Below are 55,062 nucleotides of genomic sequence, written 5' to 3'. Positions count from 1 at the left end.
CGCCTACGCCAAGGCGCGCGGCGGCGGCGAGGCGATCTTCGGCAACCTCGCCGGCAACCTGTGCGAGGGGACGGGGTCGAACATCTTCATCGTCTCCGGCGGGCGGCTGCTCACGCCGACCCTCGAGTCCGGATGCCTGGCGGGGGTGACACGGGCCCTCGTGCTGGAGTGGTTCGGGGCGGAGGAGACCGACATCCCGCTGAACGCGCTGTACTCAGCGGAGGAGGCGTTCCTCACCTCCACGACGCGCGACGTGCAGCCGATCGGGCGCGTCGACGACACCTCGCTGCCGGCGGCGCCGGGGCCGGTGACGCTGAAGGCGATGGAGGTCTTCGCCGAGCACGCCGCGGCCAACCTGAACCCGTGACGCCCCGCCGTCGCTGAGCGACTCTCGTGACGCCGGCCGCCGCCGGGGGCCGCGTGTGACCCGGCCGTCGCCGGTCGAGGTCGCTCGGAGGCCTGGGGCCGCCCGGGCCGGGCAGGTCGTTTGGGCCGGGCGGGTCGTTTGGGTCGTTTGGGTCGTTTGGGTCGTTTGGGTCGGCCGGGTCGTTTGGGTCGGCCGGGTCGTTTGGGTCGGCCGGGTCGTTTGGGTCGTTTGGGTCGGCCGGGTCGTCTGGGTCGGGCAGCTCGCTTGGGCCGGGCGGATCGCTTGGGATCGCTTGGGTGCGCTGGCCTCCGCCTGTGGCGCATGATCGCTAGCATGCTGCCGTGCCCTTAGAAGCGCTGCGCCCCGGCGACCCCACGGCTCTCGGCCCCTACCGGCTCGAAGGCCGCCTCGGCCGGGGCGGCCAGGGCGTGGTCTACCTTGGGCGCGACCCCGGCGGCGAACCCGTCGCGATCAAAGTGCTGACCGGCGAGCTCGACCGCGCCTTCGCCCGCGAACTGGCCGCCGCCCGCCAGGTCGACGAGTTCTGCACCGCCCGCGTCATCTCCTCCGACCTCGACCACGACCCGCCCTACGTCGCCGCCGAATACATCGACGGCCCTGCCCTGTCGGCGATGGGCGTCGTACGCGGCGCCGCGCTCACCCGCCTGGCCATCGGCACCGCCACCGCCCTGGCCGCCATCCACCGGGCGGGCGTGGTGCACCGCGACTTCAAGCCGGGCAACGTACTGATGGGCCCCGACGGGCCACGCGTGATCGACTTCGGGATCGCGCGGCTGGTCGGGGCGACCGTCACCAAGGACGGCGCGGCAGGCACCCCGCCGTACATGGCTCCCGAGCAGTTCACCGGGGAGGGCGTCGGGCCGCCGGTCGACCTGTTCGCCTGGGGCTCGACCATGGTGCACGCGGCCACGGGACGGCCGCCGTTCGGCAACGACACCTTCGCGGCAACAGCGCACCGCATCCTGCACGGGGAGCCGGAGCTGGGGGAACTGGCGGAACCGCTGCGGTCGATCGTGACGCGGTGCCTGAGCAAGGACCCGGCGCTACGGCCCACTGCCCGCCAGGTGCTGCTGGAACTGCTGGGGGAGGAGGCCGCACAGCCGGTGGAGCCCGCTTCGTCCGGTGAGGCCGACCCTGCAGCCTCCTCGGCCCCGCCCCCACCCGCACCCGGCCTCGGCCCCGCGCCCGCGCCCGCGCCCGCGCCTGGACCCGTACCCGCACCGTCGCCCGCGTCCGTACCCGCACCCGGCCACGGCCCCGCACCCGGCCCCGGCCCCGCACCCGGCCACGGCCCTGCACCCGCGGTCGGCCCCGCACCCGCGCCCGCGGTCGGCCCCGGATCCGGCAGCTCGCGAACGCAGGAGCCCGGCCGCATCTCCCGCCGCCGCATGCTGACCGGCGCGGTGGCGGCCGGCGCCGGTGTCGCCGTCACCGGCGGGCTGCTGTGGCGCTTCTGGCCCACCGACACCGCGTCGGCGTCCTCAGGAGCGCGGCCGAGCACCGGTCAGAGCGCCACCACGACACCCATGGGCCCGAGCGCCACCCCCTCGGCGACCCCGACCCCGACCCCGACCGCCACCCCGACCCCGACGCCCGACGGTGCCGTGCAACCCCCTCCCGCCGACCCCATGGCGCTGGCCCTGGCGGTCGAGGAGGCCCTCGCCGAGACCTCTCTCGCGAACCTGGCCTTCGACGGCTTCCTCTCCCAGAGCTCCTTCAAGCTGGACGCCACGGGACAGGTGAGCCTGCCGCCCGGCGCGCTCAGCGACAACGCCCGCAGCGACTTCGCGATCAGCGTCAAACCGGAGGACCCCGCCGACGCCCCGTTCTCCTTCGCCGTCCGCGAGGGCGAGCTCTTCATGGGAGGCAAGCGCGTCTACGACCCGCCGGGCCACGACTACATCCAGGCGGTCCGCACCACCGCGGGCCTGGAGGTGCTGCTCGACTTCGTGCAGCTGGCCCCGCGTGTGCGCAGGTCCGGGACGAGCTACAGCGCCGTCATCCCCTTCTCCCAGTCACCGGAGCAGTTCAAGGGCTGGATCATGGCCTGGACGGAGCAGGGCGACGACAACGCCTTCGCCCGCGACACCGTCGAGTGGAAGCTGAGCCTCGACCGATCCAACCGCCCGGCCCGTTTCGTCGTGTCGTGGCGGTCGCTGATCATCGGCCAGACCGTCTCGCACACCTTCACCAGCGTCTACTCCCGCTGGCGCGCAGGGGCGATTCAGTAGATCTTCTGCGTCTGCACGTTGAAGTCGTCCATCTTGACCTGCTTGGCCGGATCGGTGAGCGGGTCGGAGATCTCGATCACGTCCAGGCCGCGGATGATGTCGCTGGAGTAGATGTAGCCGTTGTAGTAGTACGCCGACCAGGATCCGGCGATGACCGAGCCGGAGTTGTCGGGGCCGCGTTCGAAGAAGCCGATCTCCTTGGGGTTGTCGGAGTCGGTGAAGTCCCACACCGACACGCCGCCCTGGTACCAGCCCTGGACCATGATGTCCTTGCCCGCGACCGGGATCAGCGAGCCGTTGTGGGCGACGCAGTTCTCCGTGGTCTGCTGCTCGCGCGGCATCTTGAAGTAGCCCCGCCGTACGAGCTTGCCGTCCTTCAGGTCGTAGATGGCGTTGGCGCCCTTGGTCTCGGGGGTCTTGGAGTCGCAGGTGGCCATGCCGCCGCCGCCCAGCTCGTCGCCGAAGATGACCTTGGTGGCGTCGTTGTTGAAGGTCGCCGAGTGCCAGATGTCGAAGTTCTCGGTATCCCTGACCTGCTGGAGCACGACCGGCTTGACCGGGTCGGTGATGTCGAGCAGCACGCCGTCGCCGAAGCAGGCCGCGGCGGCCAGGTTCTTCTCGGGGAAGGCGGTCACGTCGTGGCAGCCGTGCAGGAAGGAGCCCTGCTGGCCGTCGGGGAAGATGTCGGGGCTGGACACCACCTTGGCGCTCTTCGGGTCCTGCAGCGGGATCTCCACGACCTGGATCAGCTCGTGCGGCGACGGGCAGGTCTCGGAGTCGGGCGAGGGGCCGGGGGAGGAGACGTAGACGTAGAGCGTCTGGCCGTCCTTGCCGGGGATCATGGTGTGGGTGTGCGAGCCGCAGTTCGTGGCGACCGAGGAGACGTATTTCGGGCTCTTCTTGTCGCTGATGTCGAACAGGCGCAGCCCTTCCCACTTCGTCCCGTGCTTGGAGGTGCACGTCTCGTCGGAGCGCGTCTCGTCGACCGACAGGATCAGCAGGTTGCCGTGCACCGACACGTCGTTCTGCTGGCCGGGGCAGGAGACCGAGCTGACCAGCTTCGGCTGGGTGGGGTCGGCGATGTCGACGACGCTGAAGCCGTCGAAGTTGCCGACGTACGCGTAGGTGCCCTGGAAAGCCAGGTCGGAGTTCCACGCCATGGGGCCGTTCAGCGGAGCCTGGCGCGGCAGGTTGGCCACCAGCTTGACGTTGTCGCTGGTCATCACGTCATCGTCGGCGGAGGCGCCGGCCGACGGCGTGGCGGCGGGCTGCGTCGTGCCCGGGACGACCGGCGGGGCCGTCTCGACCCGCTGGGCCTCTCGCTCCGGGGTCGCGCAGGCCGTGGCCAGCAACAACGCCGCGCAGACGGCCGCGGCCAACTTGGTGGAGATCACCTGGTCTTCCTTCCCGGACGAGTGCATCACTATGGAAGCTATGGCAGGAAGGTTCCGAGCGCGTCGTGCGATTGTCACAGTTATGGTGACAGTTGCCCTCATGGGCGCTCTCGCCGGCTGCTCCGGGGAGGAGCCCACCGGCGTGGTGGGAACGGGTGCGCCGGTGATCGTGCCGGGCAGTCCCGGCGCCGCCGGCCGTACGGCATCGCCAGGTGAGACGCTCGCGGCCACCACCGAACCGGTCGCCGCCGACGTGCTCTTCGCCGAGTCGATGATCCCGCACCACCGGCAGGCACTCGAGATGGCCGGGCTGGCGCCGGGCCGCGTGGCCGACCCGAAGGTGCGCGCTGTCGCCGAACGCATCGCGCTCACCCAGGAGCCCGAGATCAGGCAGATGACCACCTGGCTGTCCGCCCTGGGCCGTACGGCAAGCCACGATCACACGACGGGCATGGACGGCATGGCGACCCGGGAACAGCTGAACGCCCTGCGCGCCTCGAAGGGAACTCCGTTCGATCGGCTCTTCCTCGAGCTCATGATCAGGCACCACGAGGGCGCGCTGAAGATGGCCGAGCGGGAGCTGGCGGCAGGGCGTGATCAGCAGATGCGGATGATGGCGCGCGAGGTCTACTCCGGGCAGAGCATCGAGATCGCCCGCATGAAGGACCTGCTCTGAATCCGGGGGTCGGTCTTTCCGGTCAGGACGGCCAGAGCATGTTCGTGAGCTCGGCGTCCAGGTCCATGAAGTCGGTCTCCCGGCCGGCCGGCACCAGCTCGTAGGTGCGATGCAGGAACTCCGTCAGCGGCGCCAGCGGCACCTCGAAGAGTGCCTGGCCGAAGGGCGAGGTGAGGGAGATGTGCAGGGTCCGCTCGCCGTCGGCGCGTGCCGGCCACACCTGCACGTCGCCGTCGCCGACGCGGCGCACGATGCCCACGGTCAGCAACTCGCGGGCGAAGATCCACTCGACCGGCTCGTCGTTCCCCACGTGAAAGGCCATGCGGATGGCATACGGGTCGTCGGCCGTGTAACTCAGTCCGGCGAGCAGGGGGACGGTCGTACGGTCGGGGACCACAAGCCGAAGGCCAAGCTCGGCGGAGACGGTGGTGCTGTTCATCGTCAGCCAAACCTTTTCGTCGTACGGTCCCCTCTCGGGGCTTTCACTGCTCTGACGGACTTCGTCCCGAGCTATGACGCGGAACGAAGAAACCTGTAGGAAAGATTCCGCTTCCAGGGCCTTCTGTAACGCACATCACAGCAGGACATTTAGGCATCTACCTGGCGAAACGGCCCCAACCGGGTCGTGTTTGCTAGGGTTTTGCGTCTTGTAGAGCTGCCCCGGGTGAGCGCTTACCGCGCCTATCGGACGAAAGATCACGTTCCGCGCCTACCGGGACACGACGATGCTATGCGACGAGTCGCCATGCTGGTGGCCAAGCGCAACATTGCGCCCGAATCCTCCACCTCCCGCGTCGCTTCGACGGATGGTCCTGGAGTGCGGTATGGTTTTACCCGTCGGCGCCGCAAGGAGCCGCCAATCCCGGGCGATTAGCTCAGCGGGAGAGCGCTTCGTTCACACCGAAGAGGTCACTGGTTCGATCCCAGTATCGCCCACCCACCCGAAGCTCGTCAGGTGTTTGGTTCCTGGCGGGCTTTCGTGCTGCTCAGAGCCGGAACGGCTAACGCGATCACTCATCCAGATCTTCCGCGGTCAGTAGATCGTCTTCCCCTTGTGGGTCTTCCGGGGAGATCGAAGTCAGCGAGTCGTCAGCAAGCACCTCGCGCACCCTGCCGAAACGCTCCCTCGTGGAGCGCGTGTAGAGGGTGAGCGTGGTCGAGATCTGCTCGTGGCCGAGGAGGCGCGCCAAGTCGTTGATCGGACTCCCTCCGACATGAGCCACGTCGCGTAGGAGTGCCGGAGATCATGTAAGCGGAGCCCGCTTGCCGCGTTGTGCGCTACCCAGCGAACCGGCTTGTTCCGAGTTCCAAATCGGTGCGTGTGCTCCAGCCCCCTCAGCGTCCACGGAGGCGGGCGAGGATAGCCCAGTCACTCTCCTTGACCGCGCCGAGGAGGCCAGCCTCGACGGGCGCGGGCCGCCAGACCCGAGGGCGGAAGAGTATAAGGCGAACGGGCCCGCCCACCGAGTTGACGAACACCTGGCCAAGGACGCCCCACTTCACGCCGACCGGCGGACCAAGGGCCAAGGTCTTCCAGTGGGAGCTCCAGCCTTGCCTTCTGGCCCTTGGCCCGCTGCATTGCATGTGGACGAAGCAGACGGGCCAATCGGGGCCGGTGGCTGGGGGCGGTGATCAGTCAGCGGTCGAACCAATTGGCTGATACTTGACGGGCGAGCAGATAGACCACGATCAGAGGCAAGGCCAAGCCGGTCAAGGCGCTGAGTCCGCCGCCTGTGCCCTCAGTTGCCATCACATAGACGGAGCTGAGAATGCTGAACCCCTCAACTGCGAAGATTGTGAGCCGCACCCAACTTCTGCGGGAGCGGATCATGAAACTGAGCACCCCGAGCAGGATCACACCCACCGCGCCGGGGATCAAAAGGAGCAGGGCAAGCCTGGCTTCCTCGGTCATGGGGATGTCGCTGGCAAAGACGGGGATAAGGAACGCGAAGCCCATCAACCCCAACCCCGCCTGGATCCACATGATCAGCCGAGCGGTTGAAACATACTGCGGCAGCTGCTCAGTGCGCCGGATGTCTGACATGGGGCCTCAAGGGGGAGAAGATCGCTAATTTGGGGTGAGCATAGAGGAGGAAGTGGACAACTGACTACGTTGCGGGTCGGTGACGCCAGAGTTGCTGAGCAACAGTCACTGGTTCGATCTCCGCATCACCCACCCAGCTCAAAGGCGAAGTGACCTAGCCCCTGAGCATCGGATGGGTCATCCTCCTGAGTGACCGGCCGGATCTGCAACCGAAAGGCCTTCGGGGTCACTCGCGACCCTCCGGCGTGTCCGAAGAGCCGGAGATCTGCTCGATAGCGCCTCGTCGGGCGACAGCAGCAGACGCAGTTGTGGGGCAATTCCCGAGGAGTCCAGTCTTTGCTTGCAACCCGATGAGGTGCTTCCTGACGAGGATGCAATTAGTCTCGATCGTCGACTCCGAGCGGCCGGGCGCCCTAACGCCAGTCACTTTCGCACCGCGTCGGCGACGGTGTCCCGGCCGGAGCGACAGGCAGACTGCCATCGAGATCCCGGACGCATCTCCTTCAGCTCGGCTTCGGTCTTGGTACGGCCAGCGGACTTGCGGGTGACGCGCCGACCAGATGGGATGTAGTCGATGGTCACCTCGGCGATCCAGCGCTGGCGGCCCCTGCTTCAGAATAGGCAGCCGCATCGCCACGTGAGCGTTTCGTGGCTATCACATGATCCGCGCCCCCAGTGGCCGGGTTCGTTGCGGACGTACTGGATGTCGGGGCATGCGCACGGGTTGACCGGGCGGCCGTCGATCACCAGGAAGGGGATGCGCGCCCGGCTTCGCGAGCTGCGCTCTGCACGGACGCCTGCCACTGCCAGGGAACCGTGGCACCCGTGACGCGGCATAGGAGTGCAGGCCGATCGAGTCGGGCCAGGCGCCGGGGGTGTGATCACCCGGGCGGCAGGGACTCGCAGGCAAGCCCGTTACCGTCCCGGTCCAGGTCGTGCACATCCGCGCCGTGAATCTTCCACTGCTTGTCATACTCTCGCTGCGCCTGCGGCTGCGTCTTGAAGTCGGGGGTGCAGTCGAGGTCTCGCATGTGGTCTGCGTAGGCGATGGATGGTGCTGCGATGAGGCCAGCCGCCGCGATCCCTGCGACGGCGATTCGGCGAAGTGTGTCCATAGGCCACGTTAGGCATCTATCGCCCTGCCCATCACCTACGTCGACAGCAAAGAGTCAGCGTCGAAAGATTGGCTTGACTTCCCGGTCCCAGCGTCCTCTCCCCGGCGGAGAGGACCCCTCGCTCTCCCGGCGCGGAGGGCTTCTTCGGGGAACGAACTCGTTGGTTAGGCCTCACCGCAGGCTTGCTGTTCTCTGATTCGAGTTCGACGCCTGTCTCAGAGGCCACCATCAGCAGCATCACCCTCCCTCATCCTCGTGATCGTGCCCCCTCGCCTGAAGGGGGCGGACGAGGCCGAGGGCCGCGCTGATGACGAAGATGCCGACGAGCACCCCGATCAGATCGGAGACGCGGTCGGACAGGGTCGTGCGCTGGGACAGCTCCCAGATCTGCAGGCCGATCCAGGCGGCTCCCAACAGCGCCCAGGCGGCCCAGGGGACGCGCGTGATCCATTTCGGCATGGCTGGAGGACCTCCGTCTGCTGGCGTCAGGGCCCTCATGGTGCGCCCTCCACCTTGACGGGTGCTTGCAGGACGAGGGCGCGTCAAGCCTTTCGCGGCTGGTTGAAGCGCAGCATGTTGCCCGCCGGGTCGCGGAAGGAGCAGTCGCGCACGCCGTACGGCTGGTCCATGGGCTCCTGCAGCACCTCGGCGCCCGAGGCGCGGATGCGCTCGAAGAGCGCGTCGACGTCGTCGGTGGTGAAGATGACCCCGCGCAGCAGCCCCTTGGCCAGCAGCACGTTCACGGCCTCGCGGTCGGCGTCGGAGGCGTTGGGGTCGGCCAGCGGCGGTTCGAGGACGATGGCCACGTCGGGCTGGTCGGGGGCGCCGACCGACACCCAGCGCATGCCCTCGAACCCCACGTCGCTGCGTACCTCGAGCCCGAGGACGTCGCGGTAGAACGCGATCGCCTTGTCGTGGTCGTCGACCGCGATGAAGCACTGCGAAAGGTTGATGCCCATACGTGTCACCCTACGGCCAGGGTCCCCGGAAGGTCCGTCACCTGCGCGTGGGTCGGGTGTGGATCTTGGCGACGCAGGCGGGGATGGCCGCGCCGTCCTCGTGGTCGCGGGCGCGGTAGGCGCTGGGGCTCTCGCCGACGAGTTCGGTGAAGCGGGTGCTGAAGGTGCCCAGGGAGGTGCAGCCGACCTCGAAGCAGACCTCCGTCACCGACAGGTCGCCGCGGCGCAGCAGCGCCTTGGCGCGTTCGATGCGCCGCGTCATGAGGTAGCTGTAGGGGGTCTCGCCGAAGGCGGCGCGGAAGCTGCGTGAGAAGTGGCCGGGCGACATGAGGGCGACACGCGCCAGCGCCGGAACGTCGAGTGGTTTGGAGTACTCGCGATCCATCAGGTCACGCGCCCGGCGCAGCCGGACGAGGTCCTCCAGGTTCACTTCACCAGCATCTCACAGCGCCACGGACGGAAAACGTGCGCGGGCACTCGGAAAGCACGATAGAGTTCTATCAACGACGCGGGGTGGAGCAGCTCGGTAGCTCGGTGGGCTCATAACCCACAGGTCGCAGGTTCAAATCCTGTCCCCGCTACGAAAGGCGAGGCCTCGGTCCGGAAACGGACCGGGGCCTTCGTCGTTCCTCCCGGAGGTGGAGCGCTGATGATCGAGCTGCTCGGTGACCGCCCCGCGGTGCGATCTCTTCGCGCGGAACTCCTGGCCCGCTGGTCGGAGCCGCACCGGCGCTATCACACGAGAGATCATCTCGATCAGGTCCTGGCCGCTCTCGACGAGCTGACCGCCGCCGACGGCGTGGCCGTACGGCTGGCGGCCTGGTTCCACGACGCGGTCTACGACGGCCGGCCGGGCTCCGACGAGGAGCGCAGCGCCCAGCTCGCCCAGCAGCGGCTGCCGTCGTGCGGCGTGCCGGCCGCGACGGTCGCGGAGGTGGCCAGGCTGGTGCGGCTGACCGTCAACCACGACCCGGCCGAGGACGATCTCAACGGGCAGGTGCTGTGCGACGCCGACCTGTCCATCCTGGCCAGTGACGCGCGGCGTTACGCCGTCTACGCGGGCGAGATCCGCCAGGAGTACCGCCACGTCCCCGACGAGCTGTTCAGGGCCGGTCGCGCCCAGGTGCTCGGCAGGCTGCTGTCGGCGCCGAGGCTGTTCCGCACCGAGCGGGCGCACGCCCGGTGGGAGGGGCCGGCCAGGGCGAACATGGAGCGCGAGCTAGCGGCGCTTGCGGTGCCGCAGTCCTGAGGCGATCAGCCGCTTGAGTAGTTCCTGGGAGCTGACCGGTTCGGCCCCGAGTTCGACGGCGCGGGCGTGCACGGTCGACGGCACGTCGTAGTGATCGTGGTCGAAGGCGCGCACGGGCACGCCCAGCAGGGCCGCGAAGTCGTGCAGCTCGTCGAGGGAGGAATCGCTGACGAGATGCGACCACATGAGCCCGCGCGGCCCGGGCCAGATCGGGGGATCGATCAGAACACTCACGACATTCAGGCTACTGAGGGATACCGGCTCCTGATCACACAGGACGCGGAACCCGGCCCAGCACCGTGACCTCCGCCAGGTCGGAGGCGTCCTCGACGGCGATGACGGCGCCGAAGCCGCCCTTGTGGGCCGCCTCGATTCCCGCCAGCGCGCGCTCGACGATCGCGGTGCGCTCGGGCGGCAGGTCGAGCCGCCGCGCCACCTCCAGGTAGAGCGCCGGATCCGGCTTGCCCGGCAGGTTCATCAGCGCCGCGTCGTGCCCGTCGACGATCAGGTCGAACAGGTGCGCCAGGGCCGCTCCCTGCACCAGCGCGCGGCCGTGCCGCGAGGCGGTGGCGGCAGCCGTACGGCATCCGCGGCGGCGCAGTTCGTGCAGCAGCGCGACGGCCGGCGGGAAGGCGGCCACCCCGTACTTGCCGACCTGCTCCAGGAAGAAGGCGTCCTTGGCGCCGGCCAGCCCGTGGACGGTCACCTGGCCGGGCTCGTCGTCGGCCGAGCCGTCGGGCACCTCCAGGCCGCGCGAGGAGAGGAACGTGCGCAGGCCGTCGAGCCTGGCGCGGCCGTCGACGTGGCGCAGGTAGTCGGAGCGGATGTCGAACGGCTCCTCGCCCCGCCCGCGCAGGAAGCCGTCGAGGACGTGTTTCCAGGCCGCCGCGTGCACGCGGGCGGTGTCCGTGGCGACGCCGTCGATGTCGAACACGACGGCGCCGATCGCGGTCAGATCGATGCTGCTCACACTCGTGAACTTACGCCGGTCGGCCTCACCAGGCCACGGGCAGGGCCTCCAGTCCGTAGACGATGGCCAGCTTGCGGAAGGCGACCTCGTCGGGGGCGACGTTCAGCCGCAGCCCGGGGAAGCGCCGCAGCAGCGCGGGGAAGGCGATGCGCATCTCCATCTGGGCCAGCGGCGCGCCGATGCAGCGGTGGATGCCGTGGCCGAAGGCCAGGTGTGAGGAGGCGGTGGGCCGCTCGGGACGCACCTGGTCGATGTCGGCGCCCAGGCCGGGGTCGCGGTTGGCGCCCGACAGGGAGCACAGCACCAGCTGGCCCTTGGTCACCTTCTGCCCGAGGAACTCCATGTCCTCGCGGGCGAAGCGCGGGAAGGCCACCTGCACCACGCTCATGTAGCGCAGCAGTTCCTCCACGACGTCGACGATGTACGACTCCTCCGCGCGCACCTTGTCGGCCACCGCGGGGTTCTCCAGCAGCCACAGCGTGCCCAGCGCGAGCATGCTGGTGCTGGTGTCGTGGCCGCCGGTCAGCAGCCCGTCGGCCATGCTGGCCAGGGTGCGGTCGTCGAGCTCGTCGCCGTGCTCGCGCAGCAGTGTGCCGAGCAGGCCGTCGCCAGGCTTCTCGCGCTCGCGGGCGACCAGGTCGGTCAGGTAGGCCATGGCGTCGTTGACCGCCTGGATCGAGGCCTCGGGCCCGGCCGAGAAGTCGAAGCGGTTGGTCGACAGCCGCAGGAAGTCCTTGCGTTCCTCGTACGGCACGCCGAGCAGCTCGCACACCACCAGGGACGGGATCGGCAGGCAGAAGTCCTCCACCAGGTCCGTCGGGGAGCCCTTGGCCTCCATCTGGTCCAGGTACTCGGTGACGATGCCCTCGATGCGGGGCTCCAGGCGGCGCAGGCGACGCATGGTGAACTCAGGCGTCAGGTACTTGCGCAGCCTGGTGTGCTCGGGTGGGTCGCGGAAGCCGAGGCCTCCCGGGTCGTCCTGGTTGGAGCCCAGGCCGATGATGTTGCCGAAGTCGTTGCTGAAGCGCTCGTGGTCGCCCAGGACCGCGCGGACGTCTTCGTACCTGGTGACCAGCCAGACGGTCTGATCCCCGGGGATGTTCATGGGGAACATCGGCTGCTCGCCGCGGATGCGGGCGAGCTCGGCGACGGGGTCGAACTTCTCGCGCATGAACTGCACGAGGGGGAATTCCGACAACTCATACTCTGACATGCGATTCCTACCTGGCAGGGGCACCTGTAGCCGGGACAAATCCTGCTACAGATGGTCCCATCCGGCGACCCTGGTCTTACCCTGAGGCCATCGCCGACCGGGCGTCGGCGTGGATCGGCGGCTCGGGCAGCGGCACGTGCTCTGACATGCCGGGAAGCGTGGGCTTGGGCCGGCGGGGTTCGCGTACCCCGCCGGGTGGGCCCTCGTCGAGCGGGCCCCGGCCGGGCCCCTCGTCGCCGATGACATCGAGCGGGTCCACGTCGCCGGGCCAGTGGGGCTCCCCGGGGCCGAACCCGACCCGCCAGCCGATGCCGCCGCCGCTCAGGACCCGCCGCTTACGTGATCGTCTGCTCACAGACCCTCCAACCGTTGCCTCGATTGTGCGTCTGTGAAAACCGGAACGCGCACCGGCGAGGCGAAGCCATCAAAATCGGGGCAAAGCGCTCCTACCTCCCATGAGGCTGGGGGAGCTGTAGCTATTTGTGGGGAGTGCGGTGCCGTTTGGCATACAAGAGGCCAACATTCTGCAATGATCCGGTCCGTATACAGTCGGATATCCAACCTGACGGACAGTCACTGATGCCCCTAATTGATGACATCGCTGCATTCGTCTCCGAAAAGCCGGTCACAGCCGGACTGATCGGCTTCTTTGGGCTGATAGCGCTCATCGTGGCCTATTTCCTGCTACGCCAAGCCTGGCGATCCGGCGCGCTGCTCCTGCAGCGTTACGTGCTGCCCCGTCCCATCGAGGACGTGCTGACGATCGTGGCCGCCTGCATCGCCACCGGCGTCTCCGCACAGGGCATGTGGCGTTTCTCCGGAGACGTGCTCGGCCTCGACGGGCCGCTGCGGCTGCTGCTGTTCGCCTTCATCGAGGTCGCCATCGTCACCAGCGCCGTGCGGGCGCGCAGGAACATGCGCGAGAACTACTCGGCCGGCATCGACGGCATCGCGGTGTGGGCGCTGACCTGCCTGACGGCCGTGCTGTCGTCGCTCGACGCGCACAGCCTGGCCGAGGCCATCTTCCGTCTGGCGGCCCCGCTGGTCGCCGCGTGGTTGTGGGAGCGCGGCATGGCCATCGAACGGCACCGCATCCGCGGCACCGGCCGCATCAACTGGCGCCTGACCCCCGAGCGCATGCTCGTCCGCCTCGGCCTGGCCGAGGTCAGCGACCGCACCGCCAGCGAGGTCGACGCGCACCGCCGCCTGACCAGGGTCGCCCTGGCCGCCAAGAAGGCCAGGAACCTGCGCGAGCAAGGCGCGCCCGACCGCAAGATCCGCGCCGCGCTCGCCCGGCTCGACAAGGCCATGGACCAGGCCGTCGAGCACACCGGGCTGGCCGTCGACACCGGCCGCCAGGAGGCGCTGCTGGCGCAGATCGCCGCGCTGTACAACACCGAGGCGCTCATCGACGCCGACCCGCGCGTGCCGTGGGGCCCGCACGCCGACCACCAGCCGGTGCCCGCCCGTCCCGAGCTGCCGCCCGCGCTGGTCGAGCTGGTCGCCGAGGAGGACGAGAACCTGGTCCTGCTCGACTCCAACCCGCAGATCGTCGACATCGCCGAGCGGGCGCGCCTCATGCGCGAGGCCCGCGCCTACTGGAACCGGCAGATCGCCAAGGGCATCGTGCCGCGCACCGTCGACATCGCCGCCGAGATCGGCATCTCCCCGGCGACCGCCCGCGACTGGCGGTCGGTGTGGAAGCTGGAGCCGCAGGCCCACGCCCTCATCGAGCAGCTCTACCGCGAGCACGGCATCATCGACACCGGCACCTTCCCGGCGATCGAGCTCCAGGACGAGGTCCCGGCGGGCGGCAGGTGACTGGCCTAGACTCGGTGGCTTGAACCACAGGACACTCGAGCGCGTCAGGAAGCTGCTGGCCAAGGCGGAGGGCACCGACAACGAGCACGAGCGGGCCACCTTCATGGCGGTCGCCTCGGCGCTGATGGCCAAGTACGGCATCGAGCAGGTCACCCTCGAAGGGCCCCGGCGCGCCGCGCCGGAGAACCGCGTCGTCACGCTGGCCGACCCGTGGGCCCGCGAGAAGGCCAGGCTGGTCTCGCTCGTCGCGCAGGCGCTGCGCTGCCGCCCGCTGCTCATCGGCCGGGGCGACGGCGGCCAGCGGGTGCACGTCTTCGGCTTCGCCGCCGACCTCGAACGCGCCGACCTGCTGGCCACCTCGCTGCTGCTGCAGATGGCCCGCGGGCTGGCCGGCATCGAGCTGCCCGCGGGCTTCCCCGCCGCGCGGGCCTACCGGCGCTCGTGGATGCTCGGATTCACCGACGAGGTCTACCGGCTGCTGTCGGCCGCCGAGTCGGAGGCGCTGCGGCAAAGCGGCACGGCGGGGACCGAACTGGTCCTGGCCGACCGCCGCGCCGAGGTCGAGAGGGCGGTGGCCGAGCAGTACCCCCGCATCCGGCGCACGGTGCCGCGCACCAGCGGCACCGGCTACCGCGACGGCGTCGAGGCGGGCCGCCGGGCCGACCTGGAGCGCGAGCGGCTGAGATCATCCGAAGGATGTACGCCGATCTCGTCGGCGAGCGGGAGCTCGCCGACCTAGGTCGCCTCTAGCCTGACTATGTGGATAAATCGCCCAAGACGCTCATCATCGGATTGATCACCTTCGTCATCGGCCTGGCCCTGTGGTTGTGGGGCCTCGACGAGGAGATCTGGCTCGTCAACCCGCACAAGGCCGGCCTGGTCGTCATGGCCCTGGGAGGGATCGAGGCGCTCTACGGCGTCTACAAGCTCACCCGCCGAGTGCCGAGCTGACCACCGCCCGCGCCTCCTCCTGGACGCGGGCCAGGTGGTCGGGCCCCTTGAACGACTCGGCGTAGATCTTGTAGACGTCCTCGGTGCCCGAGGGGCGGGCCGCGAACCAGGCGCTCTCGGTGCTCACCTTGAGCCCGCCGATCGGGGCGTCGTTGCCGGGGGCACGGGTCAGCACCTCCGTGATCGGCTCGCCCGCCAGCTCGGAGGCGGTGACGTCGGAGGGGGAGAGCTTGGCCAGCACCGCCTTCTGCTCGCGGGAGGCGGGAGCGTCGACGCGGGCGTAGGCGGGCTCGCCGAACTTCCCGGTCAGATCCCGGTAGAGCTGCGAGGGCGAGCGGCCGGTGACGGCGAGGATCTCCGAGGCCAGCAGAGCCAGGATGATGCCGTCCTTGTCGGTCGTCCAGACCGAGCCGTCGCGACGCAGGAACGAGGCGCCCGCGCTCTCCTCTCCGCCGAAGGCCAGGGAGCCGTCGAGCAGGCCGGGCACGAACCACTTGAACCCGACGGGCACCTCGTGCAGCCGCCGGCCCAGCATCTCGGCGACCCGGTCGATCATGCCGCTGCTCACCAGCGTCTTGCCCACCGCGGCGTCCGCGGGCCAGTCGGAGCGCCTGCCGTACAGGTAGGAGATCGCGACGGCCAGGTAGTGGTTGGGGTTGAGCAGGCCGCCGTCAGGGGTGACGATGCCGTGCCTGTCGGAGTCGGCGTCGTTGCCCGTGGAGATGTCGAAGCGGTCGCGCGCGCCGATGAGCGAGGCCATGGCGTACGGCGAGGAGCAGTCCATGCGGATCTTGCCGTCCCAGTCGAGCGTCATGAAGCGCCAGGTGGGATCGGTCTCCGGGTTCACCACGGTCAGGTCGAGCCGGTGCCGCTCGGCGATCGCGCCCCAGTAGGCCACGCTCGCGCCGCCCAGGGGGTCGGCGCCGATGCGCACCCCGGCGTTCCTGATCGCGTCGATGTCGATCACCGACGGCAGCGCGTCGACGTAGTCGCCGAGGAAGTCGTAGGACTCGGCCAGGTCCTTGGTGTACGGCTTGCGCCGTACGCCGGACAGCCCGGCCGCGATGAGCTCGTTGGCGCGGTCCTGGATCCACCCGGTGGCGTCGGTGTCGGCCGGTCCGCCGTTGGGCGGGTTGTACTTGAACCCGCCGTCGCGCGGCGGATTGTGCGAGGGCGTGACCACGACGCCGTCGGAACCCGGGTGCGTCAGGATCGCCAGCGACACCGCGGGCGTCGGGGTGTACTCGTCAGAGGCCAGGACGATGACGTCGTTGGCGGCGAACACCTCCAGCGCCGAGACCTTCGCCGGCTCGGACAGGGCATGGGTGTCGGCGCCGAGGAACAGCGGCCCGGTGACGCCCTGCTGCTTGCGGTATTCGCAGATCGCCTGGCTGGTGGCCAGGATGTGCGCCTCGTTGAAGGCGGCGTCGAGCGAGGAGCCGCGATGCCCCGACGTGCCGAAGGCGACCCGTTGCCCGGGATCGTCGAGATCGGGCCGCACGCTGTAGTAGGCGGTCACCAGCTTGGCGACGTCGACTAGGTCGCTCGGCAGCGCCTGCTGCCCTGCGCGCTCATGGGTCATGGGACTACCCTACAAACGAGCAAACAGAATGGAGTTCGGTATCATGCGCATCGGGCTGTACCTGAGCGAATCCAAGGACCTCGGCAAACTGCGTGATCGTATCGCGCAGGCCGCCGACGACGGGTTCCCCTCCGCGTGGATCTCCAACATCTTCGGCCTCGACGCGCTGACCGCGCTGGCCGTCGCCGGCAGCCAGGTCCCCGGCATCGAGCTGGGCACCGCGGTCGTGCCGACCTACCCGCGCCACCCCGGCGTCATGGCCCAGCAGGCCATGACCGCCAACGCGGCCCTGGAGGGCCGCCTGGCGCTGGGCATCGGCCTGTCGCACCAGATCGTCATCGAGAACATGTACGGCTACAGCTTCGACAAGCCGGCCAGGCACATGAGGGAGTACCTCAACGTGCTGCTGCCGCTGGTGCGAGGGGAGGCCGCCGACTTCACCGGCGAGACCCTGCGGGGGCACATGCAGCTGAGCACGCCGGGAGCGGGCATGCCGGTGCTCATCGCCGCGCTCGCCCCTCGCATGCTGAAGCTGGCCGACGAGCTGGCCGACGGCACGGTGCTCTGGATGACCGGGCCGAAGACCGTCGCCGAGCACGTGGCCCCGGCCCTGCGCCCCGGCAAGCGCATCGTGTGCGCGCTGCCCGTGTGCGTCACCGACGACGTGGAGGGCGCGCGGGCCAAGGCGGCCGAGGCGTTCGCCATCTACGGGCAGCTGCCCTCCTACCGGGCCATGCTCGACAGGGAAGGCGCGGCCGGACCCGGCGACGTGGCCATCGTCGGCGACGAGGACAGCGTGCGCGCCCAGATCGAGGCGCTGGCCAAGGCCGGCGTGACCGACTTCGTCGCCTCGGAGTACGCCGAGTTCCCGCGGACCAGACAACTGCTGAGAACTATGCTTGCATGAGAGCGGCGCGGCGCCCGAGTGATCACCGGGCGCCTCAATACACTCACGCAGGGTGAAACGGTTGCTGCACGGCATAGACGTCTCCAACTGGCAGGGGCGGGTCGACTGGAGCGAGCACGCCAAGGCCGGTGTCTCGTTCGCCTTCGCCAAGGCCACCGAGGGCGGCGACTACGCCGACAAGTTCTTCGAGCACAACTGGTCCGGCATGCGCGAGAGCTGGCTGGTGTGCGGCGCCTACCATTTCGCCCGGCCCAAGGGAGACCCCGCCACGCACGCCCAGCACTTCCTGGCGCGCCTCCAGGCCGCCGGGGGGCTGCGGCGGGGCGACCTGATCGCCCTCGACCTGGAGACCAACGACGGCCTGCCGCCCGAGCAGGTGGCCAGGTACGCCCGGCGCTGGTGCCGCTACGTCGAGAAGCACACGCGGGTACGCCCGTTCGTCTACACCTACGTGTACTTCGCCAAGGAGGGCAACTGCGCCGGGCTGGATGAGTACCCCCTGTGGATCGCCGCCCCGAACCATCCCCGCGGCAAGCCGGCGGTGCCGGGCCCGTGGACGGACTGGACGATCCACCAGTACTCCAACAGCCCGCTCGACCGCAACGTCTTCCACGGCACCCGCCAGGAGCTGACCGGGCTGGGGTATCACCCGCGATAGGCTTCCCTTCGTCAATTCAGACCTTGTCGAATGGGAGTCACCGTGTCAGCCGAGCTACGCATCACCCTCGCCGGAGCCGAGCGTGTGGTCGCGGCCGGCACGACGGCCGGTGACGCGCTGGAGGCCGACGGGCGCACCGTCATCGCCGCCCGGGTCAACGGCGAGCTGCGCGACCTGTACGAGCAGGTCGCCGACGGCGACGTCGTCGAGCCCGTCGAGGTCGGCTCGCCCGACGGCCGGGCCATCGTGCGCCACTCCACCGCCCACGTCATGGCCCAGGCCGTGCAGGAGCTGTTCCCCGAGGCCAAGCTGGGCATCGGCCCGCCCGTCGAGAACGGCTTCTACTACGACTTCGACGTCAAGCAGCCCTTCCAGCCCGACGACCTCAAGCGGGTCGAGAAGCGCATGCGCGAGATCGTCAAGCAGGGGCAGACCTTCCAGCGCCGTCCCGTCACCGACGAGGAGGCGCGCCAGGAGCTGGCGGCCGAGCCGTACAAGCTGGAGCTCATCGGGCTCAAGGGCGGCGCGGACGCGGAGGAGTCGGTCGAGGTGGGCGGCGGCCAGCTGACCATCTACGACAACCTCGACCCCAAGGACGGCTCGCTGTGCTGGAAGGACCTGTGCCGGGGGCCCCACGTGCCCTCGACGAGGTCCATCCCGGCCTTCAAGCTCATGCGCTCCGGCGGCGCCTACTGGCGCGGCTCCGAGAAGAACCCGCAGCTGCAGCGCATCTACGGCACCGCGTGGGAGTCGCGCGAGAAGCAGGACGAATACCTCCACCTGCTGGAGGAGGCCGAGAAGCGCGACCACCGCAAGCTCGGCGCCGAGCTCGACCTGTACTCCTTCCCGCCGGAGCTCGGCTCCGGCCTGCCGGTCTTCCACCCCAAGGGCGGAATCATCCGCAAGCAGATGGAGGACTACATGCGACAGCGGCAGCTGGAGGCGGGCTACGAGTTCGTCAACACGCCGCACCTCACCAAGTCCTCGCTGTTCGAGACCTCGGGCCACCTGCCCTGGTACGGCGAGGACATGTTCCCGGCCTTCGAGCTCGACGGCACCGAATACCGCGTCAAGCCGATGAACTGCCCGATGCACAACCTGATCTACCGCGCGCGCGGCCGTTCCTACCGCGAGCTGCCGCTGCGGCTGTCGGAGTTCGGCTCGGTCTACCGCTACGAGAAGTCGGGCGTGGTGCACGGCCTGACCCGCGTGCGCGGCATGACGCAGGACGACTCGCACATCTACACCACGCGCGAGCAGATGACCGACGAGATCAAGTCGCTGCTCAACTTCGTGCTGTCGGTGCTGCGCGACTTCGGGCTCACCGAGTTCTACCTGGAGCTGTCGACCCGCGACGACTCCGACAAGTTCATCGGCGAGCAGGCCGACTGGGACGAGGCGACCGAGGCGCTGCGCCAGACGGCCGAGGAGTCCGGGCTGACGCTCGTCGACGACCCGGGCGGCGCCGCCTTCTACGGCCCCAAGATCTCGGTGCAGGCCAAGGACGCCATCGGGCGCACCTGGCAGCTGTCGACCATCCAGCTCGACCTCAACCAGCCCAAGCGCTTCGGCCTCGAATACCAGGCCGCCGACGGCTCGCGCCAGACGCCCGTCATGATCCACCGGGCGCTGTTCGGCTCCATCGAGCGCTTCCTGGGCGTGCTGGTCGAGCACTACGCGGGCGCCTTCCCCGCGTGGCTCGCGCCGGTGCAGGTGGTCGGCATCCCGATCGCCGAGGCGCACGCGGCCTACCTGCACGACGTGGCCAAGAAGCTCAAGGCCCACGGCATCCGCGTCGAGGTCGACTCCTCCGACGACCGCATGCAGAAGAAGATCCGCAACGCCCAGAAGCAGAAGGTGCCCTTCATGCTCCTGGCGGGCGACGACGACATCGCCGCCGGCGCCGTCTCCTTCCGCTTCCGCAGCGGCGAGCAGAAGAACGGCGTGCCGGTCGACGAGGCCGTCGCCGAGATCATCGACGCGGTGGAGCGCCGGATCCAGGTGTGAGGCGGTGGGCGGGGCCGTCACGCCCCGCCCACGCCGCCCGTCAGCGGGCGAACACCTCGAACGTCACCGCGGGACGGCCGCCGAACCGCTCGGCCGACTGCGTGGCGAACCCGGTGAGCAGCTCGCGCGCGTACTCCTCCGGGTCCTGGTCGGTCAGCGCCTCGATGTAGGCACGGTGCTCCACCAGCGAGCGCACCCCGAGCTCCAGCGTGTCGGTCACGTCCACGGCATGCGTGGCCTGCGGCGAGGCGGCCACGGCCACCCAGCGCACGCCGTTCCACGGCTCGCCGCCCTCACCGGGGAAGATCCACCGGTTGCCCGCGTCGCCCGCGGCGTCGAGCACCGCCCGGCCCAGGTCACGGTGGTCGGGGGTGTTCCAGGCGGTGCCGCCCCAGGTGTCGTGGTGGTTGAGCGTGATCACCAGCTCGGGGCGGTGCCTGCGGATCGCCGCGGCGAGGTCGGCGCGCAGGCGCGTGCCGTACTGAATCACCCCGTCGGCGTGGTCGAGGAACTCCACGACGTCCACGCCCACGACCGCGGCGCTGGCGCGCTGCTCCTGCTCACGCAACGGGCCCGCCTTGCCGGGCTCCAGCGTGTCGATGCCCGCCTCGCCCCTGGTGGCCAGGAGGTAGGCGACCTGCTTGCCCGCGCCGGTCCAGCCGGCGATGGCCGCGGCGCAGCCGTACTCCAGGTCGTCGGGATGCGCGACGATGGCCAGCGCGCGTTGCCAGTCGTCGGGCATGGGCTCCAGCGGATTCACTCGGCCTCTTCTCGTGCGGCGGGACGAGGCTCGCCGGGCAGGCGCACATCGTCGACGGTCACATTCACCTCGGTGACGTCCATACCCAGCATGCGGGTGACCGACCGGGCCACGTTGACGCGCACCTCGGTCGCGACCTCCATCACGACGTGCCCGTACTCCACCACGATGGTCAGGTCGATCGCCACCTCCTGGCCCACGATCGTGGCGTTCACGCCCTGGTTGACGCGCCGCTGGCCGATGCCGATGCGCTCGCGGACCGACTCGAAGGCGCGCACCAGGTCACCGCCCATGTCGGCGACCCCCGACACCTCCAGGGCCGCCAGCGCGGCCACCTTCTCGACCACCTCGTCGGCGACGGTGATGCTGCCCTTGACGGGCAGCTCGGAGGAGAGTGTCTCGGTGGCGGGCGCTTCTGTCACAGTTTCCTGGGTCATGCCGGGATTGTGCCGCAGGTGCTCGTGGGTCGCCAGGGGCCGCCCTCTATGCTGCTAGGCATGCATGAGCCCGACAACTTCGACCGCTTGTGGACCCCGCACCGGATGGCCTACATCAAGGGCGAGAACAAGCCCACCGGGGAGGGCGCCGACGACGGCTGCCCGTTCTGCGAGATCCCGAAGTCGAGCGACGAGGACGGGCTCGTGGTCGCCCGCGGCAGCGCGGTGTTCGCCGTGCTCAACCTCTACCCGTACAACTCCGGCCACCTGATGGTCGTGCCCTACCGGCACGTCTCCGGCTACGACGAGCTCGACGCGACCGAGGTGGCCGAGCTGGGCGACTTCACGCAGAAGGCGCTGCGGGCGCTGCGCGAGGCCAGCGGGGCCCAAGGCTTCAACGTCGGCATGAACCTCGGGCACGTCGCCGGCGCGGGCATCGCCGCCCACCTGCACCAGCACGTGGTGCCGCGGTGGGGCGGCGACACCAACTTCATGCCCGTCGTCGCGCGCACCAAGGTGCTGCCGCAACTGCTGGCCGACACCCGCGAGCTCCTGGCCCGTGCCTGGGCCGGCTGAGCCGGGCCCTCAGCCGAGCAGGGCCGTCAGCCACTCCTGCTCCCGCTCCTGGGTGTAGGCGGCGTCGTTCAGCCACACCTGGCCGTGCCCGTCCGCCCACAGGCCTGCCCAGGGCCGCACGCCCGCGGCCGCCTGGTCGCGCAGGAAGTCGTGCATGGAGCGGGCGCGCCGGGCCAGCATCGGCACCAGGGTCCGGCGATCCGCCTCGTCCAGGCCGTAGGCGTCGGCGAACGTGCGCACCCGGGCGGCGGCGTCGTCGCGCATCCAGTGTGGGTGCGCCATCAGCGGCACGAATCCGTGCACGGCGTAGGCCAGGTCCCAGAGCCTCGAACCCGGTCCCGCGCAGTCCCAGTCGATGATCGTCCACCCGTCGCCCTGCGCCACCAGGTTCCACGGGGCCAGGTCGTGGTGGACGATCAGGTCGTCGCCCTCCGGCGGGATCAGGCGCTGCCACTCGGCGTCCGGGGGAGGGGTGAACCCCGCGCACGCGTCATGCAGCTCCCTGAACAGCGTGGCGACGCCCGCGAGCCGCTCGTCCGGCTCGACGAGGGCGAAGTGATCGGGCCAGACCACCTCGCCCCTGGCGAACGTCAGCACCTCCCGGCCCTGCTCGTCCACGCCCAGCGGGCGGGGCGCGCCGCGGAAGCCCGCCTCGTGGAGATGGGTGAGCAGGGCGTGGACGGCGGGCGTCCACGGTCCGGCCGGCCGGCGCACGGTGTCGCCGACGCGGACGACGCCCGCGCTGACATTGCCGCCTTCGAGGGGATGTTCCTTCATGGGGAGATCATCCCAGCCGGACGTCAGGGGCAGCTGATCACCTGAGCGCCAGCCTGGCGTCAGGGGCAGGTGATCACCTGGGCCAGCCGGGTGTCACGGGCAGGTGATCACCTGGGCCGCCCACGACAGGCCCCCGCCGAACGACAGCAGCAGCACCGGCGCCCCTGACGGCACCTCGCCCCGCGCCACCAGCTTCGACAGCGCGATCGGCACCGAGGCGGCCGAGGTGTTGCCAGACTCGGTCACGTCGGTGGCGACGATCGCCCGCTCGGGCAGCCCCAGCCGGTCCGTGATCGCCTCGATGATGCGCAGGTTGGCCTGGTGGGTGACGACGGCCGCCAGATCGGCGATGTCCAGGCCGGCACGCCGGCAGGCCTCCTTGGCGACGCCCGGCATGGTGGTGGTCGTCCAGCGGAAGACGGTCTGCCCCTCCTGGGCGAAGAACGGGTGCCACGAGCCCGCCAGCCGTACGGCATCGCCACGGGAGGGGTCGGAGCCCCAGCACACCGGCCCGATCCCGGCGGTGTCGGCGGTGTCGGCGGCGCTCACGATGGCCGCGCCCGCGCCGTCGCCGAGCAGGACGCAGCTCGTGCGGTCGCTCCAGTCGGTGACGTCCGACATCTTCTCCGCGCCGATCACCAGCGCGTGCCCCGCCGCGCCCGCGCGGACCGCGTGGTCGGCGGTGGCCAGGGCCGTGCAGAAGCCGGCGCAGCCGTTGTTGAGGTCGTAGCAGACCGCCGAGGGGATGCCCAGCTGCCGGGCGACCCTGGCGGCGATGGAGGGCATGCGGTCCATCGCGGTGAAGGTCGCCACGGTGACCAGCCCGATGTCGGCCGGGGCCAGGCCCGAGGCCGACAGCGCCTTGGCGGCCGCCTGCCCGGCCAGGTCGGCGACCGACTCGTTCTCGGCCGCCAGGTGCCTGGTGACGATGCCGGTGCGCCGCCGGATCCACTCGTCGGAGGTGTCGACCATGGCGGCCAGGTCGTCGTTCGTCAGGACTCGGTCGGGCTGGTGGTGACCCAGGGCGGTGATGCGGGATCCCGGCACGGGCTCGTCTCCTCGGGGGTGTGATGGTCTGGCCCGAAATATAGCAACCGGTCGATCGCTATAGTGGGTGGGGTGAGTCCTCGCCGTTCTGTGGCCGAAGCCCGCCACACCCATGATCGCATTCTCGCCTGTGGCGTCGCCGTCGCGTCCGTCGATGGGCTTGAGGGCCTGACGATCGGGAGGCTCGCGACGGAACTGGGGCTGAGCAAGGGCGGCATTCTGGGTCATTTCGGGACGAAAGAGGCGTTGCAGCTGGCGACCCTGCGCCGGGCCGCGACGCTCTTCTCGCGACTGGTGTGGGCGCCCGTGGAACACGAACGGCCCGGCCTCGCGCGGCTGCGGGCCGTGTGTGACTCGTGGGCCCGCTACCTGGTGGAGGAGCGGGAGATCTTCCCCGGCGGATGCGTGTTCGCCACCGCCTCCGTCGAGTTCGACGCCCGCGACGGAGCCGTGCGGGACGAGGTCGCCCGGTTGCTGCGGGTCTGGAGGGTACGGCTGGCGCACGACCTGCGGGTCGCGATCGAGGCGGGGGAGCTGGCGGCCGGGACCGACGTCGAACAGGTGGTGTTCGAGCTCGACGGCATCTTCCTGGCGCTGAACCAGCAACTCCAGCTCTTCCGCGACGAGCGCTCGGTGGAACGCGCACGACGCGCCTGGGAACGACTCCTGTCGTGAGCGGGGCCGCGGCTGCCACGGGCAGGCTTCTGTCGTGAGCGGGGGTCGCGGCTGCCACGGGGAGGCTCCTGTCGTGAGCGAACCGTGTCAAAAGTGGCGTTGATCCCTTGGTAGGATCGCTCACTCCCGGCCCGGCGACGTCCGCCGCCCGCCCCGCCGTCTCCTGCCCTCCCCGGAGCAGCCCGGCGCGGACTCGACGCTCGAAGGAGAGAGCCCCGTGGCCGACCATCCCCTGCTGCGCAAGAACAGGCGGTTCCAGCTGCTGTGGATCGGCAGCGCCGTCTCCCAGCTGGGCGTGGAGCTGACCAAACTCGCCATGCCGCTGCTGGTCCTGGCGCTCACCGGCTCGCCGGGCCTGGCCGGGCTGGTCACCGGCGCCAAGGTCGCCGCCACCGTCCTGGTGCAGCTCCCCGCCGGCGTCTGGGTGGACCGCTGGGACCGCCGCCGCACCCTCATCACCGCCCAGGCGCTGCAACTGGTCAACGCCGTCCTGCTCGCCGTCCTGGTCATGACCGGCCTGCTCGAAGCCTGGCAGTTCCTGGTCTTCGGCATCATCGACGGCGCCTGCCAGGCCTTCACGGAACCGGCCCGCACCACCGCGATCCGCGCGATCGTCCCGCCGGAACAGCTCGGCACCGCCTACGCGCAGGAGGAGTCGCGCAACCACGCCGCCCGCCTCGTCGGCCCGCCCCTGGGCGGGCTGCTGTACGGCATCGCCAGGGCCGTGCCGTTCGTCCTCGACGCCGTCACCTACCTGGTCGCCCTGATCTGCACCGTCATGGCCAAGGTGCCGCGCCGCCCCGCGGTCGCCGCGCCGCCGCAGCGCATGCACCGCGCGCTGGGCGAGTCGTTCGCGTGGTTGTGGCGCCGGCGCGGCCTGCGCGAGGCCACCCTGCTCGTCAACGCGCTCAACCTGCTCGGCAGCGCCTTCATGATCCCGCTGATCGTGCTGGTCACCGAGCGCGGCGGCGACGCTCGCGTCACCGGGGCCGTGATGGCCGGCATCGGGATCGGCGGCCTGGCCGGCGCCCTGCTGTCGGCCAGGATCGGCCGCCTGCTCCCGCCGGGCCCGCTGATGATCGCTGTCGTCGCCGTCTTCGGAGCCTGCCTCGTCGTCATGGCCCTGCCGTTCGGTCCGTGGTGGCCGCTGCTCCCGCTGATGGTCCTGTCGGTGGCCACCCCCGCGCTGAACGTCGTGCTGTCGGTCGTCACCACGCGCCTCGTGCCCGAGGACATGATCGGCCGGGTCTCCTCGGTGCTCGGCGTCCTCGGCAGGGGCCTGGCGCCCATCGGTCCTGTCCTGGGCGGCACCCTCGCGGGCGTCCTCGGCGGCGCGACGTCGGTGGCGCTGATCGGCGTGGTCATCCTGGTCACGGCCGTCGTGGCGATATCCAGTCGCGCCCTGCGGGGGTTCACCGGCTAACGTTGCGTCCCATGCTTGAACGGATCTCCCAGATGGCCGGCGAGCTGGCCGAGGTGCCCGGCGTCGTGGGCGTCGTGCTCGGCGGCAGCCGCGCCAGGGACGAACACCACCCAGGCTCCGACTGGGACCTCGGCCTCTACTACCGGGGCGAGCTCGACATGGCCGCCCTCGACAAGCTGGCGGGCGCCCCCGTGGCCGGACCCGGCGGCTGGGGTCCGTGGGTGAACGGCGGCGCCTGGCTGCGCGTCGACGGCGTGGCCGTGGACTGGATCCTGCGCGACCTGGACCGGGTCGAGCGCGTGTGGGAGTCCTGCCGGGCGGGACAGTACGAGATCGGGGTGCAGCCAGGGCACCCCCTCGGGTTCTACTCGTCGTGCTACGCGGGCGAACTGGCCCTCGCACGCGTCCTGGCCGACCCCGCCGGACGCCTGGCCGAACTGCGGGCGGAGATGGCGCTCTACCCGGAGCCGCTGCGGGACGCGCTGGTCGCGGGTGCCTGGGAGGCGGGCTTCCTCGTCGACGGCGCCGCCAAGAGCGCGGCGCGGGGCGACGTGCTGCACGTCACGCTGTGCCTGGCCCGGGCGGTGGGGGTGCTCGTGCAGGCGCTGTACGCCACGGAGCGCCGGTGGTGCCTCAACGAGAAGGGGTCGCTGGCGGTGGCCGCGGCCTTCCCGTCGGCTCCCGAGGGCTTCGGCGAGCGGGCCCGGGCGCTGCTGGGATCTCCAGGCCACGAGCCCGCCGCACTGACGGCCACGGTCGAGGCCGCCCGGGCCCTGGTCCAGGAGACCCGCGACCGCCTGCCTACGGCAGGGTGACCTTGACCTTGGTGGTCTTGCTCTCCTCGTGGAGCCGGTTGAGCGAGCTCACCAGGTAGGTCCCCGACGCCGGGGCCGTGAAGCCCGGTGTGGTGGTCACGGCGACCAGGTTGCGCCCGTCGACCGAGGCGCAGGCCGCGTCGCCCCCTGGTACGCGGTAGACCGCGTACGCGCGGGCGTTGGCCGCGTCCGTCCACTTCACCGTCGCGCCCGAGGCCTGGACGCCCGAGGGCTTGGCGGCGGCGGGGGCCGAGGCGCCGGTGCGGTCCTTCATGAGCGGCAGCAGGGCCGGGCGCTTGTAGTGGCCGGCCGCCAGGCGGTCCATCACCCCGAGGGGATTGGAGAGCATCTGCTTGGCGCTGAAGTAGACGTCGCCGTCGACCTGCTTGTAGGACTGGTTGAGCGTCAGGTGCGCGGGCAGCTCGCCCGGCTTGGTCCAGGCGGCCTGGTCGGTGGTGCCGACGCGGTAGAGCGCCTGGCCGATGTAGAGGTCGACGTCGGTGCCCTTGACGGCTCCGGCCCACCACGGCACGAGCACCTTGTAGTCGGCGATCTTGAAGCCGCGCGGCCAGTAGAGCTGCGGCATGATGTAGTCGACCGTGCCGGACTTGATCCAGTGGCGGGCGTCGGCGTAGATCGAGTCGTAGGCCGACATGCCCGACGTGGCGGAACCGGCCGGGTCCTGGGCCTTGTTGCGCCAGATGCCGAACGGGCTGATGCCGAACTTGACGTGGTTCTTCAGCTCGTGCACGGCCTTGTCGACCTGGGCGACGAGCGTGTTGACGTTGTCGCGGCGCCAGTCGGCGAGCTTCTTGCCGCCGCCGTGACGGCGGAAGGCCGAGGAGTCGTCGAACTTACCGCCGCCGCCCGGGTAGGGGTAGAAGTAGTCGTCGAAGTGCACGCCGTCGACGTCGTAGCGCGACACCACGTCGGAGATGACCTTGATGACGTGCGAGCGCACCTCGGGCAGGCCGGGGTTGTAGTACAGGCGGTCGCCGTACTTCACGGTCCAGTCGGGATGCACGCGCGCCGGGTGGCTGGCGGGAAGCTTGGAGGTGTCGGCGTCGTAGGCGGCCCGGTAGGGGTTGAACCAGGCGTGGAACTCCAGCCCGCGCTTGTGCGCCTCCTCGATGAGGAACGGCAGCGGGTCCCAGCCGGGGTCCTTGCCCGCGGTGCCCGTCAGGTACTGCGACCACGGCTCGAGCGACGACTTGTACAGCGCGTCGGAGGCCGGGCGCACCTGGACGAAGACGGCGTTGAAGCGCCGCGCCGCGGCGGCGTCGAGCAGCTTGACGTACTCGGCCTGCTGCTTGGCGACGGTCAGGCCGGTGCGCGAGGGCCAGTCGATGTTCTTGACCGTGGCGATCCACACGCCGCGCAGCTGCCGCTTGGGGAACTTGGGGTTGGGCGCGCAGGTGCCGACGGGCTGCAGGGCGGCTCGCGAGGGCGTGCCGGTGGCGGGGTCGGCGTCCGCACGAGGGCCGAACGCGTAGGCGGCGCCGGACGCGACGATCGCGAGGGCGGCGGCGGCGAGCAGAGGGCGTGCGGTTCGCATGGTTCCTCAGTCTGGCATCGCCTCCGGGATGCTTTGGCCGGAAAATAGAAATCAATTCGTGATGCTGATGTGACTAAAGAGGAAAATGTGCTGCCCGAGCAGGGCGGGGCGCCGCCGTGGCGACGCCCCGCGAGCGTCACTCGGCGGCCGTGGAGAGCTTGCCCGCCAGGTGCGAGGGCAGCGGCTCGTAGCGCAGGAACGACCGGGTGAACGTGCCCGTCCCGTGCGACATCGAGCGCAGGTCGATCGCGTAGCGGGTGATCTCCAGCTCCGGCACCTCGGCCTTGACCAGGGTGCGCCCGGTGCCGACCGGCTCGGTGCCGAGCACCCGGCCGCGCCGGGACGACAGGTCGGACATGATGGAGCCGACGTAGTCGTCGGCCACCAGGATCGAGACCTCGTCGACCGGCTCCAGCAGCAGCACGGGCACCTTCTGCGCGCACTCCTTCATCGCCAGCTGGCCGGCGATCTGGAAGGCCATGTCGGAGGAGTCGACCGAGTGCGCCTTGCCGTCGTAGAGCGTGACGCGCACGTCCACCATCGGGTAGCCGGCGTGCACGCCGCGGTCCATCTGGGCGCGCACGCCCTTCTCGACCGAGGGGATGAACTGCCGGGGCACGACGCCGCCCACGATCTTGTCCACGAACTCGAAACCCCCGCCGGAGGGCAGGGGCTCGACCTCGATGTGGCAGATGGCGTACTGCCCGTGGCCGCCGGTCTGCTTGACGTTGCGGCCCATCGCCTGGCACTTGCCGCCGAAGGTCTCCCGGAGCGGGACCCTCAGCTCCACGCGTTCGACCTCGACCCCGTGGCGTTTGGCCAGCCGGTCGAGCAGGACGTCGGTGTGCGCCTCGCCCATGCACCACAACACCAGCTGGCGGGTCTCGGCGTTGTTCTCCAGCCGCAGCGTCGGATCCTCGGCGACCAGGCGGCCCAGGGCCTGCGACAGCTTGTCCTCGTCGGCCTTGGACTTGGCGCGGATGGCGACGGGCAGCAGCGGGTCGGGCATCGTCCAGGCGGTCATGAGCAGGGGGCGCTCCACGTCCGACAGCGTGTCGCCGGTCTCGGCGCGCGACAGCTTGGCCACGGCGACGATGTCGCCGGCGATCGCCTTGGCGACGGTGCGCTGGTGCTTGCCCAGCGGCGAGGAAAGGGTGCCGATGCGCTCGTCGACGTCGTGGTCCTCGTGGCCGCGGTCGGCCAGGCCGTGCCCTGAGACGTGCACGGTCATGTCGGGGCGCAGGGTGCCGGAGAAGACGCGCACGAGGCTGATACGGCCGACGTACGGGTCGCTGGTGGTCTTGACGACCTCGGCGACCAGCGGGCCCTCGGCGTCGCAGGAGACGCCCTGGACGGGCCTGCCGTCGACGGTGGTGATCTCGGACAGCGGATGCTCCAGCGGCGAGGGGAAGCCCTGGGTGATGAGCTCCAGGATCTCGGCCGCGCCGATGCCCATCCCGCTGCACAGCACCGGGTAGAAGTGGCCCTTGCAGACCGCCTTCTCCAGGTCGTCGATGAGGACCTTGGTCTCGATGTGGTCGCCCGACAGGTAGCGGTCCATGAGCGACTCGTCTTCGCTCTCCTGGATGATGCCCTCGATGAGGCTGCCGCGATACTCCTCGATCTGCGACTCGTACTCCGCGCCCGGCTCCTTCTCCTGGCGGGTGCCGGTGGCGTAGTTGTAGAACTTCTGCGACAGCAGCCCGATCAGGCCGTTGACGTGCCCGTTGGTCACCACGGGGAGATACAGGGGCGCGACACCGTCGCCGAAGACGTCCTGACAGGCGGCCAGCACCTCGTCGAAGTCGGCCCGCTGGTGGTCGATCTTGGTGATGACGACCGCGCGGGGCATGCCGACCTGGGCGCACTCCTCCCAGAGCATCTGGGTCAGGCCGTCGATGCCGTCGGAGGCCGAGACCACGAAGAGGGCGGCGTCGGCCGCGCGCAGCCCGGCGCGCAGGTCTCCGACGAAGTCGGCGTATCCGGGGGTGTCGAGCAGGTTGATCTTGATGCCGTTGTGGACCATGGGGGCCAGTGACAGGTTCACCGACCGCTGCTGCCGTACCTCCACCTCGTCGAAGTCGCTGACCGTGGTGCCGTCCTCCACCCTGCCGGTGCGCTGGATGGTGCCGGTGGCGGCCAGGAGGTGCTCGACGAGGGTGGTCTTCCCCGCCCCTGAATGGCCGACCAGTGCGACGTTGCGTACTCCGTCCGCTCTGTCGGCCGTGGGTGCCCTGCCGGCGGCTCCCATGGGGTTCTTCTCGGCCACATCGCCTCCCGCGTCGTCGGTTCGAGATCCCGAACGCCGCGCCTTGGCGGAAAAAGCCACCGCAAAGACGCGGTGTGTTCACCAAATACCCGTGTGGCGAATATCACAAGAGGTGAGCGTCAAAGAAAATGGCCTACGATCGTGCTGCGATGCTGAAACTCCTGCGCCCGGCCATGACCCGGATCCTCACCCCGCTCGGCACGGCCCTGGTGAGCCGGGGCGTCGGCCCCGATGCCGTCACCGCGTTCGGCACCACGGGCACCGTGGTCACCGCGCTGGTCATGTTCCCGATGGGCCACCTGTGGTGGGGAGCGTTCATCATCGGCCTGTTCACGCTGCTCGACCTGCTCGACGGCGTCGTGGCCAGGCTCGGAGGCGGCGGGGGCAGCACGTGGGGCGCCTTCCTCGACTCCACCTTCGACCGGGTCGCCGACGCCGCGATCTTCTCGGGCGTCGCCGCCTACCTGGTGCTCGACGGCCAGCTGGTGCTGGCCGCCGTCGTGCTGTTCTGCCTGGTCGCCGGGATGCTGGTGTCGTACGTCAAGGCACGCGCGGAAGGGCTGGGGCTCACCTGCGACGTGGGCCTGGTGGAGCGCCCCGAGCGCCTGGTCGTGGGCCTGTGCGCGGTGGGCTTCTCGCAGTTCTGGCAGCCCCTGCTGGCGCTGGGCATGGTGCTGCTGGCTCTGGGCAGCGCGATCACGGTCGTGCAGCGTGTCGTCCACGTCCGCAAGCAGACCGGAGAACTCCACAAGCAGACTGGAGAGCGATGAGCGTCTCGATGGCCGACCGGGCCGTTGCGGCCGGGTTCACCGCCGGCTGGAAGCTGGTTCCCCTCCTGCCGCACAAGCTCACCGGCCGCGGCTTCGACCTGGCGGCCGACCGCGTCTGGCGCGGGCGCGGGCCGAGCGTGCGCCGCCTGGAGGCCAATCTCCAGCGGGTGACCGGCCTGGAGGGCGAGCAGCTGCGCGAGCTGAGCCGCCGCGGCATGCGCTCCTACTTCCGCTACTTCCACGAGGTCTTCCGCCTGCCGAAGATGCGCAGCGACGAGATCGTGCGCCGCACCCACGTCACCGGCGGCCACCACATCTTCGACACCCTCGACTCCGGCCGCGGCGTCGTGCTGGCGCTGCCGCACATCGGCAACTGGGACCAGGCGGGCGCCTGGCTGATCGGCAGCGGCCACCGTTTCACCACGGTCGCCGAGCGGCTCAAGCCCGAGTCGCTCTACCGCCGCTACACCGCCTTCCGCGAGGGACTCGGCATGGAGGTGCTGCCGCTGACCGGCGGCGACGGCCACACCATCGGCACGCTGGCCTCGCGCGCACGGCGGGGCGGCGTGGTCTGCCTGCCCGCTGAGCGCGACCTGACCAAGAACGGCATCGAGGTGCAGTTCTTCGGTCACACCACCAAGGTGCCTGCCGGCCCCGCCCTGCTGGCCGTGCAGACGGGCGCCGCGCTGCTGCCCGCGCTGCCGTACTTCCACGGCGACGACTGGGGCCTGATCATCGACCCGGAGATCCCCGTGCCCGAGGAGGGCACCAGGCAGGAGAAGGTCGCCCTGGTCGCGCAGCGGCTGGTGGAGGTCTTCGAGAAGGGCATCGCCGACCACCCGGAAGACTGGCACATGCTGCAGCGCCTGTGGACCGACCAGTGAGGGTGGGAATCGTCTGCCCGTATTCCTGGGACATGCCCGGCGGCGTCAAGCAGCACATCGACGACCTCACGCAGGCGCTCATCGCGCAGGGCCACGAGGTCTCCGTCATCGCCCCCGCCAGCGACGACGACGAGCTGCCGCCGTACGTGACGGGCGCGGGCCGTGCCCTGCCCGTGCCGTACAACGGGTCGGTGGCGCGCATGTCGTTCGGGTTCCTGTCGGCGGCGCGGGTGCGCCGCTGGATCAACGAGGGCGACTTCGACGTCCTGCACATCCACGAGCCGCTGATCCCGTCGCTCGGCGTGCTGGCCTGCTGGGCGGCCTCCGGGCCGATCGTGGCGACCTTCCACGCCTCCTTCAACCGCTCGCGCGCCATCGCGATCGCCGAGCCGCTGCTGCGCAGCGCGCTGGAGAAGCTGCACGGCCGCATCGCCGTCTCCGACGCGGCGCGCACGTCGCTGGTGGAGCAGTTCGGCGGCGACACGGTGCTGATCCCCAACGGGGTGACCGTCAGCCGCTTCGTCGAGGCCGAGCCGCTCGACGGGTGGGGCCCCGACGGCACGACGCTGGGCTTCCTCGGGCGCATGGACGAACCGCGCAAGGGCCTGCCGATCCTGCTGGAGGCCATGGAGCGCATCCCCGACGCCAAGCTGCTGATCGCCGGTCCCGGCGAGGTCAAGATCCCCAAGTCGATCCGTGACCGGGTGACGTTGCTGGGCATGGTGAGCGAGGCCGACAAGATCCGCGCCTACCACTCGGTCGACGTGTTCGTGGCGCCCAACACCGGCGGCGAGAGCTTCGGCATCGTGCTGGCCGAGGCCATGGCGTCGGGGGCGACCGTGCTGGCCAGCGACATCCCGGCCTTCCGCCGGGTGCTCGGCGAGGGCCAGGCGGGGGCGCTGTTCGTCAACGGCGATCCCGAGTCGCTGGCCGAGGAGGCCCGCGCGCTGCTGGCCGATCCGGAGCGCCGGGCCAAGCTGTCGGCGGAGGCGCTGGTGGCGGTGCGCAAGTACGACTGGTCGACGGTCGCGCGCGACGTGGTGCGCGTCTACGAGACGGTGACCGCGGGCGCCGGCCGGGTCGTGGAGGACCTGTGACCGGGCCGTGGAGGACCTGCTGATGGAGCGCTCGTGATCTACCTCATCGTCGCGATCGTGGTGGTGCTGACCGCGGTCTACATCTCGTGGCGCGCCGGCCGCCTCGACCGGCTGCACATCCGCCTGGAGCTGGCGGCCGAGGCGCTGGAGGCGGCGCTGACCCGCCGCCGCGCCGTCGTCCTGGAGCTGGCCGGCTCGCGCCTGCTCGACCCGGCCACCTCGCTGGTGCTGGCCGCCGCCGCCCACGAGGCCCGTACGGCGGGGCCGGACGAGCGCGAGCACGCCGAGAGCAACCTGTCGCAGGCCCTGCGCGCCGCGCTGGAGCAGGAGCGGTTCCGCGAGAAGCTGGCCGAGTCCCCGGGTGGCTCCGACCTGGTGGAGGAGCTCGACGCGGCGATCGCCAAGGTCGTCTACTCCCGCAGCTTCTACAACAACGCCGTCTCCGTGACGCGGGTCGCGCAGCGCCGCTGGCTGGCCAGGACCCTGCGCCTGGCGGGCAAGACCGATTTCCCGCAGTTCTTCGAGATCGACGACACTCCTCCGGAGTCGATGTCGAAGGAGTGAGGATGATCGTGGGACAAACTGTGACAAGTCCTTAAGTTAGCCCGGTAGGCTTCTCCCGTTTTCCCCACGGAGGAGCTGAAACGTGCGCAAGATGCTGCTTGCCCTGGCTGTGCTGGTCCCTGTCGCGGCGTGTTCCTCCGAGGACCCGCCCGCGAGCCAGCCGCAGGCGGCCTCCGCCTCGCCCTCCGTCGAGCCGACCGAGCAGGCGGTCACGCACCCGTTCACCGGCCTGCCCGACGACAAGCGCAAGCCGGTGCTGGCGGTCAAGATCGAGAACACTGCGGCGGGCAAGCCGCAGATGGGCCTGAAGAGCGCCGACATCGTCTACATCGAGCAGGTCGAGGCGGGCCTGACCCGGTTGATGGCGATCTTCTCCTCGAAGATCCCGGCCAAGGTGGGCCCGGTCCGCAGCGCGCGCATCTCCGACCTGCACATCGCGCCGATGTTCGGCAAGCCGGCCTTCGCCTACTCCGGGGCGCAGACCAAGATGCTGCCGTTCATCGCCGAGGCCTCGCTGTTCGACGTGGGTGACACCAGGAACCCCGGCGCCTACTTCCGCCAGCCGGGCCGCTACGCCCCCTACAACCTGTTCGCCACGACCAAGAGCCTGCTCAAGGCCGCGCCGAAGGCGACCAAGGCCAAGGACATCGGCTTCACCTTCGGCGACGCCCCCGAGGCGGGCGGGGTGGACAAGAAGCGGCAGACCGTGCGCTGGCCCGCCGCGCGCTTCGACTTCGTGTGGTCCGCGGACGAGGAGCAGTGGATGATCTACCAGGACGGCAAGAAGGACATGGCGGCCGAGGGCGGCCAGCTGTCCGCGCCGACCGTGGTGGTCCAGTGGGTCAAGACCGAGCGCTCGCAGTTCCACGACAAGAACTCCAGCTACACGCCGCTGGTGCACACCGTCGGCAAGGGCGACGCGATCGTGCTGCGCGACGGCAAGGCCTACAAGGCCAAGTGGAAGCGCGCCTCCGAGGAGGAGGGCACGACCTTCACCACGCCCGACGGCGAGCCGATGAACTTCGCCCCCGGCCAGGTCTGGGTGGCGCTCGCGGCCAAGAAGCCGGTCACCCCATAGAAGTGGTCTGAAGCCGCAGCGCGGAAGTGGTCCTTAACGGATGCCACTGGATGCTCCGTAAACTGGAGTGGCCAACCCAAGTCATTCGTGAGGTGCATAAACGTGTCCGAAACAGCCACTGGAACCGCTCGCGTCAAGCGGGGCATGGCGGAGATGCTCAAGGGCGGCGTGATCATGGACGTCGTCACGCCGGAGCAGGCGAAGATCGCCGAGGACGCGGGCGCCGTCGCCGTCATGGCTCTGGAGCGGGTCCCCGCCGACATCCGCGCGCAGGGCGGCGTGTCACGGATGAGCGACCCCGACATGATCGACGGCATCATCGCCGCCGTCTCCATCCCGGTCATGGCCAAGGCCCGCATCGGCCACTTCGTCGAGGCCCAGGTGCTCATGTCGCTGGGCGTCGACTACATCGACGAGTCCGAGGTGCTCACCCCGGCCGACTACGCCAACCACATCGACAAGTGGCGCTTCACCGTGCCCTTCGTGTGCGGCGCGACCAACCTGGGCGAGGCCCTTCGCCGCATCACCGAGGGCGCGGCCATGATCCGCTCCAAGGGTGAGGCGGGCACGGGCGACGTCTCCAACGCCGTCACCCACATGCGCACCATCCGCCAGGAGATCAAGCGCCTGACCTCGCTGCCCGAGGACGAGCTCTACGTGGCGGCCAAGGAGCTGCAGGCGCCGTACGAGCTGGTCGTGGAGGTCGCCAAGACCGGCAAGCTGCCCGTCGTGCTGTTCACCGCCGGCGGCATCGCCACCCCGGCCGACGCCGCGATGATGATGCAGCTGGGCGCCGAGGGCGTCTTCGTGGGCTCCGGCATCTTCAAGTCGGGCAACCCGGCCGAGCGTGCCGCCGCCATCGTCAAGGCGACCACGTTCTACGACGACCCCGACGTCATCGCCAAGGTCTCGCGCGGCCTGGGCGAGGCGATGGTCGGCATCAACGTCGACGACATCCCGGTGCCGCACCGCCTGGCCGAGCGCGGCTGGTAGCACCCGCGGAAAGGGCGGCGCTCCGGTGCCGCCCTTTTTCGGTCTGAAGGAAACCTCGCTCCGCGCGGGTAAGTTGTCGCGATTTTTCAGCGATGTCCACGACATGTTCATGAATGTGGTCAAAGCTCGGCGACATGTCCCGATTGAACCGCAGATCCTTCCTTGTGACCGGTTTAGCGGCGGCCGCGGTCATCCCGGCCGCCCCGGCCCTGGCCGACCCCGACCCGAGCTCCGAGACCGCCGCGACCCTGGCGGGCCGGGGCCTGCGCACCGACCCCTTCACCCTCGGCGTCGCCAGCGGCGACCCCGATCACGGCGGCTTCGTCATCTGGACCAGGCTGGCCCAGCAGCCCATGGCCGAGGACGGCCTGGGCGGCATGCCGCAGCGGCCCTTCACGGTGCAGTGGCAGATCTACGCCGACGAGCGGGCCAGGCGCGTGGTGCGCGCGGGCGTGGCCGTCGCCGCGCCCGAGTGGGGCCACAGCGTCCACGTGGAGGTCGACTCCCTGCCGTCGGACCGGGAGTACTGGTACCGCTTCCGCGTCGGGCCGTACGTCTCGCCGCTGGGCCGCGCCCGCACCGCGCCCCACCCGCTGTCGTACGGCGGGGCGTTGTCGATGGCCTTCGTCTCCTGCGCGCAGTACGAGCACGGCTTCTTCACCTCCTACCGTCACCTGGCCGCCGAGCGCCCCGACCTGGTGCTGCACCTGGGCGACTACCAGTACGAGTACACGAAGAACACCTACACCATCCCCGGCGGCAACATCCGCCACCACGACGGTCCCGAGACCGAGACCCTGGCCAACTACCGTCAGCGCCACGCCCAGTACAAGGCCGACCCCGACCTACAGGCGGCCCATGCCGCCTCGCCGTGGCTGGTGGTGTGGGACGACCACGAGCTCGACAACAACTGGGCCGACGAGGTGCCGGAGAAGCCGGAGGTGCCGCAGCCGAACTTCCTGTCGCGCCGCGAGGCCGCCTTCCGCGCCTACTACGAGAACATGCCGCTGCGCCGTACGAGCATCCCGCGCGGCATCGACATGCAGCTCTACCGGCGCATCCGGTGGGGGCGCACGGCCACCTTCCACATGCTCGACACCCGTCAGTACCGCGACGACCAGGGCTGCGGCGACGGCTACCGCGACTGCCCGGCCGCGGTCGACCCGGCGCGTTCGATCACCGGGGCCGAGCAGGAGGCCTGGCTGCTCGACGGCTTCCGCCACTCGCGCGCCCAGTGGGACATCCTGGGCCAGCAGGTCTTCTTCGCCCAGCGTGACAACAACGCCGGTCCCGCCAAGGTGACCTCGCAGGACTCCTGGGACGGCTACGTCGCCTCACGACGGCGCATCACGCAGGGGTGGCTCGACGCCGAGGTGCGCAACGCGGTCGTGCTCACCGGTGACGTGCACGCCCACTGGGCCAGCGACCTCAAGCTCGACTACGACGACCCGACCGGTCCCTCCGTGGGCTCGGAGCTGGTGGCGACCTCGATCAGCACCGGGGGAGACGGGGCCGACTCCGATCCGGCCACGCATCCCTTCCTCAAGATCAATCCGCATCTGAAGTTCTACAACAACCAGCGCGGATACGTGCTGACGAAGATCGAGCGCGACCAGCTGACCGCCGACTTCAAGGTCGTGCCGCGCGTGCAGACGCCCGGCTCCGAGGTCTACACGCGCGCCACCTTCGTCGTGGAGGACCGGGTTCCCGGCGTGCAGCAGACCTACCTGCGCCCGCTCGACCCGACGCTGATGGCCGCGACCGAGATGACGGTGGAGGAGACGGTCCGCCTGGAGACCGAGCGTCCGTGATTGAATACTTAGACAGTCTAACTTAGACTGTCTAAGTATGAGCGACTCCGAGGTCCTGGCGCGGGAGCTGTCCACCACCCTGCGCCGGATCGTCCTGCTGTTGCGCCGCGCGGTGGCCGGCCAGCCGGTCACCCCGCAGCAATACGCCGTGCTCGGCTCCCTCGAATCCGGCCCCCGCCGCATGACCGAGCTGGCCGAGGAGCACGCCGTCCACCTGCCCACCATGACGGTGGCGATCAACCGCATGGAGGACGGCGGGCTGGTGACCCGGGGCAGCGACCCGGCCGACGCACGCGTGCGCACGGTCGAGCTGACCGAGGACGGCAGGTCCCGCCTGGCGAGCGTGCGCCGCGCGCGCATCTCCTACCTCGCCGCGCAACTGGAGGCGCTCACCCCGGACGAGCGCGAGGAACTGGCCACCGTGCTACCTCTGCTCGACAAGCTCGGCCGGGCCGATCCACCTCGTTAGGAACCACCCATGCGCAACGGCATCCTCCGCCAGCCCATGTCCGTGTGGGCCACCGCGTTCGCCGCGGTCGTGGCCTTCATGGGCATCGGGCTCGTCGACCCGATCCTCCCCGCCATCGCCCAGGGCCTGCATGCCGGGCCCAGCGAAGTCTCCCTGCTGTTCACCAGCTACTTCCTGGTCACGGCGGTGGCCATGCTGATCACCGGCTGGGTCTCCAGCCGCATCGGCGGCAAGAAGACCCTCCTGCTGGGCCTGGCCCTCGTCGTGGTGTTCGCGGCGCTCGCCGGCACCTCGGGCTCCGTCTCCGAGCTCGTCGGCTTCCGCGCCGGCTGGGGCCTGGGCAACGCGCTGTTCGTCGCCACCGCCCTGGCCGTCATCGTGGGCGCGGCCAGCGGCGGCGCCGAATCCGCCATCATCCTCTACGAGGCCGCGCTGGGCCTGGGCATCTCCCTCGGACCGCTGGTCGGCGCCCTCCTGGGCGACTGGAACTGGCGCGCGCCCTTCTTCGGCACCTCCGTGCTCATGGCTGCCGGCTTCGTGCTCATCGCCACCCTGCTCAAGGCGCCGCCCAGGCCCGCCGTCAAGACGCGGCTGAGCGACCCGATCAGGGCGCTGGCCCACGGCGGCCTGTCGACGACGGCCTTCACGGCGCTGTTCTACAACTTCGCCTTCTTCACCGTCCTCGCCTTCACGCCCTTCATCCTGGGCATGTCGGCGTACGGCATCGGCGCCGTCTTCTTCGGCTGGGGCGTGCTGGTGGCGCTCTGCTCCGTCTTCGCGGCCCCGCTCCTGCAACGCCGCCTCGGCTCGGTCACCGTGCTCCACATCGCCCTGGCCCTGCTGGGAGTGCTGCAGCTCGGCATCGCCGCCTCCGGCCACGGCGCCGGCGTCGTCGTCTTCGCCATCCTGACCGGCATCCCGATCGGCATCTGCAACACCGTCTTCACCGAGTCGGCCATGGAGGTCTCCGACGCGCCCAGGCCGGTCGCCTCGGCGGGCTACAACTTCGTGCGGTGGATGGGCGGCGCGCTGGCCCCCTACCTGGCCACCAAGCTGGGCGAGGAGGCCGGCGTGGCCGTGCCGTACCTGGTCGGCGCCGTCTGCTGCCTCATCGGCATGACCATCCTGTACGGCAGGCGCCACCACCTGCGCGGCCTGCGGCGCGTCGACGTCCAGCACGCCGTGGTTGCATAGGGGCCATGATCCCCGCGTTGGCGAGCCTGCTCCTGGCGCTCACCCCCCAGCCCCTCTCCGTCATGACCTGGAACATCTGCGGAGGCACCAACGGCAACTGCCCGCTGTACAGGGCGGGCGTGTACGAACAGGCCTGGACGATCGCCCACCACGCCGAAGGCCAGGACCTGATCTTCCTCCAGGAGTTCTGCACCGGCGCCACGGAGCCGCTGGAGAAGGCCCTGGAGGAGCACAGCGGGCGCACCTGGACCGTGAAGGCGTGGGCGATGAGCTACGCCGACGGCCGGCCCCACGCCTGCCATCCCGACTACCAGGGCCGCGCCAGGGGCGTGCAGGGCATCGCGGTGGCCGTGGCCGACCACGAGACGAGCTTCCGCGTGCACCACCTGCCCTCGCCGCCGTGGTTCGTCAAGCGCGCCGTCCTGTGCGCCACCGTGCCGGCCGTCAAGCTGCACGCCTGCGGCACGCACCTGTCGTCGGGCATGGCGGGCGACGACCACCAGCCGGGCAGGCCGTACCGCATGAAACAGCTCGAACGTTTCCGCGAGGTGGCGGTCAAGCCGGGCTACCGCAACGTGTTCGGCGGCGACCTCAACCTCCAGGGTGTCCAGGCCGCCGGGTTCCGGCGCTGCCACGGCGTCACCTACAAGGACAGGAAGATCGACTACCTGTTCGCCGGGAGCATGCGCTCCTGCCGCGTCGGGCCGCGCCAGGCGCCCTCCGACCACCGGCCGCTGTACCTGAAGGAAGAGCGCTGACGCGCGTGGTGTTGAATCGGGTGAACCCATTCGACGGAAGGACGACGCGTGCCCACGATCGGTGTGCTGGCGCTCCAGGGTGACGTGCGCGAGCACGCCCGCGCCCTGGAGTCCGCCGGAGCCACGGCGACAGCCGTACGCAGGCCAGGCGAGCTCGAGACGGTCGACGCGCTGGTGATCCCCGGCGGCGAGTCCACGACCATGTGGAAGCTGGCCCACACCTTCGAGATGCTCGAACCGCTGCGGCTGCGCGTCAAGAACGGCATGCCCGCCTACGGCTCCTGCGCCGGCATGATCATGCTGGCCGACCGCATCGAGGACGGCATCGCCGGACAGCAGACGCTCGGCGGCATCGACATGACCGTGCGCCGCAACGCCTTCGGGCGGCAGGTCGACTCCTTCGAGGAGGACCTGACCTTCGCCGGGCAGGCGATCCGCGCGGTCTTCATCAGGGCGCCGTGGGTGGAATCGGTCGGGCCCGATGTCGAGGTGCTGGCGTCGACTGGCGATAGGATCGTCGCGGTTCGCCAAGGACCGCTGCTCGCGACATCGTTCCACCCCGAGCTGACGGGTGACACGCGCGTGCATGAATACTTCGTAAACCTGGTGAGGGAGCTGTAAGTCATGTCCGGCCACTCCAAATGGGCGACGACGAAGCACAAGAAGGCTGCGCTCGACGCCAAGCGTGGCAAGCTGTTCGCCAAGCTGATCAAGAACATCGAAGTGGCAGCACGGACCGGCGGCCCTGACCCGGATGCCAACCCGACGCTGTTCGACGCCATCTACAAGGCCAAGAAGAGCTCGGTCCCGATCGACAACATCGAGCGCGCCCGCAAGCGCGGCGGCGGTCTGGAGACGGGCGGCGCCGACTGGCAGACGATCATGTACGAGGGCTACGGGCCCAACGGCGTCGCGGTGCTCATCGAGTGCCTCACCGACAACCGCAACCGCGCCGCCTCCGAGGTGCGCGTCGCGCTGACCCGCAACGGCGGCTCGCTCGCCGACCCGGGCTCGGTGGCCTACATGTTCAACCGCAAGGGCGTCGTCCTGGTGCCCAAGGAGGTCGTGACCGACGCCAAGAAGGGCACCACGGTCGCCTACAGCGAGGACCAGATCCTCGACGCCGTCCTGGAGGCGGGCGCCGAGGAGGTCAACGACCTGGGAGAGTCCTTCGAGGTGGTCTCCGAGGCCGGCGACCTGGTGCCGGTGCGCAAGGCGCTGCAGGAGGCGGGCATCGACTACGACTCCGCCGAGTCGTCGTTCATGGCCACCATGAACGTGCCGCTCGACGAGGACGGCGCGCGCAAGATCTTCCGCCTCATCGACGCCCTCGAAGACTCCGACGACGTGCAGAACGTCTACGCCAACTTCGACGTGAGCGACGAGGTCATGGAGAAGATCGACGCCTGATCGCGGGATATCGGTTGGTGGGGCGCGGCCGTCGCTGGCTAGATTTTCCCTTCATGGAGATTCGCGACCTCACCACCGATGACCTCGACCAGGTGCTCGACGCCCGCAGGCGCAGTTTCGGCCCGCTCGGCGCTGCCGACGCCGAGCGGTGGCGCACGCTGGTCGCCCCCACGCTGCCCGAGAGGCGTTACCTCGGGGCGTTCGTCGACGGCAGGCTGGCCGCCAGCGCGCGCCTGCGCAGGCTCACCCAGTGGTGGCACGGCAGGCCGCAGCCGCTGGCCGGCGTCGCGGGAGTGGTCGTCAATCCCGAGTTCCGCGGCCGGGGCGTCGGCACCGCCCTCATGGGCGCGCTGCTCCAGCGCGCCGCCGAGCAGGGCTCCGCGATGTCGATGCTCTATCCCGCGACCACGCCCATCTACCGCTCGCTCGGCTACGAGCACACGGGCACCCTCGACCGGGTCACCCTGCCCGCGGAGACGCTGCGGGCCATCAGACCCTCCACCGAGGTCAAGCTGCGCCGCATGACCCCCGACGACGCCCCCGAGGTGATCGAGGTGCTCGGCCGGCTCCACGCGGCCGCGCGCGCCAGCGGGCCCACCTCCTGGGAGGAGCGCACCTGGCGGCGCTGGCTGGGCGAGGAGGACGACTTCCTCTACATGGCCGACGACGGGTTCGCCGTCTACCGGTGGGACAAGGGCGACATCGAGGTCGACGGCGTCCACGCCGGCTCCGCCGAGACCGCGCGCGCGTTGTGGTCGCTGATCGGCAGCGGCTCCTCCGTCGCCAAGAACGTCACCGCCAACGTCGCGCCCGACGACCCGGTCTTCTGGCTGACGCGCGAGCGCACCAAGGAGCAGATCACCGCCATCCGCTGGATGGGCCGCATCGTGGACCTGCAGGGGGCGATCGAGCGGCGCGGGTACCCGTCCGGCCTGTCGTCGTCGGCCGTGGTGGAGGTGCACGACCCGCTGGAGGCGGGCAACTGCGGCACCTGGCGGCTGGAGGTCTCCGGCGGTTCAGGTACGGCCACGGCCGCCGCGGGCTCGGGCGCCCGCCTGGGCATCGGGGCCATGACCGCCCTCTACTCCGGGGTGCCCACCGCCACGCTGCGCCGCAGCGGGCTGCTGACGGGCGACGACGGCCACGACGAGGCGCTCGACACGATCTTCGCCGCCAGGCCGTACTCCCTGGACTACTTCTAGCCCGCGGTCCTGCGCAGCACCCTGCCCGGCCTGGCGCCGGTGATCTCGCCGTCGCGCAGGACCGCCTGCCCGGCCACGAACACGTCGCGCATCCCCGCCGCGTACTGCCAGGGGTCGGCGTAGGTGGCCAGATCCCCGACCCGCTCGGGATCGAAGACCACCACGTCGGCCACCTGGCCGGGCACGATCGTCCCGCGCTCGGCCATGGCGATCCGCGACGCCGGCAGCGAGGTCATCTTCCGCACCGACTCGGCCAGGCCCAGCAGGCCCCGCTCGCGCGTGTAGCGTCCCAGCACCCGGGCGAAGGTGCCGAAGCTGCGCGGATGCGGATGCCCCTCGCCCGGCGCCCGCATCACCCACCCGTCGCTGGCCACCGCGGCGGAGGGGTGGCGCAGCACCAGGTCCACGTCCTGCTCGGCCATGGCGTGGTTGACGATGCCGACCGAGGCCTGGTGGGCCGCGAGCACCTCCAGCACGGCCTCGGAAGGCTCCACGTCCAGGTCCTTGGCGACGGCGGCGATGGAGTCTCCCACCCGGTCGGCGAAGCGGCCGGGCCCGAGCGTGGCGATGATCACGCCCTCGGGCAGGAAGGTGCGGCCCACCGCGGGACGCATGCCGTCCAGGATGCGCTCGCGCGCCTCGGGGTCGGCCAGGCGCTCCAGCAGGGCCTGGTTGCCGCCGTCGAGCGCCCAGCCGGGCAGGCGCGAGGTCAGTGTGGTGGAGGAGGCGGTGTACGGGTAGACGTCGCACGCCACGTCCAGGCCGTCGGCCGCAGCGGTGTCGAGCATCTCCAGCGCCGCAGCGACCTTGCCGTGGTTGGCCGGGCCCATCGCCTTGAGATGGGAGATCTGCAGCCGGGCGCCTGACGCGCGGGCCACGCCGATCGCCTCCTGCACCGCCTCGATCAGGCGGTCGCCCTCGTCGCGCATGTGCGTGGCGTACAGGAGGCCGTGCAGCGTGGCCTCGGTGGCCAGCGCCTCGATCTCGGCGGTGTCGGCGAACGAGCCCGGTGCGTAGATCAGCCCGGTCGTCAGGCCGTACACGCCCTGCTCGGCGGCGACCGCCAGCAGGCGGCGCATCTCGGCGAGTTCCTCCGCCGTGGCCTGGCGCTGCTCCTGCCCGAGCACTGCGGCACGCAGGGCGCCGTGCCCGACCAGGGGAGCGACGTTGATCGCCGGACGGGCGGCGGCGACGGTGGCGGCGAAGGAGTCGAGGTCGACGCCGAACGCGGGCGCGGGGAACGTCGACAGGCCGCAGTTGCCGGTGACGACCGTCGTGACGCCCTGCCGTACGCAGGCCTCCGCGTCCGGCTGCTCGGCCAGCGTGAAGTCGGCGTGGGAGTGCAGGTCGACGAAGCCGGGCGCGACGACCAGCCCGGACGCGTCGATCACGTGCCCGGCCCGCGAGCCCTCGCCGGCGCGTGCCACCCGGCCGTCGCGCAGCAGGACGTCGGCGCGGCGCGGCGGCGCACCGGTGCCGTCGACCAGGGTTCCACCAGTGATCAGGACGTCCATCATCTCTCCGGATCTCACAACAGCACCACCAGCAGCACGGTGTACAGCAGACACGCGGGGATCAGAAGCGCCCAGCCGGCCCCGAGCAGGTACGGCAGGCGCGTGGCCCTGGCCAGGCCCATGACCCCGACCATGTTGGCGTTGGGCAGCGGGCCGTAGGTGTCGGCCTTGGAGGCCCACAGCAGGATCACCACCCAGGCGGCGGGCGTGACACCCAGGCTGTCGCCCAGCGGGCCGAACACCTCGCCGATGAGCACCACCTGCGCGGCCGTCGCGCCCGGTACGCCCACCCAGCCCAGCGCCGCCACCGCCAGCGCGAACGGCAGCGGCGACATGTCGCGCAGCGCGGGGCCGAACGTCTCCAGCACGACGTCGTACGGCTGGAGCAGCTCGATGAAGGCGAACAGCGCGGCCAGCATCCAGAACAGCGCCAGCATCGGCAGCATGCGCCGCACACCCGTCCAGACCGCGCGCAGCAGGGCGCCGGGCGCCACCCGGGCGGCCAGCGCGGTCACCACGGCCATGAGCGGCAGCGCGATCAGCGGGAAGGTCGTGCCCGCCCTGGTCGCCGTGGCATAGACCACGGTCGCCACGAGGGTGATCGCGAAGGCCCAGGTGGCCCTCACCGCGCCGGGAACGGACTCCCGGTCCTCCTCCAGCGCCGCGGCGTCCGAGGGCTCATAGAGGTCGCCGCGGGCCGCGCTGCGCCGCTGGACCCAGGGCACCACGACCGCCATCAGAGCCAGCGACAACAACGCCAGCGGCCCCGCGCCCACCGCCACGTAGGCCGGGTAACCGACCCCGGCCACGTCCATGATCGCCACGTTGGAACCCGCGAACGGCGCCAGCGCCAGACCGGCGCAGCCGCCGAGGAACATCGTGACCGCCGTGGCGGAGCGCGTGAAGCCCGCCCTGGCGGCCAGCGGGATCAGCAGCGGCGCGGCGATCGCCAGCGCCCCGGCCAGCGTGCCCAGGCTGAACACCAGCACCAGGCAGGCCAGCGCGATCGCGTACATCAGGGCCGTGCGGCCCCGGCCGCCCGCCAGGCGCAGGATGCCCCGCACCATCGTGTCGGCCACGCCGGTCACGCGCAGCACCTCACCGGCGGCGGAGCCGAGCACGATGATCAGGCCGATGATCGTCACCGGGTCGGTCGCCGAGCGCGCCAGGGTCCCCACGATCTCGCCCACCGGCGGCAACGCCACCAGCACCGCGCTGACCAAGGAGATCCCGGTGACCACGACCAGGTTCATGCCGGTCAGCGACAACACCGCGTAGAGCGCGATGGGCAGCAGGCCCCACACCGTGGGCGCCGCCGTCAGCAGGCCCGCCGCCAGGCTCGCCGCCAGCGCGACCGCCGCGGGCAGCCACTGCCGGGCAGGCACCGCGCGCACGCCGCGCTCCCTGCTCTCCGCGCTGAGCATCACACCACCTCCGCCAGCGCCGCCGCGTGTTCCAGGCCGCTCATCGCGGCGATCTCGTCGAGCGTCTGCGCCTGCCGTACGGTCACCAGCCGGACCTGCTCGCCCTCGCCCGCGAAGCCGTACACCGCGGGGTACGGCAGGCTGTTGTAGGCCCAGGGGGTGGAGAAGTAGTAGGCGCCGGTGTCGTGGAGCACCACGATGTCGCCCTCCTCCAGCTCCGGCAGCTCGCGGGCGTGCGCCACCACGTCTCCGGCGAAACAGCACGGCCCCGCCACGTCCTGCTCCAGGAGCGGGCCACGCTTGGCCCTGCCCTTGGCGTCGAAGGCGCCGACGCGGATCGGCCACGCCGCCGGCATCAGCACGGTGCGGGTGGCGACCTGGGCGCCCGCGTGGGTGATCGCGATCCGGTGGCCTCCGGCGTCCTTGGTGTACTCCACCAGGGCGGCGATGAAGCCGTTCTTGGCCAGCAGCGAGCGGCCGAACTCGGTGACCAGCGCGTAGCGGCCGTCGAACAGGCCGGGCAGGGCCGCGCGCAGGGTGGCGACGTAGTCGTCGAACGTCGGGGTCTCCTCGTCGGAGGCGAAGTTCACCGGCAGGCCGCCGCCGATGTCGAGGCCGGTCACCTGGCGCCTGCCGAGCCGCTCGTTGATCTCCTCGGCCAGCGCGTACGTCTCGGCGATGCCCGCGGCGATCAGCTCCAGGGGGCAGCCCTGCGAGCCGACGTGCGCGTGCAGCCTGGTCAGCCACGGGTGACGGGCGAACGCCGCGACCACCGCCTCGCGCGCGCCCGGGTCGCGCAGGGCCACGCCGAACTTGGAGGTCGCCGTCGCGGTGCTCATCGCGCCGATGGAGCCCGTCCCCACCTGCGGGTTGACGCGCAGCCCGACGACCGAGGCGCTCTCCTCGGGACGCAGGGCGTCGATGCGGCGCAACTCGTCGAGGTTGTCGGCGTTGACCGCGACGCCGAGCTCCAGGGCCACGGCCAGCTCGTGCCGGGTCTTGGCGGGGGAGTCGAACACGATCGTCGCCGGGTCGAAGCCCGCGTCGAGGGCGATGCGCAGCTCGCCCGGGCTGGCCACCTCGCAGCCCATCCCGCTGTCGGCCATCAGGCGCAGCACCGGCACCAGCGACGCGGCCTTGGCGGCGAAGGTGTGCAGCACGCCGGGGCCGAAGGCGGCGTGCAGGCGCTCCACCGAGGCGCGCACGCCCGCCACGTCGAGGAAACCGGCCACGGGCTGGCCGGGGGAGAGCGCTCCTGTGTCCACGGCGTGGCGGACGACGTCGGCGACCCTGCTCTCAATCACGTCAAGACTCCCGAGGGGGAAAGGTTTCGGAGAACCGCATAACGAGATTCGGGCATATCGGGCCGGGAAGTCTTCGGCCGCGGGGCCAAGGAGTCCGATCAGGATTGGCCGGTCGGCCAAAGGCCGTCCACCAGGCGGACAGCCAGGGCGACCAGGAGCCTGGTGTCGGGGTCGTCGAGGTCCACCCCGAACCGCTCCCTGCTGCGCCTCAGGCGGTAGCGGAGGGTGTTCGGATGGAGGACGAGACGCCTGGCGGCACGGGGGACGTCGCCGGACTCCTCCAGGTAGACGGCGATCGAACGCACCAGCTCGCCGCCCGCGGCCAGGTCGGTCCTGACGAGGTCGTGGATGGCGCCGCCGCCGAGCTCCCACACGGGCCGTACGACGTCCAGGACGCGCAGCACGGCCACGGCGGAGTCCACCTCGCCCACCAGCGCCCTGCGCCCCTCAGCGTCGCCCTGCGGGGCGCGCGCGGCGCGGTCGCGCAGGACACGCACCACCAGCCCGGCCTCCTCGCGCGACTCCGGCGCCCGCAGCGGCGACGACACCACCCCGCCGCCGCCCACCCACACAGCACCGGCTCCCGGCATCGAAGCCGCCAGCAGGTCCAGCTCCCGCATGAGCGCTGGCACCTCCTGCTCCTCGCCCTCGCCGACCGGCAGCAGCACCGTCACCCGCCCCGCCTCCCGCAACACCCGCGCCGCCGTACGGAACGACGCCGCCTGCAGCGCCACCGCCCCCATGACCCGATCGGCCGCCTGCCCCTCGGGCCCGTCGTGCTCGGCGACGACCACCGCGCACCTCATCCCCGGCGACAACCCCAGCGACCAGGCGTGCGTGCTCACGTCGCCGTCCCCGCCGAGCAGCCCGCGCAAAGCGTGCTCCTCCCTGCGCCGCGCGCCGCTCTCCCGCAGCCGGTGCTGCAGCAGGTACGGCACCGCCACCTCGGCGGCCCTGGCCAGCGCGCTGGCGGCGTTCTCGCTCAGCGCCCTGCCGTCGGCCGCCGCCCAGATCGAGCCCAGCATCTCCCTGCCGCTGCGGATGGCGATGATGAGCCGCTCGGGAGTGTCGCCGTCGGCCGGACGATGGATCACCTCGCCCGACGACCACAACGTCCGCAACAGCCCGCTGCGCCTGAGCTCCTCCACCCGCCAGTCCGGCACCCGCCCGCCCAGGATCGTCTCCCGCCGCAGGTCGTCGGCGCCCGGACCGGTCGCCGAGTGGGCGATCACGCGGAACTGGGTGTCCTCGATCGTGATCGAGCCGCCGGTGAACTCCGCCACCACCGACGCCAGCGCCGCCAGCCCGCCGCCCGCCGTCGCGTCGGCCATCCGGTCGCCGCGCCCCGCCTCCGCATAAGCCAGGGCGGAGCGCAGGAGCGTCGCGACGTCGTCCCAGTCGGCCCACTCGGCGCGGGCCAGGAGCGCCATGCCGTACTGGTCGGCCGTGCGCAGGGCCTCGTCGAGGCCGCTGTCGTCGGGCCTCACCACCACGGCGGCGGCATCGCGCCCGGCGGCCTCCTCGACGGAGATGCCGATGCTCAGGACGACACGGTTCGTACACAGGCGGGCGGGGCCCTCGTCACCGATGATCACGCCGTCGAAACCGACGTCCTGGCCGGTGGGGGCCAGGAGCAGCCGCAACACGCCGCCCTCGTCGAAGGCGAGCAGCTCACGCAGCGTGACCCATTTCATGCCGCCGAGCATAGGCGCGGGTCGGCGCCACCCGGCGGAGGGCACCGGCACGGGCGCGGCCCCAGGGTCGCCGCGCGCCGGGGTCCGCTCGTGCCCGGGACCAAGCGGGCATCACCGCGCGCCGGGATCCGCTCGCGTCCGCGACACGGCGGGCATCACCGGGCGGCGGGGTCCGCTCGTGCCCGGGACCAAGCGGGCATCGCCGGGCGCACCCGACGCCTTCACCCTCCTCACCCGGCGCGATCGCCCGTCGTGCGTGCGCCGAGCCTCCGGGCCCGTTAGGCTGGCCTCCGCCGAACAAGTGTTCGGCGGACGGAGGGTGTGCGCGGGTGCGGGTGCTGGGAGTGGACCCCGGTCTGACGCGGTGCGGCGTCGGCTCGGTCGAGGGGCGGGCGGGCGCACCGCTGTCGCTGATCGCCGTCGGGGTGGTGCGCACGTCGTCCGACGCCCCGCTGCCCGACCGGCTGGTGGCGCTCGAGCGGGGCCTGGAGGAGTGGCTCGACTCGGTCAAGCCCGACATGGTCGCCGTCGAGCGGGTCTTCAGCCAGCACAACACGCAGACCGTCATCGCCACGGCCCAGGCCTCCGGCATCGCGGTGCTGTGCGCGGCGCGGCGAGGCCTGCCGGTGTCGCTGTACACCCCCTCCGAGGTCAAGGCCGCGGTCAGCGGCAACGGCACGGCCGACAAGGCGCAGGTGGGCAGCATGGTCACCCGGGTGCTGCGGCTCAAGGAGATGCCGAAACCGGCGGACGCCGCCGACGCGCTCGCGCTGGCGATCTGCCACATCTGGCGCGGCGGCAACCAGCAGCGGCTGGCCGATGCCGTCGCACGCGCGACGAGGGGGCGAGTGGTGTGATCGCGTCGGTGGCGGGCACGGTGGCCGCGATCGGTCCTGACGGGGCGGTCGTGGAGGTGGGCGGTGTGGGCGTGCTGGTGCACTGCACGCCGGGCACGCTCGCGGGCCTGCGGGTGGGCGAGCACGCCCGGCTGGCGACCTCGCTGGTGGTGCGGGAGGAGTCGCTGACGCTGTACGGCTTCGCGACGGAGGACGAGCGCACCGTCTTCGAGATGGTGCAGACAGCCAGCGGGGTGGGGCCGAAGCTGGCGTTGTCGATGCTGGCCGTCCACACGCCCAACACCCTGCGCGTGGCGGTGGCGTCGGCCGATCTCAAGGCGCTGACGCTGATCCCCGGCATCGGGCAGAAGGGCGCGCAGCGCATCGTGCTGGAGCTCAAGGACAAGCTCGGCACGCCGGAGGAGGCCGTCAACGCGGCCATCAACGGCGCGGCCGTCCGCACGGTGTGGCGGGAGCAGGTGCACACCGGCCTCGTGGGGCTGGGGTATTCGAGCAAGGACGCCGACGACGCGCTGGCGCTGGTTGAGCCGATGGCCGAGGCCGACGTGAAGGCCGGGCGCGAGCCCCAGGTGGCGGCGCTGCTGAAGGCCGCGCTCAGGGCGATGAGCATTCGATGAGCTTCGACCGTGACCTGATCTCGGCCCAGGCCGACGACAACGACCTGCAGATCGAGGCGGCCCTGCGCCCCAAGTCGCTCGGCGAGTTCATCGGCCAGTCCCGCGTGCGCGAGCAGCTCTCGCTCGTCCTCCAGGGCGCGTTGAAGCGCGGCAAGGCCCCCGACCACGTCCTGATGAGCGGCTCGCCCGGCCTCGGCAAGACCACCCTCGCGATGATCATCGCCTACGAGCTCGGCGCCCCGCTGCGCATCACGAGCGGCCCGGCGCTGGAGCGGGCCGGTGACCTGGCCGCGATCCTGTCGACGCTCGCCGAGGGCGAGGTGCTGTTCATCGACGAGATCCACCGCATGGCCCGCCCCGCCGAGGAGATGCTCTACCTGGCGATGGAGGACTTCCGCGTCGACATCGTCGTCGGCAAGGGCCCGGGTGCGACGGCGATCCCGCTGGAGATCGCGCCGTTCACGCTGGTGGGCGCCACCACCAGGGCGGGCCTGCTGCCCGCCCCGCTGCGCGACCGTTTCGGGTTCACCGCCCACATGGACTTCTACGAGGTCGACGAGCTCGAACGCGTGCTCGCCCGCTCCTCGCGCCTGCTGGGCGTCGACCTGCCCGCCGACGGCGCGCACGAGATCGCGCGCAGGTCGCGTGGCACGCCCCGCATCGCCAACCGGTTGCTGCGCCGCGTGCGCGACTTCGCCGAGGTGCGCGCCGACGGGCTGATCACCCGCGATCTGGCCGCGGCGGCGCTGAACCTGTACGAAGTCGACGCCGAGGGTCTCGACCGGCTCGACCGGGCGGTGCTGGGCGCGTTGCTGCGCAAGTTCGGCGGCGGCCCGGTCGGCCTGTCGACGCTGGCGGTCGCGGTGGGTGAGGAGCCGGAGACGGTCGAGGTCGTGGCCGAGCCGTTCCTCGTACGGCAGGGCCTGGTGGCCAGGACGCCCCGGGGGCGGGTGGCGACGGCCGGGGCCTGGCTCCACCTGGGCATGACCCCGCCGCCGGACGTTTTCGGAGCGGCTCCTCCCGACTCCGACGGGTAATCACAAATCGGTTGCAACGTTGCGAATTGGGAACTTCCCCGCGCGCCGAACCGCTGGTTCGTTGCCGCGTTTCACGACAAGCGCCTACACTCCGTGGCTTGGCTGCCTGTGTAGGCTGACGGGCTGAGCGGCGTGCTAGCAGCGCGGCAAGCGGAATTTCCGGCGTCAAGCCGGTGTCAACATCTTGTACAGAAGATGGAAGGTGCCTGATGCAAGGCAGCGGTATGTCGACCATCATCATGCTGGTCCTGATGGTCGTGGCGTTCTATTTCCTGCTCATCCGCCCGCAGAAGAAGCGGCAGCAGGAAGCCGTCAAGATGCAGAACTCCCTCGCTCCGGGGACCCGTGTCATGACCACGACCGGCCTGATGGCCACGGTGGTCGCGATCGACCACGAGGACGTCGTCCTCGAGATCGCTCCGGGCGTCGAGACGCGCTGGGTCAAGGCGGCCATCGGCCGTGTCGTCACCCCGGTCGACGCCCCCGTCGACACCACCGATGAGGTGGACGACGACGTCAAGGCCACCGTCGACGGCGACGTCCCCGTCAAGAACGACACCGATCAGGATCAGAGCACTCCCAAGTCCTGACTAGGCTCAGCACAAACCCCTACCCGAAAGAACAGACGATCCAGTGGCCCGACCGACCAGCCGCCAGAGCAAACCGGGCGTCACGCTCCTGGTGCTCCTGGCAATCATTCTCGCCATGGGCGGGGCGATGGCGCTGTACAAGGCGTGGACGCCCAAGCTCGCCCTGGACCTCGCCGGCGGCACGACGGTGACGCTGACACCCGTCACCCTCGACAACAAGGCGCCCACGCAGGAGGCCCTCGACCAGGCCGTCAACATCCTGCGCAACCGGGTGAACGGCAGCGGCCTGTCCGACGCCGAGGTCGCCAAGACCGGCGACAACATCATCATCTCGGTGCCCGGGGCAGGGCAGAAGGAAACCGTCGAGAAGGTCGGTAAGACCGCGGAGCTGCGCTTCCGTCAGGTCATCGCCATGGAGGTCCCGGCGCAGCCGGAGGCCATGCAGACCGAGGCGCCGGTGCCGAGCGGTTCGCCCTCGGCTTCCCCCTCCGGCTCCCCTCAGCCGTCGCAGAGCGCCGCGCCGAAGGCTTCGGCCAGCGCCTCCCCCACGGGCAAGGCGGTCTCCTCGGCGCTGACGACCACGTCGCCCTCGCCGTCGCCCTCCGCGTCGCCGAGCGCCAGCGCCAGCGCCTCGCCGAAGGCGAGCGCGGACGCGTCCCCGAGCGCCCAGCCGTCGCAGCAGCCCCAGCAGGGCCAGATGGTCGGCAGCCTCGAGGGTGTCCCGGCCGACGTGCTGAAGCAGTTCCAGGCGCTCGACTGCGCCGACCCCGCCAAGAACGGCCAGGGTGTCCAGGACGACCCGAACAAGATGTTCGCCACCTGTGACAAGGACGGCGTGAAGTACGTCCTCGACACCGCCAAGGTCGTCGGCACCGACATCGACACGGCGTCGGCCGGCATGCCGCAGGGCCGCACCGAGTGGATCGTCCAGCTCTCGTTCAAGGGCAAGGGCCCGGCCGAGTGGAGCAAGCTCACCACCAAGGCCTACAACTCCCAGCAGCCGCAGAACCAGGTCGCCGTCGTCCTCGACGGCCAGGTGATCACCGCGCCGCAGATCATCAACCCGATCCCCGGCGGTCAGGCCGAGATCACGGGCGGCTTCACCCAGGCCAGCGCCACCGAGCTGGCCGACCAGCTCAAGTACGGCTCGCTGCCGCTGAAGTTCAACCTGAGCTCGGCGGTCACCGTCTCCTCGACGCTCGGCGCCGACCAGCTCGAGGGCGGCATCATCTCCGGCCTCATCGGCCTGGCGCTCGTGGTCCTCTACTGCCTGCTGTACTACCGGGGCCTGGGCATCGTCGCGGTGCTGAGCCTCGTGGTCGCCACGGTCGTCACCTACCAGGCCGTCGTGATCCTCGGCGCGGGCGTGAACTTCCGCCTGTCGCTGCCGCACATCATCGGTCTGATCGTCTCGATCGGCATCACCGCCGACTCGTTCATCGTCTACTTCGAACGAATCCGCGACGAGATGAAGGAGGGCAGGCGCACGCTGCGCGCCGCCGTCGAGGTGGCCTGGGTGCGTGCCCGGCGCACGATCCTGATCGCCGACGCGGTCATGTTCATCTGCGCCGTGGTCCTGTACTTCCTGGCTGTCGGCGGCGTGGCCGGCTTCGCCTTCGCGATGGGCCTGACCACGCTCATCGACATCGTGGTGGTGTTCCTGTTCACCAAGCCACTCATCGCCCTGCTGGCCAGGTTGAAGTTCTTCGCCAAGGGGCACAAGCTCTCCGGGCTCGACGCCGAGCGCATGGCGGCCGACGCGCCCAAGGCCACGACCACCCCGCAGGAGGCCTGAGATGGGACTCGCGAGTCGCCTCTATCGCGGCGAGATCGATGTCGACTTCGTCGGCAAGCGCAAGCTCTGGTACGGCCTGTCGGCCTTCCTGCTCGCCGTCTCCATCCTGGGCATCGTGATCAACGGCCTCAACCTGGGCGTCGAGTTCAAGGGCGGCTCGGTCTTCACCTTCAAGACCGGGCAGCCCGCCACGGTCGAGCAGGTGCGTGCGACCTTCACCGAGGAGGGCGTGCACCAGCCGATCGTGCAGCAGGCCGGTGAGGGCTGGCGGGTCACCACCGAGACGCTGAACGAGAGCCAGACCGAGCAGCTCCGCCAGGCGATCACGCAGGAGTACCAGGTCGCGCCGAAGGACATCAGCAACGACCTGATCGGCGCCTCGTGGGGCGGCGAGGTCGCCAACAAGGCCTGGATCGGCCTCGTGGTGTTCATGGTGGCGATCATCCTCTACCTGAGCATGGCGTTCGAGCCGAAGATGGCCCTGGCGGCCATCGTCGCGCTCGTCCACGACCTGGTGATCACCGCTGGCGTCTACGCCTGGTCGGGCTTCGAGGTCACCCCGGCGACCCTGCTGGGCTTCCTCACCATCCTGGGTTATTCGCTCTACGACGCGGTCGTGGTCTTCGACATGATCAAGGAGGTCACCGCCAAGCTCGGCACGACCTCCAAGAAGACCTACACCCAGGCCGCCAACGACGCCCTCAACCACACGCTGATCCGGTCGCTGAACACCTCGCTGGTGGCCATCCTCCCGGTCGCGGCGATCCTGTTCATCGGCACCACCTTCCTGGGTGCGGGCACGCTGAAGGACCTGTCGCTGGCGCTGTTCGTGGGCATGATCGTCGGCACCTACTCCTCGCTGTGCGTGGCCACGCCGCTGCTGGTCACCCTCAAGGAGCGGGAGCCGAAGTACCAGGCGATCGCTCGCCGCCTGGCCGCCACCCAGGGCGGCGGCAAGGCCAAGGGCGGCAAGAGCGCCGCCGTGGCCAAGAGCTAGCCCCGGTTCGACCCGTGCGCCTCCGTCCCCGATCATGGGGGCGGAGGCGCCGCGCTTCCACGGCCCGTGCGCGTGCCGTACCAACGACTTGGAGACCCAGATGAGCTGGCAGGACCTGATCCGGGACGTGCAGGACTATCCGCAGCCGGGTGTGCTGTTCAAGGACATCACCCCCGTGCTGGCCGATCCGGGGGCCTTCGCCGAGGTGGTCGAGGAGCTGGGCGCGCTGTTCGAGGAGGCCGACAAGGTCGTCGGCATCGAGGCGCGCGGGTTCATCCTGGCCGCGCCCGTCGCCTACAACATCGGCGCGGGATTCGTGCCAGTGAGAAAGAAGGGCAAACTGCCCGCCGAAACCCTGGAGGAGTCCTACGATCTGGAGTACGGCTCCGCGACCATCGAGGTCCACAGCGACGCCTTCCGACCGGGGGATCGTGTGGTGATCGTCGATGACGTGCTGGCCACGGGAGGCACGGCCGCGGCGGCCGTGGAACTCGTGAAAAGGGC

The 55,062-nt window shown here is 70.6% G+C and carries 57 protein-coding genes and 2 tRNA genes (2 of these 59 running past the window's edge); 36 read left to right on the top strand and 23 right to left on the bottom strand.

Translation table 11 applies throughout. The features are described from left to right. Positions 1-367: the final stretch of an aminotransferase class IV gene (locus ACIBH1_RS20765; protein ID WP_397315441.1), read on the top strand. 464 nt of this gene lie to the left of the window's left edge; the window shows 367 of its 831 coding nt (coding positions 465-831); the start codon falls outside the window, past its left edge; the stop codon is at positions 365-367. Between the two features lie 341 nt (positions 368-708). Then, on the top strand, positions 709-2,619 hold the full coding sequence (locus ACIBH1_RS20760; protein WP_397315439.1) for a serine/threonine-protein kinase: 1,911 nt from the start codon (positions 709-711) through the stop codon (positions 2,617-2,619). Here the strand turns inward: ACIBH1_RS20760 and ACIBH1_RS20755 are convergent. Then, positions 2,613-4,013 (bottom strand): LVIVD repeat-containing protein, encoded by a 1,401-nt coding sequence (locus ACIBH1_RS20755; protein ID WP_397315437.1) that lies wholly within the window; start codon positions 4,011-4,013, stop codon positions 2,613-2,615. The genes ACIBH1_RS20760 and ACIBH1_RS20755 overlap by 7 nt on opposite strands. A gap of 100 nt (positions 4,014-4,113) precedes the next feature. Here ACIBH1_RS20755 and ACIBH1_RS20750 point away from each other — a divergent pair, with 100 nt between their 5' ends. Beyond that, on the top strand, positions 4,114-4,689 hold the full coding sequence (locus tag ACIBH1_RS20750; RefSeq protein ID WP_397315436.1) for a DUF305 domain-containing protein: 576 nt from the start codon (positions 4,114-4,116) through the stop codon (positions 4,687-4,689). 22 nt (positions 4,690-4,711) lie between these two features. Here the strand turns inward: ACIBH1_RS20750 and ACIBH1_RS20745 are convergent, their stop codons facing one another. Further along, entirely contained in the window at positions 4,712-5,128 is a 417-nt protein-coding gene (locus tag ACIBH1_RS20745) for an SsgA family sporulation/cell division regulator (protein WP_181613788.1), read from the bottom strand. A 425-nt stretch (positions 5,129-5,553) separates the two neighbouring features. On the opposite strand from ACIBH1_RS20745, the gene ACIBH1_RS20740 reads away from it, so the two are divergent. After that, positions 5,554-5,625 (top strand) — tRNA-Val (locus ACIBH1_RS20740). 74 nt (positions 5,626-5,699) lie between these two features. Here ACIBH1_RS20740 and ACIBH1_RS20735 read toward each other — a convergent pair. The 6 genes from ACIBH1_RS20735 to ACIBH1_RS20710 all read right to left on the bottom strand — a co-directional run bounded on the left by ACIBH1_RS20735 (position 5,700) and on the right by ACIBH1_RS20710 (position 9,192). Beyond that, positions 5,700-5,879 (bottom strand): hypothetical protein, encoded by a 180-nt coding sequence (locus ACIBH1_RS20735; RefSeq protein ID WP_397315435.1) that lies wholly within the window; start codon positions 5,877-5,879, stop codon positions 5,700-5,702. Between the two features lie 446 nt (positions 5,880-6,325). Next, complete coding sequence (locus tag ACIBH1_RS20730; protein WP_397315434.1) at positions 6,326-6,733, bottom strand: hypothetical protein; 408 nt, start codon at positions 6,731-6,733, stop codon at positions 6,326-6,328. 881 nt (positions 6,734-7,614) lie between these two features. Beyond that, a complete protein-coding gene (locus ACIBH1_RS20725) occupies positions 7,615-7,764 on the bottom strand; it encodes a hypothetical protein (protein ID WP_397315432.1) in 150 nt (49 codons plus the stop codon). Between the two features lie 321 nt (positions 7,765-8,085). After that, the gene (locus tag ACIBH1_RS20720; protein WP_397315430.1) at positions 8,086-8,307 is read right to left on the bottom strand and encodes a hypothetical protein; all 222 of its coding nucleotides are present in this window, start codon (positions 8,305-8,307) and stop codon (positions 8,086-8,088) included. Between the two features lie 83 nt (positions 8,308-8,390). Next, entirely contained in the window at positions 8,391-8,807 is a 417-nt protein-coding gene (locus tag ACIBH1_RS20715) for a VOC family protein (RefSeq protein WP_397315429.1), read from the bottom strand. Positions 8,808-8,844: 37 nt separating this feature from the next. After that, entirely contained in the window at positions 8,845-9,192 is a 348-nt protein-coding gene (locus tag ACIBH1_RS20710; protein WP_397315831.1) for a helix-turn-helix transcriptional regulator, read from the bottom strand. Between the two features lie 122 nt (positions 9,193-9,314). Here ACIBH1_RS20710 and ACIBH1_RS20705 point away from each other — a divergent pair. Both ACIBH1_RS20705 and ACIBH1_RS20700 read left to right on the top strand, forming a co-directional pair. Beyond that, positions 9,315-9,388, top strand: a tRNA-Met gene (locus tag ACIBH1_RS20705). A 68-nt stretch (positions 9,389-9,456) separates the two neighbouring features. Further along, the gene (locus tag ACIBH1_RS20700) at positions 9,457-10,056 is read left to right on the top strand and encodes a metal-dependent phosphohydrolase (RefSeq protein WP_397315428.1); all 600 of its coding nucleotides are present in this window, start codon (positions 9,457-9,459) and stop codon (positions 10,054-10,056) included. On the opposite strand, the gene ACIBH1_RS20695 is transcribed toward ACIBH1_RS20700, so the two are convergent. The 4 genes from ACIBH1_RS20695 to ACIBH1_RS20680 form a co-directional block, all read right to left on the bottom strand. After that, positions 10,027-10,290: a DUF4031 domain-containing protein gene (locus tag ACIBH1_RS20695; RefSeq protein WP_397315427.1), complete on the bottom strand. Its 264-nt coding sequence runs from the start codon at positions 10,288-10,290 to the stop codon at positions 10,027-10,029. The genes ACIBH1_RS20700 and ACIBH1_RS20695 overlap by 30 nt on opposite strands. 34 nt (positions 10,291-10,324) lie before the next feature. After that, a complete protein-coding gene (locus tag ACIBH1_RS20690; protein WP_397315425.1) occupies positions 10,325-11,026 on the bottom strand; it encodes an HAD family hydrolase in 702 nt (233 codons plus the stop codon). A gap of 25 nt (positions 11,027-11,051) precedes the next feature. Further along, on the bottom strand, positions 11,052-12,239 hold the full coding sequence (locus ACIBH1_RS20685) for a cytochrome P450 (RefSeq protein ID WP_397315424.1): 1,188 nt from the start codon (positions 12,237-12,239) through the stop codon (positions 11,052-11,054). Positions 12,240-12,315: 76 nt separating this feature from the next. Beyond that, positions 12,316-12,594 (bottom strand): hypothetical protein, encoded by a 279-nt coding sequence (locus tag ACIBH1_RS20680; protein ID WP_397315423.1) that lies wholly within the window; start codon positions 12,592-12,594, stop codon positions 12,316-12,318. 314 nt (positions 12,595-12,908) lie between these two features. Here ACIBH1_RS20680 and ACIBH1_RS20675 point away from each other — a divergent pair, with 314 nt between their 5' ends. From ACIBH1_RS20675 to ACIBH1_RS20665, 3 genes are read left to right on the top strand one after another with little or no spacing between them, the layout of a single operon-like run. Beyond that, the gene (locus ACIBH1_RS20675; protein WP_397315422.1) at positions 12,909-14,060 is read left to right on the top strand and encodes a hypothetical protein; all 1,152 of its coding nucleotides are present in this window, start codon (positions 12,909-12,911) and stop codon (positions 14,058-14,060) included. Positions 14,061-14,079: 19 nt separating this feature from the next. Beyond that, complete coding sequence (locus ACIBH1_RS20670) at positions 14,080-14,799, top strand: DUF2786 domain-containing protein (protein ID WP_397315421.1); 720 nt, start codon at positions 14,080-14,082, stop codon at positions 14,797-14,799. Between the two features lie 20 nt (positions 14,800-14,819). Next, positions 14,820-15,011: a DUF5708 family protein gene (locus tag ACIBH1_RS20665; RefSeq protein WP_397315420.1), complete on the top strand. Its 192-nt coding sequence runs from the start codon at positions 14,820-14,822 to the stop codon at positions 15,009-15,011. Here ACIBH1_RS20665 and pgm read toward each other — a convergent pair. Further along, positions 14,989-16,593 (bottom strand): phosphoglucomutase (alpha-D-glucose-1,6-bisphosphate-dependent), encoded by a 1,605-nt coding sequence (gene pgm / locus ACIBH1_RS20660; protein ID WP_397315419.1) that lies wholly within the window; start codon positions 16,591-16,593, stop codon positions 14,989-14,991. The genes ACIBH1_RS20665 and pgm overlap by 23 nt on opposite strands. Positions 16,594-16,636: 43 nt before the next feature. Between pgm and ACIBH1_RS20655 the strand changes: the two genes are divergently transcribed. Genes ACIBH1_RS20655 through thrS form a run of 3 tightly spaced genes read left to right on the top strand, consistent with a single transcriptional unit; the run spans position 16,637 to position 20,165 of the window. After that, on the top strand, positions 16,637-17,500 hold the full coding sequence (locus tag ACIBH1_RS20655; protein ID WP_397315418.1) for a TIGR03564 family F420-dependent LLM class oxidoreductase: 864 nt from the start codon (positions 16,637-16,639) through the stop codon (positions 17,498-17,500). A 52-nt stretch (positions 17,501-17,552) separates the two neighbouring features. Beyond that, positions 17,553-18,158 carry a glycoside hydrolase family 25 protein gene (locus tag ACIBH1_RS20650; protein WP_397315417.1) on the top strand — a complete coding sequence of 202 codons (606 nt, stop codon included), beginning with the start codon at positions 17,553-17,555 and terminating at the stop codon, positions 18,156-18,158. 30 nt (positions 18,159-18,188) lie between these two features. Next, complete coding sequence (thrS, locus tag ACIBH1_RS20645) at positions 18,189-20,165, top strand: threonine--tRNA ligase (protein WP_397315416.1); 1,977 nt, start codon at positions 18,189-18,191, stop codon at positions 20,163-20,165. A gap of 40 nt (positions 20,166-20,205) precedes the next feature. Here thrS and ACIBH1_RS20640 read toward each other — a convergent pair whose 3' ends face one another. Continuing rightward, on the bottom strand, positions 20,206-20,907 hold the full coding sequence (locus ACIBH1_RS20640) for a PIG-L deacetylase family protein (protein ID WP_397315830.1): 702 nt from the start codon (positions 20,905-20,907) through the stop codon (positions 20,206-20,208). Positions 20,908-20,921: 14 nt separating this feature from the next. Then, the gene (locus ACIBH1_RS20635; RefSeq protein WP_397315415.1) at positions 20,922-21,362 is read right to left on the bottom strand and encodes an Asp23/Gls24 family envelope stress response protein; all 441 of its coding nucleotides are present in this window, start codon (positions 21,360-21,362) and stop codon (positions 20,922-20,924) included. 60 nt (positions 21,363-21,422) lie between these two features. Here ACIBH1_RS20635 and ACIBH1_RS20630 point away from each other — a divergent pair, with 60 nt between their 5' ends. Further along, positions 21,423-21,938 carry an HIT family protein gene (locus ACIBH1_RS20630; protein WP_397315414.1) on the top strand — a complete coding sequence of 172 codons (516 nt, stop codon included), beginning with the start codon at positions 21,423-21,425 and terminating at the stop codon, positions 21,936-21,938. A 9-nt stretch (positions 21,939-21,947) separates the two neighbouring features. Here the strand turns inward: ACIBH1_RS20630 and ACIBH1_RS20625 are convergent, their stop codons facing one another. Then, positions 21,948-22,715 carry a phosphotransferase enzyme family protein gene (locus ACIBH1_RS20625; protein ID WP_397315413.1) on the bottom strand — a complete coding sequence of 256 codons (768 nt, stop codon included), beginning with the start codon at positions 22,713-22,715 and terminating at the stop codon, positions 21,948-21,950. Between the two features lie 93 nt (positions 22,716-22,808). Further along, complete coding sequence (locus tag ACIBH1_RS20620; RefSeq protein WP_397315412.1) at positions 22,809-23,762, bottom strand: beta-ketoacyl-ACP synthase III; 954 nt, start codon at positions 23,760-23,762, stop codon at positions 22,809-22,811. A gap of 72 nt (positions 23,763-23,834) precedes the next feature. Here ACIBH1_RS20620 and ACIBH1_RS20615 point away from each other — a divergent pair, with 72 nt between their 5' ends. The 3 genes from ACIBH1_RS20615 to ACIBH1_RS20605 all read left to right on the top strand — a co-directional run bounded on the left by ACIBH1_RS20615 (position 23,835) and on the right by ACIBH1_RS20605 (position 26,675). After that, positions 23,835-24,437 carry a TetR/AcrR family transcriptional regulator gene (locus ACIBH1_RS20615; RefSeq protein ID WP_397315411.1) on the top strand — a complete coding sequence of 201 codons (603 nt, stop codon included), beginning with the start codon at positions 23,835-23,837 and terminating at the stop codon, positions 24,435-24,437. Positions 24,438-24,654: 217 nt separating this feature from the next. Further along, positions 24,655-25,860, top strand: coding sequence for an MFS transporter (locus tag ACIBH1_RS20610; protein WP_397315410.1), 1,206 nt, complete (start codon positions 24,655-24,657; stop codon positions 25,858-25,860). An 11-nt stretch (positions 25,861-25,871) separates the two neighbouring features. After that, positions 25,872-26,675, top strand: a complete 804-nt coding sequence (locus ACIBH1_RS20605; RefSeq protein WP_397315409.1) for a nucleotidyltransferase domain-containing protein — start codon at positions 25,872-25,874, stop codon at positions 26,673-26,675. Here the strand turns inward: ACIBH1_RS20605 and ACIBH1_RS20600 are convergent. Both ACIBH1_RS20600 and ACIBH1_RS20595 read right to left on the bottom strand, forming a co-directional pair. Beyond that, positions 26,662-28,230, bottom strand: coding sequence for a glycoside hydrolase family 10 protein (locus ACIBH1_RS20600; protein ID WP_397315408.1), 1,569 nt, complete (start codon positions 28,228-28,230; stop codon positions 26,662-26,664). The two genes, ACIBH1_RS20605 and ACIBH1_RS20600, sit on opposite strands and share 14 nt — an antisense overlap. Positions 28,231-28,366: 136 nt before the next feature. Next, positions 28,367-30,481 (bottom strand): elongation factor G-like protein EF-G2, encoded by a 2,115-nt coding sequence (locus ACIBH1_RS20595; RefSeq protein ID WP_397315829.1) that lies wholly within the window; start codon positions 30,479-30,481, stop codon positions 28,367-28,369. Between the two features lie 167 nt (positions 30,482-30,648). On the opposite strand from ACIBH1_RS20595, the gene pgsA reads away from it, so the two are divergent. The 13 genes from pgsA (at position 30,649) to eis (ending at position 42,729) form a co-directional block, all read left to right on the top strand. Beyond that, complete coding sequence (gene pgsA, locus ACIBH1_RS20590) at positions 30,649-31,269, top strand: phosphatidylinositol phosphate synthase (RefSeq protein ID WP_397315407.1); 621 nt, start codon at positions 30,649-30,651, stop codon at positions 31,267-31,269. Beyond that, a complete protein-coding gene (locus ACIBH1_RS20585) occupies positions 31,266-32,153 on the top strand; it encodes a phosphatidylinositol mannoside acyltransferase (RefSeq protein WP_397315406.1) in 888 nt (295 codons plus the stop codon). Before pgsA ends, ACIBH1_RS20585 begins: the two co-directional genes overlap by 4 nt. Continuing rightward, entirely contained in the window at positions 32,150-33,250 is a 1,101-nt protein-coding gene (locus ACIBH1_RS20580; protein WP_397315405.1) for a glycosyltransferase family 4 protein, read from the top strand. Before ACIBH1_RS20585 ends, ACIBH1_RS20580 begins: the two co-directional genes overlap by 4 nt. A gap of 33 nt (positions 33,251-33,283) precedes the next feature. Then, on the top strand, positions 33,284-33,814 hold the full coding sequence (locus tag ACIBH1_RS20575; RefSeq protein ID WP_181613818.1) for a hypothetical protein: 531 nt from the start codon (positions 33,284-33,286) through the stop codon (positions 33,812-33,814). A 91-nt stretch (positions 33,815-33,905) separates the two neighbouring features. Next, positions 33,906-34,892 (top strand): DUF3048 domain-containing protein, encoded by a 987-nt coding sequence (locus tag ACIBH1_RS20570; RefSeq protein ID WP_397315828.1) that lies wholly within the window; start codon positions 33,906-33,908, stop codon positions 34,890-34,892. Between the two features lie 96 nt (positions 34,893-34,988). Continuing rightward, the gene (pdxS, locus tag ACIBH1_RS20565) at positions 34,989-35,885 is read left to right on the top strand and encodes a pyridoxal 5'-phosphate synthase lyase subunit PdxS (RefSeq protein ID WP_397315827.1); all 897 of its coding nucleotides are present in this window, start codon (positions 34,989-34,991) and stop codon (positions 35,883-35,885) included. A gap of 134 nt (positions 35,886-36,019) precedes the next feature. After that, on the top strand, positions 36,020-37,696 hold the full coding sequence (locus ACIBH1_RS20560) for an alkaline phosphatase D family protein (protein ID WP_397315404.1): 1,677 nt from the start codon (positions 36,020-36,022) through the stop codon (positions 37,694-37,696). A gap of 37 nt (positions 37,697-37,733) precedes the next feature. After that, entirely contained in the window at positions 37,734-38,165 is a 432-nt protein-coding gene (locus tag ACIBH1_RS20555) for a MarR family winged helix-turn-helix transcriptional regulator (RefSeq protein ID WP_397315403.1), read from the top strand. A 9-nt stretch (positions 38,166-38,174) separates the two neighbouring features. Continuing rightward, entirely contained in the window at positions 38,175-39,359 is a 1,185-nt protein-coding gene (locus ACIBH1_RS20550; RefSeq protein WP_397315402.1) for an MFS transporter, read from the top strand. Positions 39,360-39,364: 5 nt separating this feature from the next. Then, a complete protein-coding gene (locus tag ACIBH1_RS20545) occupies positions 39,365-40,117 on the top strand; it encodes an endonuclease/exonuclease/phosphatase family protein (protein ID WP_397315401.1) in 753 nt (250 codons plus the stop codon). Between the two features lie 48 nt (positions 40,118-40,165). Beyond that, entirely contained in the window at positions 40,166-40,738 is a 573-nt protein-coding gene (gene pdxT, locus ACIBH1_RS20540; RefSeq protein WP_397315400.1) for a pyridoxal 5'-phosphate synthase glutaminase subunit PdxT, read from the top strand. A 3-nt stretch (positions 40,739-40,741) separates the two neighbouring features. After that, positions 40,742-41,527 (top strand): YebC/PmpR family DNA-binding transcriptional regulator, encoded by a 786-nt coding sequence (locus tag ACIBH1_RS20535; RefSeq protein ID WP_181613825.1) that lies wholly within the window; start codon positions 40,742-40,744, stop codon positions 41,525-41,527. Between the two features lie 53 nt (positions 41,528-41,580). Next, on the top strand, positions 41,581-42,729 hold the full coding sequence (gene eis / locus ACIBH1_RS20530) for an enhanced intracellular survival protein Eis (RefSeq protein WP_397315399.1): 1,149 nt from the start codon (positions 41,581-41,583) through the stop codon (positions 42,727-42,729). Here eis and ACIBH1_RS20525 read toward each other — a convergent pair. The 4 genes from ACIBH1_RS20525 to ACIBH1_RS20510 all read right to left on the bottom strand — a co-directional run bounded on the left by ACIBH1_RS20525 (position 42,726) and on the right by ACIBH1_RS20510 (position 48,665). Further along, entirely contained in the window at positions 42,726-44,261 is a 1,536-nt protein-coding gene (locus ACIBH1_RS20525) for an amidohydrolase family protein (RefSeq protein WP_397315398.1), read from the bottom strand. The two genes, eis and ACIBH1_RS20525, sit on opposite strands and share 4 nt — an antisense overlap. Next, a complete protein-coding gene (locus ACIBH1_RS20520) occupies positions 44,258-45,667 on the bottom strand; it encodes a Na+/H+ antiporter NhaC family protein (RefSeq protein ID WP_397315397.1) in 1,410 nt (469 codons plus the stop codon). Before ACIBH1_RS20520 ends, ACIBH1_RS20525 begins: the two co-directional genes overlap by 4 nt. Continuing rightward, positions 45,667-46,971 carry a diaminopimelate decarboxylase gene (locus ACIBH1_RS20515; protein ID WP_397315396.1) on the bottom strand — a complete coding sequence of 435 codons (1,305 nt, stop codon included), beginning with the start codon at positions 46,969-46,971 and terminating at the stop codon, positions 45,667-45,669. Before ACIBH1_RS20515 ends, ACIBH1_RS20520 begins: the two co-directional genes overlap by 1 nt. A 98-nt stretch (positions 46,972-47,069) precedes the next feature. Next, positions 47,070-48,665 (bottom strand): helix-turn-helix domain-containing protein, encoded by a 1,596-nt coding sequence (locus ACIBH1_RS20510; RefSeq protein ID WP_397315395.1) that lies wholly within the window; start codon positions 48,663-48,665, stop codon positions 47,070-47,072. Positions 48,666-48,994: 329 nt separating this feature from the next. Here ACIBH1_RS20510 and ruvC point away from each other — a divergent pair, with 329 nt between their 5' ends. The 7 genes from ruvC to ACIBH1_RS20475 all read left to right on the top strand — a co-directional run. Then, positions 48,995-49,522: a crossover junction endodeoxyribonuclease RuvC gene (gene ruvC, locus ACIBH1_RS20505; protein ID WP_397315394.1), complete on the top strand. Its 528-nt coding sequence runs from the start codon at positions 48,995-48,997 to the stop codon at positions 49,520-49,522. Then, positions 49,519-50,139 carry a Holliday junction branch migration protein RuvA gene (gene ruvA / locus ACIBH1_RS20500; protein WP_397315393.1) on the top strand — a complete coding sequence of 207 codons (621 nt, stop codon included), beginning with the start codon at positions 49,519-49,521 and terminating at the stop codon, positions 50,137-50,139. The genes ruvC and ruvA overlap by 4 nt, the downstream gene beginning before the upstream one ends. Then, positions 50,136-51,176, top strand: a complete 1,041-nt coding sequence (gene ruvB / locus ACIBH1_RS20495) for a Holliday junction branch migration DNA helicase RuvB (protein WP_397315392.1) — start codon at positions 50,136-50,138, stop codon at positions 51,174-51,176. The genes ruvA and ruvB overlap by 4 nt, the downstream gene beginning before the upstream one ends. 224 nt (positions 51,177-51,400) lie before the next feature. Next, positions 51,401-51,766, top strand: a complete 366-nt coding sequence (yajC, locus tag ACIBH1_RS20490) for a preprotein translocase subunit YajC (RefSeq protein ID WP_397315391.1) — start codon at positions 51,401-51,403, stop codon at positions 51,764-51,766. Positions 51,767-51,809: 43 nt separating this feature from the next. Beyond that, on the top strand, positions 51,810-53,561 hold the full coding sequence (secD, locus tag ACIBH1_RS20485) for a protein translocase subunit SecD (RefSeq protein WP_397315390.1): 1,752 nt from the start codon (positions 51,810-51,812) through the stop codon (positions 53,559-53,561). Position 53,562: 1 nt separating this feature from the next. Further along, positions 53,563-54,558, top strand: coding sequence for a protein translocase subunit SecF (gene secF / locus ACIBH1_RS20480; protein WP_397315389.1), 996 nt, complete (start codon positions 53,563-53,565; stop codon positions 54,556-54,558). A gap of 100 nt (positions 54,559-54,658) precedes the next feature. Continuing rightward, positions 54,659-55,062, top strand: the 5' portion of a protein-coding gene (locus ACIBH1_RS20475; protein ID WP_397315388.1) for an adenine phosphoribosyltransferase. It continues 103 nt past the right edge of the window; only the first 404 of its 507 coding nucleotides appear in the window; the start codon lies at positions 54,659-54,661; its stop codon lies off the right edge, out of view.

Source organism: Nonomuraea sp. NPDC050663, assembly GCF_044456985.1.
Lineage (GTDB): Bacteria > Actinomycetota > Actinomycetes > Streptosporangiales > Streptosporangiaceae > Nonomuraea.
This window is presented reverse-complemented; position numbering and strand designations above follow the sequence as displayed.

Bases quoted from the DNA above. Each gene is read 5' to 3' on its own strand.
- ACIBH1_RS20520 (WP_397315397.1), bottom strand. From the start codon at position 45,667: ATGCTCAGCGCGGAGAGCAGGGAGCGCGGCGTGCGCGCGGTGCCTGCC.
- ACIBH1_RS20635 (WP_397315415.1), bottom strand. From the start codon at position 21,362: ATGACCCAGGAAACTGTGACAGAAGCGCCCGCCACCGAGACACTCTCC.
- ACIBH1_RS20600 (WP_397315408.1), bottom strand. From the start codon at position 28,230: ATGCGAACCGCACGCCCTCTGCTCGCCGCCGCCGCCCTCGCGATCGTC.
- ACIBH1_RS20510 (WP_397315395.1), bottom strand. From the start codon at position 48,665: ATGAAATGGGTCACGCTGCGTGAGCTGCTCGCCTTCGACGAGGGCGGC.
- ACIBH1_RS20550 (WP_397315402.1), top strand. From the start codon at position 38,175: ATGCGCAACGGCATCCTCCGCCAGCCCATGTCCGTGTGGGCCACCGCG.
- thrS (WP_397315416.1), top strand. From the start codon at position 18,189: ATGGGAGTCACCGTGTCAGCCGAGCTACGCATCACCCTCGCCGGAGCC.
- ACIBH1_RS20720 (WP_397315430.1), bottom strand. From the start codon at position 8,307: ATGCCGAAATGGATCACGCGCGTCCCCTGGGCCGCCTGGGCGCTGTTG.
- ACIBH1_RS20710 (WP_397315831.1), bottom strand. From the start codon at position 9,192: ATGGATCGCGAGTACTCCAAACCACTCGACGTTCCGGCGCTGGCGCGT.
- secF (WP_397315389.1), top strand. From the start codon at position 53,563: ATGGGACTCGCGAGTCGCCTCTATCGCGGCGAGATCGATGTCGACTTC.
- ACIBH1_RS20685 (WP_397315424.1), bottom strand. From the start codon at position 12,239: ATGTCAGAGTATGAGTTGTCGGAATTCCCCCTCGTGCAGTTCATGCGC.
- ACIBH1_RS20630 (WP_397315414.1), top strand. From the start codon at position 21,423: ATGCATGAGCCCGACAACTTCGACCGCTTGTGGACCCCGCACCGGATG.
- ACIBH1_RS20745 (WP_181613788.1), bottom strand. From the start codon at position 5,128: ATGAACAGCACCACCGTCTCCGCCGAGCTTGGCCTTCGGCTTGTGGTC.
- ACIBH1_RS20655 (WP_397315418.1), top strand. From the start codon at position 16,637: ATGCGCATCGGGCTGTACCTGAGCGAATCCAAGGACCTCGGCAAACTG.
- ACIBH1_RS20595 (WP_397315829.1), bottom strand. From the start codon at position 30,481: ATGGGAGCCGCCGGCAGGGCACCCACGGCCGACAGAGCGGACGGAGTA.
- ACIBH1_RS20640 (WP_397315830.1), bottom strand. From the start codon at position 20,907: ATGCCCGACGACTGGCAACGCGCGCTGGCCATCGTCGCGCATCCCGAC.
- ruvB (WP_397315392.1), top strand. From the start codon at position 50,136: ATGAGCTTCGACCGTGACCTGATCTCGGCCCAGGCCGACGACAACGAC.
- ACIBH1_RS20605 (WP_397315409.1), top strand. From the start codon at position 25,872: ATGCTTGAACGGATCTCCCAGATGGCCGGCGAGCTGGCCGAGGTGCCC.
- ACIBH1_RS20625 (WP_397315413.1), bottom strand. From the start codon at position 22,715: ATGAAGGAACATCCCCTCGAAGGCGGCAATGTCAGCGCGGGCGTCGTC.
- ACIBH1_RS20750 (WP_397315436.1), top strand. From the start codon at position 4,114: ATGGGCGCTCTCGCCGGCTGCTCCGGGGAGGAGCCCACCGGCGTGGTG.
- ACIBH1_RS20545 (WP_397315401.1), top strand. From the start codon at position 39,365: ATGATCCCCGCGTTGGCGAGCCTGCTCCTGGCGCTCACCCCCCAGCCC.
- ACIBH1_RS20535 (WP_181613825.1), top strand. From the start codon at position 40,742: ATGTCCGGCCACTCCAAATGGGCGACGACGAAGCACAAGAAGGCTGCG.
- eis (WP_397315399.1), top strand. From the start codon at position 41,581: ATGGAGATTCGCGACCTCACCACCGATGACCTCGACCAGGTGCTCGAC.
- ACIBH1_RS20700 (WP_397315428.1), top strand. From the start codon at position 9,457: ATGATCGAGCTGCTCGGTGACCGCCCCGCGGTGCGATCTCTTCGCGCG.
- yajC (WP_397315391.1), top strand. From the start codon at position 51,401: ATGTCGACCATCATCATGCTGGTCCTGATGGTCGTGGCGTTCTATTTC.
- pgsA (WP_397315407.1), top strand. From the start codon at position 30,649: ATGCTGAAACTCCTGCGCCCGGCCATGACCCGGATCCTCACCCCGCTC.
- ACIBH1_RS20730 (WP_397315434.1), bottom strand. From the start codon at position 6,733: ATGTCAGACATCCGGCGCACTGAGCAGCTGCCGCAGTATGTTTCAACC.
- ACIBH1_RS20560 (WP_397315404.1), top strand. From the start codon at position 36,020: ATGTCCCGATTGAACCGCAGATCCTTCCTTGTGACCGGTTTAGCGGCG.
- ACIBH1_RS20725 (WP_397315432.1), bottom strand. From the start codon at position 7,764: ATGCGAGACCTCGACTGCACCCCCGACTTCAAGACGCAGCCGCAGGCG.
- ACIBH1_RS20570 (WP_397315828.1), top strand. From the start codon at position 33,906: ATGCTGCTTGCCCTGGCTGTGCTGGTCCCTGTCGCGGCGTGTTCCTCC.
- ACIBH1_RS20715 (WP_397315429.1), bottom strand. From the start codon at position 8,807: ATGGGCATCAACCTTTCGCAGTGCTTCATCGCGGTCGACGACCACGAC.
- ACIBH1_RS20585 (WP_397315406.1), top strand. From the start codon at position 31,266: ATGAGCGTCTCGATGGCCGACCGGGCCGTTGCGGCCGGGTTCACCGCC.
- pgm (WP_397315419.1), bottom strand. From the start codon at position 16,593: ATGACCCATGAGCGCGCAGGGCAGCAGGCGCTGCCGAGCGACCTAGTC.
- ACIBH1_RS20555 (WP_397315403.1), top strand. From the start codon at position 37,734: ATGAGCGACTCCGAGGTCCTGGCGCGGGAGCTGTCCACCACCCTGCGC.